Annotated in this window: 53 protein-coding genes (1 of these 53 cut by a window edge); 36 read left to right on the forward strand and 17 right to left on the reverse strand. The window is 34.6% G+C overall.

From position 1 onward, the window contains the following. Nucleotides 1-22 precede the first annotated feature (22 nt). The 3 genes from arsA to NW240_RS00495 are packed head-to-tail and all read right to left on the reverse strand — an operon-like array spanning nt 23 to nt 2419. Entirely contained in the window at nt 23-1750 is a 1728-nt protein-coding gene (gene arsA / locus NW240_RS00485) for an arsenical pump-driving ATPase (RefSeq protein WP_258435466.1), read from the reverse strand. Then, nucleotides 1743-2081, reverse strand: coding sequence for an arsenite efflux transporter metallochaperone ArsD (gene arsD, locus NW240_RS00490; RefSeq protein ID WP_258435467.1), 339 nt, complete (start codon nt 2079-2081; stop codon nt 1743-1745). The genes arsA and arsD overlap by 8 nt, the downstream gene beginning before the upstream one ends. Next, nucleotides 2078-2419: a metalloregulator ArsR/SmtB family transcription factor gene (locus NW240_RS00495; RefSeq protein WP_309302387.1), complete on the reverse strand. Its 342-nt coding sequence runs from the start codon at nt 2417-2419 to the stop codon at nt 2078-2080. Before NW240_RS00495 ends, arsD begins: the two co-directional genes overlap by 4 nt. A gap of 302 nt (nt 2420-2721) precedes the next feature. Between NW240_RS00495 and NW240_RS00500 the strand changes: the two genes are divergently transcribed. Beyond that, nucleotides 2722-3501: a dimethylarginine dimethylaminohydrolase family protein gene (locus NW240_RS00500; protein WP_258435468.1), complete on the forward strand. Its 780-nt coding sequence runs from the start codon at nt 2722-2724 to the stop codon at nt 3499-3501. A gap of 57 nt (nt 3502-3558) precedes the next feature. On the opposite strand, the gene NW240_RS00505 is transcribed toward NW240_RS00500, so the two are convergent. Then, nucleotides 3559-4110 carry a DUF421 domain-containing protein gene (locus NW240_RS00505; protein WP_258435469.1) on the reverse strand — a complete coding sequence of 184 codons (552 nt, stop codon included), beginning with the start codon at nt 4108-4110 and terminating at the stop codon, nt 3559-3561. A gap of 231 nt (nt 4111-4341) precedes the next feature. Between NW240_RS00505 and NW240_RS00510 the strand changes: the two genes are divergently transcribed. Beyond that, entirely contained in the window at nt 4342-4665 is a 324-nt protein-coding gene (locus NW240_RS00510; protein WP_258435470.1) for a hypothetical protein, read from the forward strand. A gap of 37 nt (nt 4666-4702) precedes the next feature. On the opposite strand, the gene NW240_RS00515 is transcribed toward NW240_RS00510, so the two are convergent. After that, nucleotides 4703-5332, reverse strand: a complete 630-nt coding sequence (locus NW240_RS00515; protein WP_258435471.1) for a phosphatase PAP2 family protein — start codon at nt 5330-5332, stop codon at nt 4703-4705. A 156-nt stretch (nt 5333-5488) separates the two neighbouring features. Between NW240_RS00515 and NW240_RS00520 the strand changes: the two genes are divergently transcribed. The 8 genes from NW240_RS00520 to NW240_RS00555 all read left to right on the forward strand — a co-directional run bounded on the left by NW240_RS00520 (nt 5489) and on the right by NW240_RS00555 (nt 13100). Further along, nucleotides 5489-7036 (forward strand): BCCT family transporter, encoded by a 1548-nt coding sequence (locus tag NW240_RS00520; RefSeq protein WP_258435472.1) that lies wholly within the window; start codon nt 5489-5491, stop codon nt 7034-7036. 118 nt (nt 7037-7154) lie between these two features. Continuing rightward, entirely contained in the window at nt 7155-7400 is a 246-nt protein-coding gene (locus tag NW240_RS00525) for a hypothetical protein (RefSeq protein ID WP_258435473.1), read from the forward strand. Between the two features lie 163 nt (nt 7401-7563). Next, nucleotides 7564-8592: a D-alanine--D-alanine ligase gene (locus NW240_RS00530; RefSeq protein ID WP_258435474.1), complete on the forward strand. Its 1029-nt coding sequence runs from the start codon at nt 7564-7566 to the stop codon at nt 8590-8592. Between the two features lie 50 nt (nt 8593-8642). Then, on the forward strand, nt 8643-10034 hold the full coding sequence (locus NW240_RS00535; RefSeq protein WP_258435475.1) for an aldehyde dehydrogenase: 1392 nt from the start codon (nt 8643-8645) through the stop codon (nt 10032-10034). A 142-nt stretch (nt 10035-10176) separates the two neighbouring features. Further along, nucleotides 10177-10932 carry an SDR family NAD(P)-dependent oxidoreductase gene (locus tag NW240_RS00540; protein WP_258435476.1) on the forward strand — a complete coding sequence of 252 codons (756 nt, stop codon included), beginning with the start codon at nt 10177-10179 and terminating at the stop codon, nt 10930-10932. A gap of 11 nt (nt 10933-10943) precedes the next feature. Further along, complete coding sequence (locus tag NW240_RS00545; protein WP_258435477.1) at nt 10944-11681, forward strand: SDR family NAD(P)-dependent oxidoreductase; 738 nt, start codon at nt 10944-10946, stop codon at nt 11679-11681. A gap of 131 nt (nt 11682-11812) precedes the next feature. Continuing rightward, complete coding sequence (locus NW240_RS00550) at nt 11813-12427, forward strand: glutathione S-transferase family protein (RefSeq protein ID WP_258435478.1); 615 nt, start codon at nt 11813-11815, stop codon at nt 12425-12427. 211 nt (nt 12428-12638) lie between these two features. Beyond that, nucleotides 12639-13100, forward strand: a complete 462-nt coding sequence (locus NW240_RS00555) for a peroxiredoxin (RefSeq protein ID WP_258435479.1) — start codon at nt 12639-12641, stop codon at nt 13098-13100. A 119-nt stretch (nt 13101-13219) separates the two neighbouring features. Here NW240_RS00555 and NW240_RS00560 read toward each other — a convergent pair whose 3' ends face one another. The 4 genes from NW240_RS00560 to NW240_RS00575 form a co-directional block, all read right to left on the reverse strand. Beyond that, a complete protein-coding gene (locus NW240_RS00560; protein WP_258435481.1) occupies nt 13220-13468 on the reverse strand; it encodes a hypothetical protein in 249 nt (82 codons plus the stop codon). Nucleotides 13469-13487: 19 nt separating this feature from the next. Beyond that, on the reverse strand, nt 13488-14552 hold the full coding sequence (locus tag NW240_RS00565) for a hypothetical protein (protein WP_258435482.1): 1065 nt from the start codon (nt 14550-14552) through the stop codon (nt 13488-13490). Nucleotides 14553-14572: 20 nt separating this feature from the next. Next, nucleotides 14573-15277, reverse strand: a complete 705-nt coding sequence (locus tag NW240_RS00570) for a hypothetical protein (protein ID WP_258435483.1) — start codon at nt 15275-15277, stop codon at nt 14573-14575. A gap of 67 nt (nt 15278-15344) precedes the next feature. Next, nucleotides 15345-17147 carry an alkaline phosphatase gene (locus tag NW240_RS00575; RefSeq protein WP_258435484.1) on the reverse strand — a complete coding sequence of 601 codons (1803 nt, stop codon included), beginning with the start codon at nt 17145-17147 and terminating at the stop codon, nt 15345-15347. 408 nt (nt 17148-17555) lie between these two features. On the opposite strand from NW240_RS00575, the gene NW240_RS00580 reads away from it, so the two are divergent. The 3 genes from NW240_RS00580 to NW240_RS00590 all read left to right on the forward strand — a co-directional run bounded on the left by NW240_RS00580 (nt 17556) and on the right by NW240_RS00590 (nt 20807). After that, complete coding sequence (locus NW240_RS00580) at nt 17556-18203, forward strand: alpha/beta fold hydrolase (protein WP_258435485.1); 648 nt, start codon at nt 17556-17558, stop codon at nt 18201-18203. Between the two features lie 69 nt (nt 18204-18272). Continuing rightward, complete coding sequence (locus NW240_RS00585) at nt 18273-19124, forward strand: hypothetical protein (RefSeq protein ID WP_258435486.1); 852 nt, start codon at nt 18273-18275, stop codon at nt 19122-19124. Between the two features lie 339 nt (nt 19125-19463). Next, a complete protein-coding gene (locus NW240_RS00590) occupies nt 19464-20807 on the forward strand; it encodes a C1 family peptidase (RefSeq protein WP_309302388.1) in 1344 nt (447 codons plus the stop codon). A gap of 227 nt (nt 20808-21034) precedes the next feature. Here the strand turns inward: NW240_RS00590 and NW240_RS00595 are convergent, their stop codons facing one another. Further along, complete coding sequence (locus NW240_RS00595; RefSeq protein ID WP_258435487.1) at nt 21035-21598, reverse strand: hypothetical protein; 564 nt, start codon at nt 21596-21598, stop codon at nt 21035-21037. A 319-nt stretch (nt 21599-21917) separates the two neighbouring features. On the opposite strand from NW240_RS00595, the gene NW240_RS00600 reads away from it, so the two are divergent. The 7 genes from NW240_RS00600 (at nt 21918) to NW240_RS00630 (ending at nt 27789) form a co-directional block, all read left to right on the forward strand. After that, the gene (locus NW240_RS00600; RefSeq protein WP_258435488.1) at nt 21918-23573 is read left to right on the forward strand and encodes an ABC transporter permease subunit; all 1656 of its coding nucleotides are present in this window, start codon (nt 21918-21920) and stop codon (nt 23571-23573) included. Further along, complete coding sequence (locus tag NW240_RS00605; protein ID WP_258435489.1) at nt 23566-24318, forward strand: amino acid ABC transporter ATP-binding protein; 753 nt, start codon at nt 23566-23568, stop codon at nt 24316-24318. The genes NW240_RS00600 and NW240_RS00605 overlap by 8 nt, the downstream gene beginning before the upstream one ends. Before the next feature lie 116 nt (nt 24319-24434). Continuing rightward, entirely contained in the window at nt 24435-25175 is a 741-nt protein-coding gene (locus tag NW240_RS00610; protein WP_258435490.1) for a tRNA threonylcarbamoyladenosine dehydratase, read from the forward strand. A gap of 27 nt (nt 25176-25202) precedes the next feature. Next, nucleotides 25203-26009, forward strand: coding sequence for a TatD family hydrolase (locus tag NW240_RS00615; protein WP_258435491.1), 807 nt, complete (start codon nt 25203-25205; stop codon nt 26007-26009). A gap of 19 nt (nt 26010-26028) precedes the next feature. Continuing rightward, nucleotides 26029-26565: a GNAT family N-acetyltransferase gene (locus NW240_RS00620; RefSeq protein ID WP_258435492.1), complete on the forward strand. Its 537-nt coding sequence runs from the start codon at nt 26029-26031 to the stop codon at nt 26563-26565. After that, the gene (locus NW240_RS00625; RefSeq protein ID WP_258435493.1) at nt 26565-27272 is read left to right on the forward strand and encodes a Type 1 glutamine amidotransferase-like domain-containing protein; all 708 of its coding nucleotides are present in this window, start codon (nt 26565-26567) and stop codon (nt 27270-27272) included. Before NW240_RS00620 ends, NW240_RS00625 begins: the two co-directional genes overlap by 1 nt. A gap of 136 nt (nt 27273-27408) precedes the next feature. Further along, complete coding sequence (locus tag NW240_RS00630; RefSeq protein WP_258435494.1) at nt 27409-27789, forward strand: hypothetical protein; 381 nt, start codon at nt 27409-27411, stop codon at nt 27787-27789. Between the two features lie 51 nt (nt 27790-27840). Here NW240_RS00630 and NW240_RS00635 read toward each other — a convergent pair whose 3' ends face one another. Continuing rightward, nucleotides 27841-28917, reverse strand: coding sequence for a YeiH family protein (locus tag NW240_RS00635; protein WP_258435495.1), 1077 nt, complete (start codon nt 28915-28917; stop codon nt 27841-27843). 664 nt (nt 28918-29581) lie between these two features. Between NW240_RS00635 and NW240_RS00640 the strand changes: the two genes are divergently transcribed. Beyond that, complete coding sequence (locus tag NW240_RS00640; protein WP_258435496.1) at nt 29582-30934, forward strand: MATE family efflux transporter; 1353 nt, start codon at nt 29582-29584, stop codon at nt 30932-30934. Nucleotides 30935-30967: 33 nt separating this feature from the next. Here the strand turns inward: NW240_RS00640 and NW240_RS00645 are convergent, their stop codons facing one another. From NW240_RS00645 to NW240_RS00660, 4 genes are read right to left on the reverse strand one after another with little or no spacing between them, the layout of a single operon-like run. Beyond that, a complete protein-coding gene (locus NW240_RS00645) occupies nt 30968-31567 on the reverse strand; it encodes an alpha/beta hydrolase (protein WP_258435497.1) in 600 nt (199 codons plus the stop codon). 9 nt (nt 31568-31576) lie between these two features. Beyond that, a complete protein-coding gene (locus NW240_RS00650; RefSeq protein ID WP_258435498.1) occupies nt 31577-32188 on the reverse strand; it encodes a flavin reductase family protein in 612 nt (203 codons plus the stop codon). Between the two features lie 13 nt (nt 32189-32201). Beyond that, nucleotides 32202-33101 (reverse strand): VOC family protein, encoded by a 900-nt coding sequence (locus NW240_RS00655; RefSeq protein ID WP_258435499.1) that lies wholly within the window; start codon nt 33099-33101, stop codon nt 32202-32204. Nucleotides 33102-33104: 3 nt separating this feature from the next. Further along, entirely contained in the window at nt 33105-34064 is a 960-nt protein-coding gene (locus NW240_RS00660) for a VOC family protein (protein ID WP_258435500.1), read from the reverse strand. Nucleotides 34065-34298: 234 nt separating this feature from the next. Here NW240_RS00660 and NW240_RS00665 point away from each other — a divergent pair, with 234 nt between their 5' ends. From NW240_RS00665 to NW240_RS00680, 4 genes are all read left to right on the forward strand, one after another. Next, nucleotides 34299-34790 carry a ferrous iron transport protein A gene (locus NW240_RS00665; protein WP_258435501.1) on the forward strand — a complete coding sequence of 164 codons (492 nt, stop codon included), beginning with the start codon at nt 34299-34301 and terminating at the stop codon, nt 34788-34790. Further along, entirely contained in the window at nt 34783-36912 is a 2130-nt protein-coding gene (gene feoB, locus NW240_RS00670; protein ID WP_258435502.1) for a ferrous iron transport protein B, read from the forward strand. Before NW240_RS00665 ends, feoB begins: the two co-directional genes overlap by 8 nt. Continuing rightward, entirely contained in the window at nt 36912-37169 is a 258-nt protein-coding gene (locus NW240_RS00675; protein ID WP_258435503.1) for a hypothetical protein, read from the forward strand. The genes feoB and NW240_RS00675 overlap by 1 nt, the downstream gene beginning before the upstream one ends. 202 nt (nt 37170-37371) lie before the next feature. Further along, nucleotides 37372-38172, forward strand: a complete 801-nt coding sequence (locus NW240_RS00680) for a D-alanyl-D-alanine carboxypeptidase family protein (protein WP_258435504.1) — start codon at nt 37372-37374, stop codon at nt 38170-38172. 121 nt (nt 38173-38293) lie between these two features. Here NW240_RS00680 and NW240_RS00685 read toward each other — a convergent pair whose 3' ends face one another. Continuing rightward, on the reverse strand, nt 38294-39469 hold the full coding sequence (locus NW240_RS00685) for an iron-containing alcohol dehydrogenase (protein ID WP_258435505.1): 1176 nt from the start codon (nt 39467-39469) through the stop codon (nt 38294-38296). Between the two features lie 154 nt (nt 39470-39623). Here NW240_RS00685 and NW240_RS00690 point away from each other — a divergent pair, with 154 nt between their 5' ends. Further along, nucleotides 39624-40562 carry a linear amide C-N hydrolase gene (locus tag NW240_RS00690; protein WP_258435506.1) on the forward strand — a complete coding sequence of 313 codons (939 nt, stop codon included), beginning with the start codon at nt 39624-39626 and terminating at the stop codon, nt 40560-40562. An 88-nt stretch (nt 40563-40650) separates the two neighbouring features. Here the strand turns inward: NW240_RS00690 and NW240_RS00695 are convergent, their stop codons facing one another. Continuing rightward, a complete protein-coding gene (locus NW240_RS00695; RefSeq protein WP_258435507.1) occupies nt 40651-41304 on the reverse strand; it encodes a metal-dependent transcriptional regulator in 654 nt (217 codons plus the stop codon). Between the two features lie 291 nt (nt 41305-41595). On the opposite strand from NW240_RS00695, the gene NW240_RS00700 reads away from it, so the two are divergent. The 10 genes from NW240_RS00700 to NW240_RS00745 form a co-directional block, all read left to right on the forward strand. Continuing rightward, the gene (locus NW240_RS00700; RefSeq protein WP_258435508.1) at nt 41596-42150 is read left to right on the forward strand and encodes a ribonuclease domain-containing protein; all 555 of its coding nucleotides are present in this window, start codon (nt 41596-41598) and stop codon (nt 42148-42150) included. Between the two features lie 14 nt (nt 42151-42164). Further along, complete coding sequence (locus NW240_RS00705; RefSeq protein WP_258435509.1) at nt 42165-42428, forward strand: barstar family protein; 264 nt, start codon at nt 42165-42167, stop codon at nt 42426-42428. Between the two features lie 88 nt (nt 42429-42516). Then, the gene (gene hemW, locus NW240_RS00710) at nt 42517-43644 is read left to right on the forward strand and encodes a radical SAM family heme chaperone HemW (protein ID WP_258435510.1); all 1128 of its coding nucleotides are present in this window, start codon (nt 42517-42519) and stop codon (nt 43642-43644) included. A gap of 136 nt (nt 43645-43780) precedes the next feature. Continuing rightward, nucleotides 43781-43960, forward strand: a complete 180-nt coding sequence (locus NW240_RS00715) for a hypothetical protein (protein ID WP_258435511.1) — start codon at nt 43781-43783, stop codon at nt 43958-43960. A gap of 406 nt (nt 43961-44366) precedes the next feature. Then, entirely contained in the window at nt 44367-49982 is a 5616-nt protein-coding gene (locus tag NW240_RS00720; protein WP_258435512.1) for a Cna B-type domain-containing protein, read from the forward strand. Nucleotides 49983-50117: 135 nt separating this feature from the next. Beyond that, nucleotides 50118-55646, forward strand: coding sequence for a Cna B-type domain-containing protein (locus tag NW240_RS00725; RefSeq protein ID WP_258435513.1), 5529 nt, complete (start codon nt 50118-50120; stop codon nt 55644-55646). 190 nt (nt 55647-55836) lie between these two features. Then, nucleotides 55837-56244 carry a GNAT family N-acetyltransferase gene (locus NW240_RS00730; RefSeq protein WP_258435514.1) on the forward strand — a complete coding sequence of 136 codons (408 nt, stop codon included), beginning with the start codon at nt 55837-55839 and terminating at the stop codon, nt 56242-56244. Between the two features lie 161 nt (nt 56245-56405). Beyond that, entirely contained in the window at nt 56406-57074 is a 669-nt protein-coding gene (locus NW240_RS00735) for a CPBP family intramembrane glutamic endopeptidase (RefSeq protein ID WP_258435515.1), read from the forward strand. Nucleotides 57075-57205: 131 nt separating this feature from the next. Beyond that, nucleotides 57206-57583, forward strand: a complete 378-nt coding sequence (locus NW240_RS00740; RefSeq protein WP_258435516.1) for a GntR family transcriptional regulator — start codon at nt 57206-57208, stop codon at nt 57581-57583. Next, nucleotides 57583-57671, forward strand: partial view of an ABC transporter ATP-binding protein gene (locus NW240_RS00745; protein WP_258435517.1) — the beginning only. The gene runs 766 nt beyond the window's last position; 89 of the gene's 855 nt are visible here — the first part of the coding sequence; it begins with the start codon at nt 57583-57585; its stop codon lies off the right edge, out of view. The genes NW240_RS00740 and NW240_RS00745 overlap by 1 nt, the downstream gene beginning before the upstream one ends.

The raw sequence follows: 57671 nt of genomic DNA on the forward strand, positions 1-57671 counted from the left end.
ATTAAGCAACTTTTAAAAATGGCTATTTTAACTCTTGATCAGCTTGCCATTCAAGAATAGCAAATTTGCCATTAGATAATTGATTAACCTTTTCAATCCACTTGATTTCATTGTGAGAACGAGCCTTTAAGATAGGATCAGTCGTTTGACTAGCGACCAGTGATTGGTTAATTAACCACCAAGAGTGAGAAATATCCGCACGGTCAAGGTCTTGAGCGAGTCGCATGGATTCAAAGACTGGGGTTGTTTCTGCTAGGGTGACCATCACCACTTCGGTAATAGCAGGGTTTTGTAGTTTAGGTAATAACTCTTTAATACTAGCTTCTGCTTGGCCGGATGCGCGTTCTATTTCCTTATTGTAAGCTTGAGTAGACTCTAAAAGTAAGAGAGTATGACCTGTAGGAGCGGTATCAATCACAAGAATCTCATCTTCTTTTGATAGGGATACTATCTCTGCAAAACGGCGAAAGACAGCTATTTCTTGGGTACAAGGTGATTTTAAGTCTTCTTTAATATAATCTAGGTCATCTTCTGATAAAGTTTGACGCGCTTTAGAGAGAACGTCTTGTGAATAGCGTTCCAACTCTCCTCTTTCATCAATATGTTCAACTGCAATATCCGCATGATCTTCTAGGAATAAGTGTAAATGGTCAGCCGGATCGGTTGTAGCTAAGCGCACTTTTTTACCTGTTTGCGAAAGAGCTTTTGCAATTTTAATGGCCACGGATGTCTTACCAACACCACCTTTACCCATCGTAAAGATGATGCGTTTATCCGTTTGAATAAAATCATTCACTAAGGCGTCAATGCCTATGGCAGGAAGATGGTCCATGGATACATGCTGGTCTTCTATTTGGGGTTGATCTTCTTTTAGTAAGAGTCTCAGCTTATCTAATCCTGTAACATTATAGGGTCTTAAAGGAACAAAATAAGATGGATAGTCCTTCAAGTCGGCCGTCATTTTTGCAAGATCTTCTTTTTGCTTATTAAGGTATTGTTGTGAAATGGAGTCAGTCGCCTCTTCTAACAAGCCGTTAATAATCAAAAATTGCTTATTGATACCTAATGCTTTTAATTCATTGGCTGCTCGATTCGCTTCAGTAATAGCAGCTTCTTGAGGGCGAGTGACTAGATAAAGTGAAGTTTGCTCAGAATCGTTCAGTACTTTCATAGCTTTTTCAATGCGGTCACGTTCATCCGTTAAGCCGGATAATTGTCCCATGCAAGAAGCACCTGTGGTATTTTGGTCGAAAAAGGAAGTCCAAGCTGAAGGTAATTCCAACATTCTCAAGGTATGGCCTGTAGGGGCTGTATCGAAGACCACATAATCATTTTGCTGGCGTGTTTCCGGATCTGTCAAAAAGTAAGCAAACTCATTGAAGGAAGCAACTTCTTGTGTACAAGAGCCAGATAGTTGTTCTACCATATTCTCAATTGCTTCATCAGGTAAAATGCCTCGGTAAGGACCGACGGATTTCTCAATATACTCTTCAACCGCTGTTTCCGGACTGAAGTTAGCTACTTTTATATTTTCAATGCCAGCAATAGGGCGTGGCTTATTGGATAGCTCTTGTTCAAAAACATCTTGTAAGTTGGATGCAGGATCTGTAGAAACAAGCGTAACTTTCTTGCCCGAATCGGCCAGGAAAGTAGCTGTAGCAGCTGCAAGGGTTGTTTTACCAACCCCACCTTTACCAGTAAAGAAAAGGTATTTAGTTAGATTTAATTGGTTAGGTTGGAATTTATGCATTGATTTCACCTTCTACGTGGTTCAAAGAAAGACCTGTGAATGCTTCAAACTCATTTAAGCTAGGGTATTCACCGGATTTAACGATTTCTCCTTCGACAAAGGTGATAGGCAGGCATTTCTTGCCATTTTTATGAATCATTTTAATGGCTGTTCCATTTTCGACAAAATCTTGTGGGTTTTGCGCTAAATTATAACGGTTGGCTTGCCATTGGTCAGACCGGTTGATTTGATCAAAAATCCCAGCGACTTCTAATAGCTGCGGGTCAATACTTGGACCACAAATGCCAGTTTGACAACACATAGCGGGTTCGTAGAGTTCAATTTTTTTCATGATAGTTCCTCCTCTTGGGGCGTACCATTCACCATTTTCTGGCACAAACAATTTTGGCCAGTATCGGTAAGTAGGTCTGCGACTTGATGTTTTACTTGTTCAGCAATCTCAGTGTTAAGGGTATAAAAAATCCATCGGCCATCTTGTGATTTATTGACTAGTTTGGCTTGCGTTAAGGTCTTCATATGGTGGGAGAGGGTTGGTTGTGTGAAATCAAAAAATTCTAAAATTTCACAAGCTCTCTTTCCCTGACATGAAATAAGTTCTAAAATCTTGAGACGGTTAGGATCGGCGATTGCTTTCAGTAATAAACTGAGTTCTTCATAATTCATTTGCATTCTCCTATATAGATGATCATCTATCTATAACTTTATTTTACTCTTCATAGTAGACAAGTCAAGAAATAGCGTTTGAGTAGTAGAAGCGCCTTTTATCTCGGTTATTACGACAGACAAATTAAATATAAGTAGAACTACAAATGAAATTGCTTGTTCAAACAGATATACTAGAGTTAGGGATTGAAGAAATTAATGGGCAGTAAGTGCTTTACTGAAGAGTTTATTTCACATTATAAACTGTAAAATTTTACTGTATTTGTAATATAATAAGTATGAATTCTAATCATTCAGGAGGTTATTAGATGTTAAAATTTACTCACGCTATCGTTAGAACACCTAGTCAATCAATGCTTGAAGGTATTACTACTGGAATGTTCTCACAAGACCAACCAGTTTATGAAGATGCCTTGGTTCAACATGCTAACTATGTTAAAACAATGGAAGAATTAGGGGTTAAGGTAACTGTTTTAAAGCCTTTAGAAGAATATCCTGATTCATGTTTTGTTGAAGATCCAGCTGTGGTTATGGCAGAGTGTGCCATTGTAACCAATTCACCTAAAAAATCACGTAATGGGGAAAAACATGAAATGATAAAAGCACTTCAGGATTTTTATAAAGAAGACCAAATCTTTTACATTGAGGCACCCGGTACCATGGAGGGTGGCGATGTGATGTTAGTAGACAAGCATTTTTATGTTGGTTTATCCGATCGAACCAATCAAGAAGGGGCTCAACAATTTGACCAAATTGTGCGCCAGTTTGGCTATACTTCTTCAACGGTGCCAGTCACAGAAGGGCTGCACTTAAAAGACTTTGTTATTTACTTAGAAAATAATAATATGTTAGTAAGTCCGATAATGAATAAGGTCGAGGATTTCCAAAAATATAATCGCTATGTGGTTGAAGCAGAAGAACTTTATGCCATTAATAGTCTTTATATCAATGGAACGGTTTTGGTTCCTGAAGGTCACCCTAAAACACAAGCACATATTGAAAGTTTAGGTTATCCTGTAAAAGTAGTGAATACTGATGAATTTAAAAAAATTGACGGTAGTCTAACTTGCTTATCGTTAAGATTTTAAACACTTAAATCCCTACTCATATTGGAGTAGGGATTATTATCATGAAGATATTGCTTCTTATATAAATCTGCTTATCTCATGAGCATATTTCTCACTGGCCGATTTAATAACTGAGAGATTACCGTTTGATTCGAGTAACACTGCAAAAATTTGATCCGATGTTGTTTGCCCCTGGGCACGAATAGCTGCAAAGACTTCATCCTTTGTGGCCCGATTCTTCTTTAGGTTTTCTTCGATAAAATCACCTTTATAAAATAAGACCGAAGGACTCGGATTCAAAAATTTAAAAAGGCCGATATTGAAGCGGGTGAGATAGGTGACCATAAATTGCAAAATTAATAGAATTATAACACCAACAACTCCATCCATTAAGCTAACACTTTTTAAGATAATGGCAGAAGAGACTAGAGAACCTAAAGCCAGTGTCACAATGTAATCATACATACTTAAATTAGTAATGGATCGCTTGCCTGAGATATTTAGCACGATGATTAAAAAAAAGTAAAATAATACGCCAGATATGATAACTCTTCCTATGCTTTGATAGCTATTAAAGAAGAGATTAGGTTGATTTAAGATATCTTCTATTTGGAATAAGATTTCTTTCATAAATACTCCTTTCTATTGAGTGAATTTAAATAGGCAGCTAATCAAGTAAATAAAAACTTAATTTAAAAATAACAAAGAACCTTATTCTCAGTCAAGAAATCTCTTAACTGTACAGTCAAAATTCCAAATTTTAGCATTAAATTTGGACAACATAATTTTAATTTTTTATTAAAAGAGGTATATTATAATTAAATTGTAAGGGTTTTAATTATTATTTTAAGGAGTGATTTGGTGGAAAAATTGTTACATTTTATCGGAGTAGAGTCTGAGAGCAAAGAGATTTCTGAAAGGGTTTCTAAAAATGCAGGGCATATTCTAGGGCTAGCCATTGCATTTATTACACTAGGCGTTTTAACAATTATCTCATTCCAACAAGAAATTAATTTGTATCCAGTCTCTACATTAATTGAAGGTTATCTAGTAGGAATCTTCACTTACAAAGCCATTAAGTGGTATAAGAAGACTTCTCTACTTTCAACATTACCTTATATATTATTCATTTTACTATTTAGCTACTTATTCGTAACTCATTTCCAAATGGCACTTAATTTTTAATTTAAAAGCCAGCTTTTTTAACTGAGCTGGCTTTTTTTTATTCAATCACATTTTTATTTAAAATTAATTTTTGAGCTAAGACCACCCAAGCAAAGCTAATCATCCAGCCGCCAATAATATCTGAAGGGAAATGCACCCCCAGATAAACGCGGGAATAGCCAACTAGGAAAGTGTAAACTAAACCTAAAGTTAAAATTTTATAAAAGTGCTTGCTACGCCAGCATAAGACCATTAAAGCAAAGATAGCGGTAGAACTAATCATAGCATGACCCGACGGGAAGGAATAAAAGTTTTCTTCTACTAAAAGATTGAGCAAATCTGGTCGGTCTCTTTGGAAAATCAATTTTAGGATGGTATTAATAATCAAAGTTCCCGGAATAGTTATCAGTATAAAGTGCATTTTATTAAAGGCTCTTTTTTTATAAAGAATAAAAAGGATAATAGCGAAAAAAATTAAGACTGGAATGGCACTTGAAGAATGGGTGATAAAAAGCAGGATGTTGTCCAGCAAGGGATTTTGATGGCTACGTACCAAGCTTTGAATAGTAGAATCGAAAGTTACTAATTCATTTTTTTTAATTTCTAAACCTAAATGGACAAAAAGTGTAGTCAGTAGGGTAAAAATAAAATAAGCACTAGTAATTTTACTAACAATTTTTTTGGTCATAATGGCATCCTTTCTAGTAAATATTTATAAATAATAACTATACAAAATCTTACCGTTAACAACAAGGATTAGGATGTAAAGTAGGTGGATTTTACAACTAAAGTCATTTTTGATAGGATAGAAGTCCTGTTCTAATATAAATTTAGGAGGAATGATTTGAAAAAGTTTAAAAAAATTTCAGTTTATCAAGCATCGCTTATAACGTCATTTTTATTAGTCATCTTAGGTATTTTTATTCCTAATCGATTAAGTGTCGGAACACAAATTTTAAAAGATCAAGTAGCCAATAATTTTGGTTGGTTTTATCTATTGCTTGTTCCCTTAATATTGATAGTGTGTGTTTACTTTATCTTAAGTCCCGTGGGGCAAATTCGGCTAGGAGAGCCAGATTCTAAACCAGAGTATTCGACGACATCTTGGGTTGCTATGATGTTCTCGGCAGGAATGGGAATTGGACTTGTCTTCTATGGAGCAGCAGAACCTCTGTCACACTTTGCTATTTCCACTCCAATAGCTCCAGCGGGCAGTCAAGAAGCGCTAGCAGATGCCTTTCGTTTTACCTTTTTCCATTGGGGGATTCATGGTTGGGCGATCTATGGTGTAGTAGCACTTGCCTTAGCTTACTTTGGTTTTCGTAAGCAAGAAAATTATCTCTTATCCCATACTTTAAAACCATTGTTAGGAAATAAAGCGACAGGATGGATCGGAACAGTAGTGGATACCATAACCATTGTTGCCACTGTTATTGGGGTCGCGACAACTATTGGGTTTGGAGCAGCGCAAATTAATGGGGGGCTGAATTATTTATTTGGTGTTCCTATTTCTAATGCTGTTCAAATTATTATTATCATTATTACTACCATTCTCTTTATTCTTTCTGCAATTTCAGGTTTAGGAAAAGGAGTTAAAATTCTTTCTAATTTAAACCTGCTTTTAGCGGGCTGTTTATTAGCCATTGTGGCAATTGTTGGACCGACAGTGGACATTTTGAATACTTTTACAGAAACAATCGGCAATTATTTACAAAATTTCATTCAAATGAGTTTTCGCTCCGCTGCCTTTGATACTAGTAAGCGCGAATGGATTAATACTTGGACCTTGTTCTATTGGGCATGGTGGACATCTTGGTCGCCATTTGTGGGAATATTCATTGCCCGGATTTCACGAGGAAGGACTATACGTGAATTCTTAACAGTAGTACTTCTACTTCCTACATTATTAAGCTTTATCTGGTTCTCAACCTTTGGCACATTAGCCGCTAATATCCAAATGAATGTAACAGACTTAACTGGATTTGAACCAGAACAGTTACTCTTTGCAACTTTTAATCACTATCCTTTAGGAGCTGTTCTGTCATTTGTGGCCATTATTTTAGTTGTTTCATTCTTCATTACTTCAGCCGACTCGGCCACTTTTGTCTTAGCGATGTTATCTGAAGATGGTAATATCAAGCCTAACAATAAGACAAAGATTACCTGGGGATTAACTCTATCAATTATTGCTGTGGTATTACTTTTATCCGGTGGATTGCAAGCTATTCAAAATGTATTGATTATTGTTTCCCTACCCTTTGTGATTATTCTAATTTTAGTTGTTATATCCTTAATTAAGGAACTCAACCATGAACAAAGAGAAATGGGCTTAACTATTACACCAGATCGTTTACCTAATTCAAACGAACCTTTTAAATCCTATGAAGATTAATCGGACAACTTTTTAAACTTCCTGCTTAGTCAGGAAGTTTTTAAATTTTTTACAAGCCATCTTGTTTGCTACCGCTTATTGATAAGAGTATGATTTTAATAGAGAAGGAGGGAGTTTAATGGAATATAGTCGTGAAGAAAAAGATTTTGTAATTAATTATCTAAGCGATCCGAATAGCTATCAAGATTCTTTTAAAAAAGAATTACAAGTATTTAAAGACCGTACAGAAATTGATGACTTATATATTAATACTTTATTACAAGAAATGCTTCAAGAAGATATGATAAGACTAAAAGATCCATTGCTTAGAGGGACTCAATTATCCTATCTGATAACTATCAGTGATGTAGAAGTGAAAGTATAGAAACAATGGCGCTCGAATGAGCGCTGTTTTTTACTTCAATATAAAAATTAATAATTCTTGTTAATTAAGATATAATATATAAATAGCGAAGTTAATTTCTATCAATAGATTCTACTATTTAAAAAGGTCAATAAAGATTAATTATTTAAGAGAAGGAGAAATTATGGATATTGTTGTTTTAGCTGGAGGTCTGAGTGATGAAAGAGATGTTTCTCTAGCATCTGCTTCTAAAATTTCAAATGCTCTCATAAAGAATAAGCATCGTGTATTACTTTTAGACTTATACCTCGGCATGAAAGACGTAAAAAATTTTGAAGAGGCATATAATCTATACGGGAAAACCGAATATTCTTATCAAGTTCCTAAAAAAGCACCAAATATTAAACAACTTATAGCTGAAAATCAAGGTAGAATGGATCAAATTGGTTGTAATGTAATTTCTATTTGCCAAACAGCAGATATTGTTTTCCTCGGACTACATGGTGGAATAGGAGAAAATGGTAAACTTCAAGCTTTGTTCGACTTACATTCAATAAAATATACAGGTTCGGATTATAAAGCTAGTATGTTAGCGATGGATAAAGTTGTTTCTAAAGAAATTATGTTAGCAAATGATATATTGACACCAGAATGGTGTATAATTGATCGTTTTCATGAACCAACTATTAATGCTCCTGCAGTGATAAAACCAAATGATAATGGATCGAGTATAGGAGTTGAAATTGTTGAAGATCAATCCAAACTTTTTGAAGCTATCAATAAAGCTAAAGAATATTCTGATACAATTCTGGTCGAGCAGAAAATCACGGGTCGTGAATTTTCCGTGGGTATATTAGGGGAACAAGTCCTTCCAGTCATAGAGTTAATACCTAAAAGTGGTTTTTACGATTACTCTAATAAATATCAAGCAGGTGCTACTGAAGAAATCACTCCAGCAAATCTTGCAGCTGACTTAAGTGAAAAAATGCAGAAAATAGCTTTAGAAATTTTTCGAAAGCTAGATTTAAAAGTTTACGGTAGGGTTGATTTTTTAATGGATGTTGGAAACCATATTTACTGCATTGAAGCAAATTCCCTACCAGGTATGACACCGACAAGTTTATTACCCCAAGAAGCCTTAGCAACGGGGATTAGCTATGATAAATTGTGTCAAAAAATCGTTGACTTATCTTTAAAAAAATATGAGGAATAATACATAAAGATTTTCAAATTATTAAGAATTAAAATATGAGGAGAATTTGAATGAACGATATAGATCAATATATAGATAAGATAGTAGAAAATCAGCAAAATTTTTTCTTTTCCGGTGCCACTCAATCACATTCTTTTCGTATTGAACAAATCATAAAATTGGAACACGCAATTCGCAAGTATGAAGAAGATATTCTAGCAGCCTTAAAACAAGATTTACATAAAAATGAAGTGGAAGCTTATCTAACTGAGTTAGGGCTGGTCTATCAAACCATCGCCAAGGTGAAGAAAAGATTAGCTCGCTGGATGAAACCAAAAAGAGTAAGAACACCTTTAGCCTTTCAAATATCTAAAAGTTATATCGTCAATGATCCCTATGGAGTAACTTGTATTATTGGTCCTTTTAATTATCCCTTCCAATTATTAATCGAGCCATTAATAGGTGCAATCATAGGGGGAAATACAGCTATTATTAAACCCTCTGAAACGGCTGTGGCAACAGGTCAAGTCATTAAAAAACTGATTCATGAAACTTTTGATGAAGATTATATCGCAGTTGTTGAAGGTGGAAAAGAGACCGTCACTGCTTTAATTCATGCCCCTTTTGATTATGTTTTCTTTACAGGGAGTGTGCCAGTTGGCAAGATTATTGCCAAAGCTTGTGCAGAGCGATTGACTCCCCATACTTTAGAATTAGGAGGAAAGAGTCCGGCTATTGTTGACGATACAGCAAATTTAGAAGTAGCTGCTCAACGAATTGCTTTTGGTAAATTTACCAATGCTGGACAAACTTGTGTGGCTCCTGATTATGTTTTAGTCCATCAATCTGTTCATCAAGCATTTGTTAAGCAATTGAAGCAAACCATTCAACAATTTTATGGTGACACGCCACAAGAAAGTTCAGATTATGGTCGTATTATCACTAAAGATTCGACGCAAAGATTGGCTGATTTAATTGAGCAGGAAAGAGAACATGTGATTTTCGGAGGACAAGTCGATATGGACAAGTGTTATATCTCCCCAACTCTTGTTGATAAAGTTGATTGGAGTCATCCAGCCATGCAGGATGAACTTTTTGGTCCTATTTTACCAATTATTGTATATTCAGACTTACAATTACTTATCAATGAAATGAAGCAATTACCTAAGCCCTTAGCGGCTTACCTATTTAGTCAAAATAAACAAACGATTGACTTTTTCACTAATCATTTGTCTTTTGGTGGCGGTTGTATCAACGATACCATGTTACATGTTGGTAATGCGAATCTACCTTTTGGTGGAGTAGGAACTTCAGGTAGGGGAGCCTACCACGGCTATGCTAGTTTTAAAACCTTTACTCATCAGAAATCGATGATGAAACGATCAACTACTTTTAATCCAAACATTATCTTTCCACCTTATACAGACTTTAAACATAAAATTTTAAAATTGTTTTTATCATAACTACTTGAAATTTCAGCGAATCCTTACACATCAACACTGAGAGCATTTTTCTGAGTCACTTTGTTAGCCTATTTTTTTAAAGTGGCGTATGATTGAAGTATGCAGATGTTATAAGTAAAAATATTAACAAGGAGGGCACAATATGGAGCGTTTGAAGGACAAAGCGGCAATCGTAACAGGTGGTGCTGGAGGAATCGGTTCGGCTATCGTACGTGCCTATGCTAGAGAAGGTGCGAAAGTGGCGATTGTTGATCTTAACCAAGAGAAAGGTGAGGCTTTAAGTCAATCGTTAAATGATGAAGGTTACGAGACCTTCTTTATAAAGACAGATTTAACTAAGAAGTCAGCTCTAGAAGCTTGTATTCAAGAAGTTGTCGACCGCTATCATCAAATTGATATTTTGGTTAATAACGCCCACGCTTCAAGAATGAAAGGGTTCTTAGATATTACAGAAGAAGATTTAGCGTTATCTATGGATTCAGGCTTTTATGCGACATTTTTCCTATGTCAATTAGCAATTCCTTACCTCAAAAAAACCAAGGGTAATATTATAAACTTTGGTTCAGGAGCAGCAATTAAAGGGGATAACCAACAAGGATCTTATGTCGCAGCTAAAGAAGCTATTCGTGGCATTACTCGTGTTATTGCTAATGAATTTGGTAAAGATGGAATTAATGTCAATGTGATTTCACCGATAGCTTATTCCGAAGGTGTGGATGCTTGGCGTGCTGAAAATCCAGAGTACTATGAAAAAGTTGTTCAAGGTATTCCGCTACAAAAATTTGGTGACATTGATCAAGATATTGCACCAGTCGCAGTCTTTTTAGCAAGTGAGGAATCACGCTACATTACTGGTCAGACATTTATGGTAGATGGCGGAAGTATTAAATTATATTAGGAGGAAACAAAATGGAAAGATTAAAAGGTAAAGTATTAATTATTACGGGTGGCGCACAAGGCATGGGGAAAGTTCATGCAGAAGTAGCTTTAGCACAAGGAGCTAAAGTTGTCATTACGGATATTAATGAAGAAAAAGGTAATGAAGTAGCTAAGGAATTGGGTCAAAATGTTTTATTTGTTAAACAAGATGTAACTAAAGAAGAAGATTGGAAGCGCGTGATTGATGCGACAATGGACAAATGGGGAAAAATTGATTCCTTAGTCAATAATGCAGGAATCACTTATAACATGAAAATTGAAGATGTTTCTTTAGACGATTACATGAAGATTGTTAATATTAACCAGGTTTCAGTCTTTTTAGGAATCAAAGCTGTCACTCCAATCATGAAAGAACAAAAGTATGGATCTATTATTAACATTTCTTCAATGAATGGACTAGTGGGCGGAGCCATTGGATATACTGACACTAAATTTGCTGTAAGAGGAATGACAAAATCAGCAGCTAGAGAATTGTCTCCATATAATATAACTGTGAATTCTGTTCACCCAGGTGTTGTTCATACTCCAATGCTAGAACAACCTGGTGTGAAGGAAGCGGTTGATAAGTTTAAAGAAACAATTCCAATGCGTCGAGTTGCTCAACCTAAGGAAGTTTCTAACTTAGTGGTCTTCTTGGCTTCCGATGAAGCAAGATATTCTACTGGTTCTGAGTTTGTCATCGACGGTGGCGTAACAGCGACAGTTTAATTTTAGTTAGCTATTTCAAAGTCTTTAAATACTTGATATTTAAAAGATGTAATCGAATTCACTATATCATTTACTATTATACTTGTTTAATGATATAATGAAGATAATAAAAGAAAGAAAGGTCTGATAAAATGTTAAAATTATATTATGCACCTGGTACTTGTTCCCTAGCTTGTTGGATTGCTTTAGAATGGTCTGGTCTTGAGTATGAAACGATTCGTGTAGATTATAAAGATCCAGAATACCGTAAAATTAATCCTTTAGGAATGGTTCCAGCGCTTGACATTGGAGGAGAACGTCCAATGACACAAGCAGGAGCGATTTTACAATATATCGCTAATTCTGTTCCAGAAAAAGATTTAGGACCAAATGAAGGTTTAGAAAATGTTTTTGAATTTGATGAGACTTCTCTATTCCTTTCTGCAGATATTCACCCATCGTTCTGGCCATTCTTCAACCCACAACGTTATACAACATCTGAAGATATTGATATGATTGAAATGGCTCGTGCAGCAGCTCCTGCTCGTATTGATGCTAACTTCAAACATCTTAACGATATTATTGGAGATAGTAATCACCTTTACCAAAACAAACGTACAGTTCTTGATCCATTAGCATTTATCTTTGCAACTTGGACTAAGAATTTAGAAAAAACTTATAAGGACTATCCAAACGTTAAACGTATGGTAGAACATCTTAAGGAAGATCCAGCTGTTCAAAAAGTTCTTACAGAAGCGAACGAATAATATCTAAATTTATAATCTAGTGGCTTGGATTGCTCCAAGCCACTTTTTTTGAATTATTAGAAATTATAATACTTAATATTTTAGCTTAAAAATCCTGTTATTAATTGATTTTAAGGAGCATTTTCTTTTAGAAAATGAAAATTTTGTTTTAATATATAGTTATCGATGTTTTTAATAGATTCGCTATTTGTATAATGAAAGGGTGAATAAAATGGCAAGTATAGAAGTAAATAAAAAAGCGCCAGATTTTGAATTGAAAGATTTTGAAGGTAAATCAGTTAAGCTTTCTGATTTTCAAGATAAGAAAAATGTGATGATTGTTTTAAATAGGGGATTTGTATGACCTTTCTGCCGCAAGCACATGATGCAGTTGCATAAAGATTATAAAGAGTTCGAAGATAGAAACACCGCTATTGTAGTGATTGGTCCTGAAAATGATAAAAAATTCTCAGAGTACTGGCATGAAAACGACTTAGAATTTTATGGTCTACCTGATCCAAGCCATTCCGTATTAAAATTGTATGGTCAAGAAGTCAATCTTTTTAAGATGGGACGTATGCCAGCTCAAATGTTAGTGGATAAACAAGGTGAATTGAGATATATTCACTATGGCCACTCTATGAAAGACATTCCTGAAAATAAAGAAATGTTAGATTTAATAGATCAATTATAAAATTTAATCTTTAAAAAGCAGACGTGCCAATAGCATATCTGCTTTTTTTATTTAAAGTATTCTTGTTAGTTGAAAATAGTAAAGAAATCTAACCTTTTAAACATTCAATTTGACATATCTTAATGGTTTCTCGGATGTTCTGGATCGTGTGGATCAGCGGTTCTAGATATAGAGGGGGTATCTATCTCTGTTTTATAATCATTTTTAAAATGTTCCAATCTATTTCTAGTATGATCTGGGTCATGAGGATCCGCAATATTTTTACTTTTTAAGCTTGTGTTTTTTGATGACTCTTTGTAATTTACCTTCTTGTTTATACGCTCACGATCATGCGGGTCATTGCGAAATCCATTTTTTTCTTTATCCATGCTCATTCTCCTTTATCAACTAGTTTGTTTGCCATTTATTAGAAGAGTATTTTCCATCAATTAATTCAACTTGATCGGTAACATGAAGTTTATCGCCATCATAAAAGTATAAAATTTGCTTGTTAATTAGTAGTGCGTAGGTATGTTTGTTGTGTGCTTGCTTATTAACTTTTTTAGGATCTAGCAACTCGAATGTCGTATCTGGTGGAAAACTTGCATTCGTTTTTAAATGCATAGCTTGAATTACTTGCACAAAATCATTACTATTTTCAAAATCTAAAACAAAATCATTATAGTTGTTAAGATAATGATCAAAGGCATCTTGTAAAATTTCATAAGTTTTTTGCTCAACTAAGAAGTAATCTTCATGTTCATTGTTCGTAGCGTTTAAAATAATTGTATTTTCTTCTTTTTTATCTAAACCGATGAGATGATTGATATCTACCACTATCTTTTTATCAATAATATAAAGTCCAAGATTTTGATATACTCTAGCATCTTGATAGTTTTCGCGCAATTCATAAGCCAAAGATTGGTAAGGATAAAACTTGTCAGCTTTACCATTAGTGTCTAAAAGAAGGACAGGGGATAACGTTTTACGAATTAATCCGGATCCTATTCCTCCTTCAAAATCCTTTAAACCGCCTGTTAAAATAACCAAATCTCGATAGGGCGCTTCAACGGATTGGATTTTTTCTTCTTGATCTACGTAAAATCTTTGGCCTTCTTCGTTGTCAATTTTAGTGAAATAGTATGCTAAGTTGAAAAGACCACTTTCTTCAATTGAAAGAATCAAATGTATACTAAGACCTAATTGGTTAACTTCGGCTGTCCCTTTATAAATGCCAATATACTCTTTAGCTGAATCCGGAGCTTGATAAAGACTATCATCGGGATTTAAAATTTTGTCTGGGATAAAATTAGCTTTTATATGATGTCCCTCGTGGTGGTCATCTACTATTACATGTTCAATCTTATTTACTTCTTCATCAGTTGAATCAGAGTTCGCAAAAATTGCTTGAATATTAAAAGTTAACAAACTCAAGATAAAAGAAGTGATAAACAATTTAACTACTTTTTTCATTAAATCACATCCTATCCTATTTAATTAGGGGTAATTCCATCTACATATTCGTATGTATTTCCATGATTATCTAATAATTTACCCTCATCTTGGGAGAAAATAAAGATTTCTTCACCAAACAATTCGACAATCCATTCTTTATTGTTTTTAGTGACAGTAGGGCAAGAAATAATGAAATAATTATAATTATTTTTGTGTGTATAGAATATATTAGGAATGGTTTGATTGATCAAATCTAGGATATTTCTTTGTGTCATTTCGGGAGTTATTTTTTCTGTGATTGCTAGATATTCCTTTTTTAAATCAGTGGGAAGATTATTCTCTTCTTTATATCTTTCCTGAACAGATGTTGAGTATGCTTGAAGATCCGGGTAGGGAAAAGAGTTGAATTGAAATAACCATTCAATGAATTCCTGGTCTACTGCAAGATCAGAGTGATTTTCATGCGCATGTTCACTTTCAGGATTCACATTGTTTTTTTCTACATTTTCTTGATTATGGTCGTGTTCATGTTCAGAATGAGCGTATCTGGAAACATCTTTTATATAGACAATCAATTGATTGTCTTGAAAAAGTAGGCCTTCAATTCCACTTTCTTCTGGAGCTATATAGTATCCTTTGAAAGGCAAGGAATCCAATGACAAATCATTAGCTTCGATAGTAGGTATATCGACTAACTGGCTAATTATTAAAATAAAAAGTGGTATAACTGTCTTTAGCTTCATATAATTCTCCTTAAATAATAAAAGCACAGCTTTTTAACAGCTGTGCTTTACATGATTTGAATGTAATTTACTCAGCAGAGCTTTCCTCAGTTTCTTCTTCAGAAGCACCTTCAGTTTCAGTGACTTCTTCTTCACTTGTTTCAGCTTCAGCGCTTTCTTTTTCTGTTTCTTCAACCGCAGGTTCCTCTTCCGCTGAACCAGAGAATTTCTTAGTTACTTCTAAAGGGGCCATTTTTGTATCGCCACCTTCATATAATCCCATAGCCGCTAAAATCTTATAAGCAATATCTGTGTTTTCAAAATTACCTTCGAACATAGCCGCACCTGCACCGATTGCAAATACTGGAACTTTTTCAGGAGAGTGGTCAACAGTTGTAAAGGCCAGCCCAGCTTTACGAGCTAATAAACGAGTAGCTGCAATGGATAATGGCTCATAGGCATGGTAACCTTTGATAATATCAGCTTGACCAAGGTTGCGCTCTTCAGCAGGCTTCATTTGCTGTTCGAATGCATAACGCAATTCTTCTAATTCATAAGGAGTTACTAACATTAAGTCCTTAGCTTCTGCTTCACCTTCTTCAGCAGCTTTTTCAACCTCACCGGCTGTCATTACTTCTTCTTCAGCTTCTAAATCAAAGATGAAGCCAAAGTTTTCTTCTAGTAATGGAACAACATCTTCAAAGGTCATTTCAGGATTTTCTTCCTTAGCTTGCGCAAAGATGACATCGAATTGTTCTTGAGAAACCTTTTGATTATCTAATAAGTGGAAGTATGAGTTATAACCTGTTTCAGAGTTACCGATTGTGAATCCACCAGTAGGGTGATCGGCAGTCACTACGATTAGTGTTTCTTCAGGATGCTCGTAGTAAAAGTTGATTGCTTCTTGGATAGAATCCTGGAAATCAATGACTTCTTTGATAGTGGTTGCTGCGTCGTTAGCGTGCTCTGCCCAGTCAATCTTACCAGATTCTGTCATCATGAAGAATCCTTCTTCGTTTGCACTTAAAACATCGATTCCTTTAGCAACCATATCCGCTAACGTAGGTTCGCCTTCTTGACGGTCAATCGCATATTTCATTGAAGAACCATCTAATTCAGAAAGTACAGATGCAGGAGCATAAACTTTTTCAGTTTCTGCAGAAATAGAATCAAATTCTTCTTGGGTATCAGCTACTAAATAGCCTTTTTCTTCCATAACTTCGTATAAGTCTGTTTGATCATCCTCAGCACCTGTACGTTTACCAAGTGAACCACCTGCAAAGTAATCGAAGTTAGAAGCTGCCATTTGTTCACCAATTTCATAGTAGTTTCCACGATGCTCTACATTTGAATAGAAGGCAGCAGGGGTTGCGTGATTTAAAGTAACAGTAGAAAGGATACCAACTGCTTTGCCTTGAGCTTGAGCTTTTTCAGCAATCGACTCAGTTTGCTCAGTGTATCCAGGAGTCAATCCGATTACATTTGAATTAACTTTCACTCCATTACCAAAAGCTGTAGCAGTAGCTGCAGAGTCAGGCACATAGTGATCAGCATCAGTTGGGTTTTGTAAACCAACAACAGGGAATTTAGCGAAGTTTAAAGGTTGAGCTTGAGCTTGACCTTTACCTTCATCACCATTATCTGGTCCTAAGTAATATTCAGCAGCTGAAACTGGAATATTTCCCATTCCATCACCGATGAATAGGAAAACATATTTAGCTTGGCTTTCAGAAATTAATGATAAATCTTCAGTTAACGCACGACCTTCTTCTAAAGTAGCGACAGGAAGTTCAGACCATTGTCCTTCTTCTTGCTTAGCAGAAGCCATAGTCGGAGCACAGACAGACATTAATACAGAAGCACAAAGTGATAAGATTACTGTTTTTTTCATTTGCTCAATCCCTCTTTTAAATTATTGATGATTCCGTCATCTGAATATAAGATAGCAAAGCTTTGTAAATTCTAAGTAAAATTTAAGTAAAAGTAGAGTAAATTTATAAAAAAGGAAAAAGGGATGCATACTAATAGACAAGTAGAGTGTAAGATATAAATTAAATAGTAATTACTACTTATTAAAAACCAACGAATAAGTAACTATTAGTATTTTGAAGTGTAATTATTATTTTTGTTTTTTAGAATTAAAGTATGGCCTTATTTAACTAAATATTTTATGGTTGATTCATTCGAATGTAAGCATAAATTCAAGTATACTTTGAACGTTTTTTTAGTTAGCTATATAATTTATGTATGTATTGATACACCTCAATAATCTATCTTTTGTAAGATAAAGGAGAGTAATATGTTAGAAGAATCTATCTATTTTATTAATGGGTTTGGTGGCAGAAAGGAAGATAGTGAAAATTTTCTGAAATTATTATCTGATAAAGGTTTAAAAGTAAATTATCTCTATTTACCAGGACATGGAGAAGCCTTCAATGACAATGTAGGAAATAAAGAAGATCTGATTAACTTTTATAGGGATACTGTCGGGGAAAAACCGTCTATTGTAATAGGGCATTCAATCGGTGGTGAAATAGCAGCTTTTCTAGCCACTCATTTAAGTAATATTACCAAAGTCGTATTGCTTGATGGAGGGATTTTATCAAGTGAAGATCTTGGCGTATCATTGGAAGATGATCTAATTAAAACAAAGCAGATTTTATCTAGCGGTAATTATAAGTATATGAACGTTGAGAGTAGTTTGAACCTTTTGAGTCTCAATCATTCGATTCAATTAACAATTACTGGTAAAGCATATAAAACCCCTACATTGCTTCTACTTAGTGATTTCAAAGAGGTTTTGCCGGTCAAGCTAAAAAGGTCAAAACGCTTAAATGATAATATTACTATGAAAATTATCGAAAACACGAGTCATTCCATCTATCAAGACCAACCAGAAAAAATAGCTAATGAAATTGCTCGTTGGCTTGAGACTGTTAACCAATAATAGATGAAATGAGTTAGACAGAGATAGAGTTTTAAAGAGTACTTAGATAATCAAAAGAGGTGGTTATGTATGAAAATTATAGATGCAACTAGTGAAATTGACCAGCTCTATATTAATGGAGAGTTTCAAATTGACTTATGGAAGAAATACATTAATGAATGGTTACACAATCGGCAAAAGCTATTTATTGAAGATGTACAATCCATAATAGCCAGTGGTCGCTTTAGTTTTGAAAAAGACTATCTGCCCATTTTAAATTTGGTTTTTTCACAAAGACAAAAGCGATTAGAAGCTATTCATTCTTTTGAAAAACTAACGAGCAATTTAGATAATAAAATTTTTCAAACTTTCGGTAAAAGATTAGATGTCACTATTATGCTTTACTTAGGACTTTGTAATGGGGCTGGCTGGGCCATCGAGCTAGATAATCAATTGTATATTCTTTTGGGGATTGAGAAAATAATTGAGTTGGATTTGACCAGTGAACAATCGATGCATAATTTAATCTATCACGAGTTAGGGCATATTTATCATATGCAACATGGAGCCTTCAATCAAAGTTATCAGGGAGAAGATTATTTTCTTTGGCTACTTTTTACGGAAGGAGTTGCCATGTACTTTGAACAAAAGCTAGTAGGAGATTTCAATTATTTCCATCAAGACGTAAATGGTTGGCTAGAATGGTGTGATCGAAGACTACCAAAGATGAAGCAAGACTTTGACCGAGACCTGGCTGAAATGACAGTTGATAATCAAAATTATTTTGGTGATTGGGTAAATTATCAAGGTAGGTCTGATTGTGGTTATTATTTGGGAGCCCGTTTTGTTCAATATATTTGCTCTAAGGATGATTTTAATCAGGTGATTCACTATGAAATTGATCAAGTGCGGGATTTGTGGCAAGAGTTTCTTAAACTATAAGTATATTCGAATATTGACAATAAATCCGGTTTCGATTATGGCGACACATTCTATTTTTAGGCTAACCTAAAAAAATGTTGAAAGTAAGCTAAAAATAGTATAAAATATTTTTGTGGATGGCTATTGTTCCATATAATGTATTAAGAGATTTAAGCTTTGAAAGCCAGCCTATCTCTTATTATTTAATTAATGTGATTGGTTATTAGAGGGAGTGATGTGAATAATATTTAAGAATTTTAAAGCTAATCTTTAGAAAAATATTTAAAGACTAGCTCAATTAAAAGAGAAAAATCTTAATTAGTAGGATGGACTCTTAAAATATGTTGCAAAAGAAAGGAAATGACTATGACGATCAATCAAGAATTAATTCAATCATTCAAAAATAAATATCAAGCAAACCCTAGTAATCATGCGGTTGAAAATGCAATCGCAAAAGTAGGATTCAATCAGGCTTCCTTCAATAATGAAGTGGTTAAAGCTCACTCCTTTGTGTTCTCAGATGAGACAAAACACGGTAAAATTACCGATCAAAAGAAAAGTGGTCGTTGCTGGATGTTTGCGGCTTTAAATGGCGCCCGTGTGAATGCGATGGAAGAATTGAACCTAGAAAGTTTTGAATTCTCCCAAAATTATACTTTATTTTGGGATAAGCTAGAAAAAGCAAATTTCTTCTTGGATGCAATTATTGAAACAGCAGATGAACCAGTAAATTCTCGAGTTGTTCAACACCTATTGCAGTCTCCAGTTGAAGATGGTGGACAATGGGATATGTTTACTGCCCTATTAAAAAAATACGGTTCTGTACCAAAATCTGTGATGCCAGAAACCTATCATTCTTCAAATACCTATGGCATGGTTTCTTTAATTACAAGACGTTTGAGAGCTTTTGCTAAAGAATTGAGAGCAGCTCACCAGAATAACGCTTCAAATGAAGAACTAACTGCAATGAAAGAAGACATGTTATATGTTATTTACAATATTTTAGTAAAAGCTTTAGGTCAGGTGCCGGAGAAATTCTCTTATAGTTACCGTGATAAAGAAAATAACTATCACCGCATTGAAGATATCACGCCGCAAGAATTCTTCAGTAAATATGTTGGCTGGGATTTAGAAGGTAAGATAAGTGTTATTAATGCACCAACCGAAGATAAACCATTTGGTCGTGCTTTCACTGTGAAATACTTAGCATCTGTAGCTGAAGGGAATCCAATCACTTATATTAATGCACCGATTGAAGTGCTCAAAGAGGCTGCCATTGCTTCTATTAAAGAAGGTCATCCGGTTTGGTTCGGTTGCGATGTTGGTAAAATGAGTGACCGCGAGTCAGGTATTATGGACAAAGACTTATATGATTACGAAGCAATCTTAACTGAAGCTCCACACTTAAATAAGGCTGAACGATTAGATTATGGAGACAGTCTATTAACCCATGCTATGCTTTTAGTAGGAGTAGACTTGGATGCAAATGGAAACCCAGTTAATTGGAAGGTTGAGAACAGTTGGGGTGAAAAATCTGGCGATAAGGGTATCTTCTCAATGAGCGATCAATGGTTTGACGAGTATAACTATCAAGTGACTGTTGATAAGAAGTACCTTGATCAAAAATGGTTAGAGGCTCTTAATCAACCAATCATTGAATTAGAACCGTGGGATCCAATGGGCTCTTTAGCTGAATGGAACTAAAAATATTCAGTTTAAAATAACCCCTAAATTTAACAATTAAATATAAATAAATAACTCCTTTGGTCATTAAAAATCATGATCCAAAGGAGTTTTATAATGCAATTTAATAAGATAATAAATTATCTTTTACTTTGGTTGAATGAGAAAAAATTTAACGAGTTAAATAGAGCAGAATAAAGTTGAAGTTTAAAGTAAGTTTTTTTTGAGAGTGATCCAAATAAAAATTTCTATATTGGATTTTTTTCTAACTTTATTTGTTCAATTAATTTATTTTCAATACTAAGGAAATCAATCAGTACAATATCTTTATTTTGGATTTCGTAGGGCGCATTTTCTGTTAGATTATTGAATGTTGAGGAAGAAAGGGTGAATGATTCGTTTGTGTTTTTAGTGATAGTACCTTGCAGAATAAAATCATTATTTGTTGTTAAAATGGAAACTTGTTTATCAACTAAAGTGGAATCATTAAGAAAATTTTTTCCTTCAAATTGTTCCTTATATACTTTAGTAAGCGAATAAGGATCGTAAAGATTCATTGATTTATTATAATGGATTATTTTTTTGAAATTTGTAAGATAGGAGCTTGAAGATACAATTTTTGATATAAAAGTATTCTTTCTATATTGAAAACTTTCAATCATTCCACATTCATTAATTGAGATTACAGTTGTATAGTTAGGATTAGTGTCAATAAAATATCCAAGTGAAAAATGTTCGCCCTCTTTGTTGATAGCTTCAGTATAAATTTCTATTAATTTATTAGGATTTGGAGAAATATTTTTTGCCTTCATATCAATTAGTCCTTTATTTATTTTTTGAGTTTTTAATGAGAGTTATTCTTATTTTGTATAGTCTTTCTGAGCTCTTATCTAAAAGAGGATTGATTCCCTATATAATAGCATCTTTTGAATAGTCCAACAATTCTTCTTTGGAATTAACTTTAATTTTCTAGCTTTAAATCATAAAAATACTGTCATAATAAATATCTATTATTTAATCGTATAAATTATCAAAAGCGCTCGCTTATAGACTACACTAGGCAAACTTGACCAAATTTACTATAAAAGGTATATTTGGTTTTTATAGTAAAAAATTACGAGGAGGATCAAAATGGAACAGAATCAAGGACTGTTTAAAAAGCTCAGTGTCTTAATCTTAATGTTTATATTGCTATGGCCTGTTAAAACGATTGTAGGTGCTGAAGATAAAAAGCTGCCATCTATTGATATTGAACAGATCCAAGAAGGTTTAGAAGATCCTGGTGTTTTAAAAGTAGGGATGGAAGCAAATTATTCGCCTTTTAACTGGTCACAACCTTCTTTAGTTAATGGAGCGCTTCCTATTTCAAACTCTAAAGGAGAGTTCGCAAATGGCTATGATGTACATATCGCACAAGAGTTAGCGCAACAGTTAGGTTTAGAATTAGAAATCGTAAAATTAGAGTGGGATGGACTACCACCCGCTTTAAATTCTGGTAAGGTAGATGCTATTATTGCTGGCATGTCAGTCACACCAGATCGTAAGAAGGAAATTGACTTTTCTGATAATTATTATGAAAGTCAGATGGTCTTGGTGGTTCGCAAAGATTCTGATTTTGCCAATGCTCAATCTATCGAAGATTTCTCAAACGCTAAAGTAACCGCTCAGCTAAATACCTTCCATTATGGTTTAATTGATCAAATACCTAGTGTCCAGAAAGGGACGGCTTTGGATTCTTTTCCAACCATGATTTCTTCAGTCCTTTCAGGTAAAATCGATGCCTATTTATCCGAGGAACCAGGAGCAATGGCAGCTGTAGCTGCTAACTCCGATTTAACTTATGTAAAATTTGCTAAAGAGAGTGGTTTTGATTTAAGTCAGGTTGATACTGGAATCGCCATTGGTTTACGCAAGGGAAGTCCTTTGGTAGGCCCAATTAATCAAGCTTTAAGTCAGATTAAAGAAGAAGAACGTACAGCATTGATGAAAGAAATGGTTGAACTCAATCAAGGACAAGAAGACCTGAGTTTTTGGCAAGATGTTCAAGCCTTGTGGGCTACTTACGGTAATCAATTTATTCGTGGTGCCTTGAATACACTCTTCATAGCTTTGTTTGCAACGATTGTGGGGTCCGTGATTGGTCTCATAATCGCAGTGATCCGTTCAATGAAAGATTTGTTCCAAAAAGGTCGTCCTTCTTATTACTTGTTTAAAATAGTGGATTTTCTATTAGTTGCCTATATTGAAGTCTTTAGAGGCACACCGATGATGGTTCAAGCTATGTTAATTTTCTATGGACTGAAACTCTTTTTTGACATTGATCTCTCTTCGATGACAGCGGCTTTATTTATTGTTTCGATTAATACGGGGGCCTATCTATCTGAAGTCATGCGTGGCGGTATTCATGGGGTGGATAAGGGACAATATGAAGGGGCAAAAGCAATTGGTATGACCCACGGACAAACCATGCGACATGTGGTATTGCCGCAAGCTGTCTTATCGATTCTACCAACTCTAGGAAATGAGTTTGTAATTAATATCAAAGATACTTCCGTCTTAAATGTTATTGCAGTGACAGAATTGTTCTTTGTTTCTAAGTCTGTCGCAGGATCGACCTATCAAACTTTCCAGACATTCTTAATTACCTCGATGATTTATTTTGTATTAACGTTTACAACCACACGTATTTTAAACTTAATTGAGAAAAAGATGTCAGGTTCTCATTCTTATACAGTTGTTCAGTCTTCATCTACCGAAGCGGTCAAGGGGGTAAAAACACATGACTAATGGAAATAAAATCTTAGAGATTGCTCACTTATCTAAAAAGTTTGGGGATAACTTAGTCTTAAAAGACATTGATTTTAAGGTGGAAAAAGGAGAGGTCATCTCTATTATTGGCTCTTCAGGGTCTGGTAAATCAACCCTTCTAAGATGTCTCAATCTTCTAGAGCAGCCAAGTGGAGGAGATATCCTTTATAAAGGCAAGTCAGTGATGGCTAATCGCTACCCTTTAAATCACTATCGAGCAGAAGTGGGCATGGTGTTCCAACAGTTTAACCTTTTTAATAATATGAATGTTTTAAAGAACTGTACCATTGGACAGGTTAAAATTTTAGGACGGACAAAAGAAGAAGCGGAGCAAATTGCGATGGCTAATTTGACTAAGGTTGGCATGGCTCCTTATGTAAATGCCCGTCCCAAGCAATTGTCAGGTGGACAACAGCAAAGAGTAGCCATTGCTCGGGCTTTATCAATGGATCCGGAATTATTGCTGTTTGATGAGCCAACATCAGCGCTTGACCCGGAAATGGTGGGAGAAGTATTAGACACCATGACTCAATTAGCTAGAGAAGGTCTAACGATGATTGTAGTCACTCATGAAATGGCTTTTGCACGTGATGTCTCTAGTCGTGTTGTCTTTATGGACAAAGGCGTTATTGTAGAAGATGGCTTAGCCCAGCAAGTTATTAATGAGCCGCAACATGAGCGAACTAAATTGTTCTTAAGTCGTTTTCATAAAGAGCAAATGTAAAATTAATAGAGCTAAAAGAGGTGATCTTTATGATCACCTCTTTTAATAACAACTAATTAGAGCGATGATGTTATAATAAAAAAAGATAATAAATTTAAAAGATTAAGGATGATGTTATGGAAGTGACAATACCAGCAAGACTCTCACGGTTAAGCTTACTCTTAAAAGAAGAGGGCTTAAGTCGGTTAGCTCAATCAAGAGTGGTCGTATTGGGTCTAGGTGGAGTAGGCTCTGCTTGTGCTGAAGCACTTGCTCGTGGAGGAGTGGGACATTTAATTATTATTGATGGAGATACCATTGAAGAAAGTAATATAAATCGTCAAGCTCTCGCCTTTTCATCAACGGTGGGTAGGGTCAAAGCGGATGTTATGAAAGCGATGATAGCTGAAATCAATCCGGATTGCCAAGTGGATGCTCGTCAAATATTTTTAACTAAAGATAATATTGAGGAAATTTTAACGGATTTACCAAAAGTGGATTATGTGATTGATTGTATCGATACTATCTCTCAAAAATTAGAAATCGCAGCCTTTTGTCAAAAAGAACAACTGCCCTTACTTTCATCCATGGGTGCAGCGAATAAATTAGATCCAAGCTACTTAAACTTCAGTAAGATTGAAAAGACATCATATTGTCCACTTTCAAAAATTATACGTTTAGAATGCCGTAGAAGAGGCATTAAAAATTTAGAGGTTCTTTATTCTAACGAACAACCTTTTAAAGTTGAAAATCCTACTGGCAATACAAAATCACAAACCTTAGGTTCGATGAGTTATATGCCACCAATTATGGGTATGATGTTAGCAGGAAAGGTGATTCGACGTTTAGCCGGTATGGAAGAGTATAGAATTTGGTAAATTGAAAGAAGAAAGAGAGGTGAGATTATGTATCTAATAGATAGTCACTATCACTTTGATTTTATAATAGATCAACAGGCGCGTCAGTTATTTTTAGAAACAATTGCTAGAGAAAAGCTTAAAATTGTGGCTCAAACTGTCACACCTTCAGGTTTTATTAAATTAAAGGATAACCTCAAAGAAATGAATTTAGATAAAACGCTTATACCTTTTTTATCATTGGGTTTTCATCCTTGGTGGATTGAGTCTAAGGAGCAAGCGGATAGAGAATTAGCTATCTTTCAACAGAATTTAGACCAAAGTTTGTTAATAGGAGAAGTCGGTTTAGATTTTTCTGCTAATGGTTTAGAAAAAGCAGATAAGGATCTACAGATATATGTCTTCTCAAATGTTTTATCGCTAATAGCTGAGCGTATAGATGTACAATATGTTCTATCCATTCATGCGGTGCAATCAGCTTCAAGAGTGTTGGATTTATTAGAAAGTTATTCTGCTAAAAATATCAAAGCAATCTTACATCGCTTCAATGGAACGAGTGACCAATTAACCAGACATCGAGATCGAGGCGGTTATCTCTCGGTTCATCCGACGATGTTAAATTCTAAAAAGGGTCGCGCCTATGTTCAGCAAATAGCAGGAGATCATCTTTTACTAGAGAGTGATTGGCCAGATGAAGAAAAGAATAATTGGGAATTAAATGAAATACAAAAGACGGTACTAGAGTTAAAAAGTTTATTAAATAAAACGGTAGACGATTTATCAGAGATTCGTAATGAAGAAATGAGGTCAATCATCTTCAAGACTCAATCTGAGCTCTATGAAGGAGACCATTAATAGCTCAGGAGGAAAATTTATGAATATCGAATTAGTTAAGTTAAAGAAAGAACACCAGCCCTTATTAATTGAGATGATTGAAGAGTGGAAAGACGATATTGAAAGAAATCAAACAGATGGTTCGCCATCGGCCATCTTTCGTCATGATCCACATGATTTTGAGGGATATCTTAATAGTATAGAAGATAAAGAAGCCGGCCCCTCAGACCGTGTGCCAGATTCGACCTTTTTTTGTCTCGATCGTGACCGGAACATTTTGGTAGGAGCAGTCAATATTCGTCACTATCTCAATGATTTTCTGTTATTAAAAGGTGGTCATATAGGGGATGGGATTCGGCCTAGTGAACGGCGCAAGGGTTATGCCACAGCTATGATTGGTCTTGCTCTGGAAGAATGCAAAAAATTAGGCATTAAAAGAGTGCTTATGGTTTGCAATAAAGATAATATTGGATCCACAAAATCGATTTTAAATAATGGTGGAGTATTAGAAAATGAGGTACTTTACCCAGATGGAACAACTGATCAAAGGTATTGGATAAGATTAGGTGATGAATGATGAAATTTTATTTAACCAGTCATATTATGATAAAGGGGCAAGAAGGCTTAAGTCAGAAAAATGCTTTTCTTGAAAAGTTAAAAGCAGATTTAGGGCATAATCCAATTAGAGCTGTGTTTATTAGTTCAAATCCAGAAGATATAAATGGTAGTGAGAAGTATGCTCGTTTGGATAGAGAAAGATTTGAACATTCAGGATTTACTTTTAGTGAATTTAGAGTAGTTCACAACAATGCATCTCATAAGGACTTGTTGAAAAATATAGATTTGTTATTTTTGGCTGGTGGACATCTTCCAACTCAAAATAAGTTTATACACAAGATTCATTTAAAAGATCAATTAAAAAGTTTTGAAGGAACCATAATAGGTGTCTCTGCCGGTTCAATGAATGCGGCTGATTGTGTGTATTCGATTCCAGTAAAAAAAGGAGAAGCCATAAACATTAATTACCAACGATACTTATCAGGTTTAGGTTTGACTAAAAAACGAATGATCCCTCATTTTAATGAAGGTTTTAAGAATTTGAAGATTGATGGATTGAATAAATTGGAAGATATAGTGATACCTGATAGTTTTAAGAAGGATTTATATTTATTTCCTGATGGCACTTATATTTACTTTAATGGAGTGGAGGAAGAAATATTTGGTGATTACTACTATTTTAAAGACGGTATAATGAAAAGAATGAGTGGGCAAAAAGCTTGCTAAAAGTTCTCTAAATCTGTTAGAGTGTAAGAACTACTATTAAAGACAGAAAGGTGACATGATATTGCGTTCAATCGATTTTCCAACATTTAAAAGTTATGCGTTTTCCACGCATTTGGGTATCATAATGCCCTTTATTATGAATCAAATGCAAGGGAATTTTCAGCTATCCAGTTATTTGTTTCAGTTAATTATTATTCTACCAGCTTCTATTATTTTAGGGTCATTTATTCTGAATATACCTAAAATGGCTCAAAAATTTGTTGACTTTTTAAGAGTAAGTCGACCAAATTGGCTAGTTTTTTTACTGGGACAATTTCCTCCAGCCATCATTTTTTCTTTTATCATGGGTCTTATTGCTATAACAATTCAAGGTAAACTCAACATTCAATCAGTTATTGGAATATTAAAAAGTTTACCTGCAACTGTTCTGATTGCTGTAGTTGTGCAAATATTAGTAACTTTACTGATCGATAAGGTCTATAAAAAATGGTTTTTTTCAGATCAATCAACTAATTAAAATTTTAAAAACAGTCAACTAGATGAATGTACTAGTTGACCGTTTTTTTATTTAAGTAAGATTACTGTAGAAAGTAGCGGTCAAAGCTTGTACAGATAATGATACAAGACTAATAGCTATCCAACATGATAAGCCCAATATGATAGGCTTCTTTCCCTCCTTAATGAGTTCATGTAATTGAGCATTCAAGCCAATAGCTGTCATAGCCATAGTGATAAAAAATTTGGCTAGCAGTTTCATTAGCGGAATAAAGTTTTCACCATAAATAGTCGTAAAAGAATTAGCTGGAAGAAAGTCAATTGTTGAAGTAATGACAGCAGCTAAAATGAAATAGAGGATAAATGTTGGCATTAATTTAAAAATGCTTGTTTTTGAGCTCTTATTTTCTTTACCAGCTTGAATGATAGATAAGCCGATTGTGATGGGAATAATGGCAAGAGTCCGTGTTAATTTAACAGTCACAGCTGCTGAAAGAATGCCTTCAACTTGATAGAAGTTCTCTGCTGTTGCAGCTGCGGCTGTGACAGAAGAGGTATCATTGACTGCTGACCCTGCAAAGATAGCAAAACCTTCACTACCTAAACCCAAATTATAGCCTAAAACGGGAAAGAGCAAAGCGGCTAACACATTAAAAATGAAGATGACTGAAATGGCTTGAGCGACTTGTTTATCATCTGCCTTAATAACAGGAGCAGTAGCAGCAATAGCGGATCCGCCGCAAATAGCCGAACCGACTCCTATTAAGGTGGCTAATTTTGTTTCCATATCAAGCTTTTTATTAAAGAACCAGGCAACCAATAGGGCGATAGAGATTGTCGAAATAATAACAGGTAAACTTTTACCACCGACTTTTATAATCATGGAAAGGTTTAGAGAAAAGCCTAAAAGAATGACTGCCCCTTGTAGTATTTTCTTAGAGGAGAAACTTATCCCCTTATGAAATTTAGAATGGCTAGCAAGTTGAGGTTGGAAAAGACTAATAATCATCCCAATAAAGATGGCGAAAACAGGGGCTCCAATAATCCCTAGTGAGAAATCACCGATAGAAAGTTTAGCTAGAAAACTAGCCAATACTGCTAATAATAGACATAAAAAAAGGCCTGGCATTATATTTTGTTTTGACTTCATCCAAACAATCCCCTTTAAATTCTCATATTACCTATAGCCTACCAAAGTTTACTGATAAGGGGAATAGAAAAATACTTATAAATATCTTATCCTTTTATAAGTCAGGATAGGATATACTTTTTTGTATATGTTTGTTTTAATACACGTTTTGTCTAAGGTTAATTTTGCTGTTTCATTGTATGCAATTTATCACTTTAACTTTAATTGTCTAGTTAAAGTCTTATCCATCGCTAAAATTTGCGAGTAAAAATTTTTTTTACAAAGGTTTAAGTAGCTTTTTTTGAAAAAGAGTCATTTACTTAAAATAACATATTACTTCGGACAATCCGGAATTTGATATGAATTTAGATCGAGATATGATTGAATGTAATCGACTAGCTGATTTAGAAATTCTGACTCGATTATCAAAAAAACTACTTTTACAATAAGATCAAGAGAAGATTAATCAAATTACAACCATTTTTCAAAAGTATGATAAAAGATGGGAGCTTTATCAAAAGGGCCCAAAACAGTGGGATACTAAAATTTCAATCACTAATATACTCAGGGGAGTTAAATAATGATAAAAGACTTAATGGAAGATATTATTTTCCATTAAGTCTTTTTAGTGATTGTATTTAGTGCTCCAACTTGTTACTATTTACTGAGATATGGAGGAGTAGCAATGAGAAATTTAGATTTATTAAACGGTAAGATATTCCAAACAATGTTGAAATTATCGACACCTTTAATGTTAACTGCTTTTATTCAAATGACCTATACTTTAACCGATATTGCCTGGATTGGGAGACTCTCTACTGAGGCAGTGGCGGCAGCTGGACAAGTAGGTTTCGCCTTATGGATTGCTTCAGGGTTGATGTTGATTCCTCGTATTGGAATGAGTGTTTTAACAGCTCAAGCTTATGGTGCAAAGGACGATGAAGCAGCCCGTTCTTATATTAATAATGGTTTCTGGTTGGCCCTTGTTATGGGAATTGCTTTTGGAGGATTATTAATCCTTTTTAAAGACCCCTTTATTAATTTCTTCCAATTAGAAGATGACGTCAATCAACTGACTGAAGAATATTTGCTTGTGATTGCTTCGGGTGTCTTTTTATTTTTTATTAATCCTGTTCTCTCTGGGGCCTACAATAGTCTAGGTAATAGTAAAACACCTTTTGCAGTTAGTACAATTGGACTTATCATTAATATTATTTTAGATCCTATTTTAATTTTTGGGTTAGGCCCTATACCTGTTTTAGGAATTAAAGGGGCCGCAATGGCAACAATTTTTGCTCAGTTTATGGTGTTTGTACTGTATCTTTATACCATTTATCGACAAGGAGATTTAATTTATCGCAGCCGCATTCATTTATGGTCTTTTAATGGTAAGAACTTAGTTCAAATAATTAAAATAGGCCTACCACCCTCTGTTCAGTCGAATGTACATGCGCTGGTCAGTGTATTGCTGAATCGTTATGTTGCTTCATATGGTGCTATGCCATTAGCTGTTACCAGTGTAGGCTCAAATATTGAGTCGATTTCATGGATGACCACTGAAGGTTTTGCAGTGGCGATTACGGCTATGGTAGGCCAAAATTATGGCGCTAAACTCTATGAACGAGTAGAAGGCATTTATCAAACGACCATTCGCTCCTTACTGACAATTGGTTCGTTTGCTACCATAGTTCTTATCGTATTTAGAATGAATTTTTTCAAATTATTCATCCCAGATGATCCACAAGCAATCGCTTTAGGGGCTGTTTATTTGCTTATCTTTGGGTTAAGTCAATTATTTATGAGCTTTGAAATTGGTGGAAGTGGTTTTCTAAACGGTTTAGGAAATACGCAAGCCCCTGCAAGTGTTAATACCGTTTGTAATTTGCTAAGAATTCCTTTCGCCTGGTTGTTTATGCCCAAATACGGTGTAGCCGGAGTTTGGATTGCCATGTCTTTGTCCACTGCATTAAAAGGAATAATTATTTATCTATTAGCGCGAAAAAATTGGAAAAAGCTCTACCAGGCTCATGCCAATTAGACATAAGTAGGTAAAGCTTAAAGAGTAATTATTCTATTTTAAATTCGACACCCAATTTTTGGCATCTTGAACAATTTGAGGTGTAATTTGATGTGTATGAACCCATTCAATAGACAGGTCTGCTTGAACATCCGTTAATTTTTTAATTAACTCATTGTTCGCTTGCATACTACAGATCGGATCCGCCTCACCCATGGATAAGAATAGCTGATGATTTGATAAATCTTTATTCTGATCAATTGCCATAGGGTAGAGTGGGGCAAATAAAATTCCTTTGTTAAAAATATCTGAGTAGTGAATTAAGACATTTAAAGCAATATTGGATCCATTTGAGAAGCCGATAAAAATTACTTTACTTAAGTCAAATCCTTTTTCGCTACTCATCTTTTTGATGAATTCAACAAGTTCATCGCTTCTTTCCGCTAGATCTTCTAAGTCATAGAGTCCCTCGGCCTTCCGTTTAAAATAGCGGAGGGCTCCATTTTCATTTACAGTTCCTCTTATCGAGAGGATATTAGCTGAGGATGAAATTTCTTTAGCTAAAGGAATGAGATTAGTTTCATCTCCTCCTGTTCCATGTAAAAGGACAAAAGTATAATCAGCGTTATCAGCTGCGTGATAGATATATTCCATAATTACCTCCTATTTTGGTCTTTCAAGTTGAATGGTTTGGCCTAAAGTTGCATAATCATTACCTGCTAAACGACTAATTGGTTTTAGCTGATCAGCAAGCACATAAGAATCCTGATAAACTTCCTCAGAAAGGTGAAAATGTATCACCCTCATCAAAAATAAATCAGCTGAAACCCCTTTACCATTTGATGATGGAATCTCGATGTGTTGGTGTAGAACTGTTTCATAACGTACTTTCATCTCAGCAATACCAGGCGTTTGAATCGAATGACTGCTAGCAAGAGTGAATTGGGTCAATTCCAATTCACTCTTGTTTTTAGGTAAATTACTAGCTGTCAGATTAACCTCTTTCAAATTTTCTTGGTCAACGATGTGAAAAACGGCTTCCTTATTAGCTAGGATATTACGAGCGGTATCCTTCATTCTTCCTTTTCTTTGAACGGAAACCATTAAGGTGGGTGGGTTGTAAGCTACCATATTAAAGTAGGAAAAAGGTGCTAGATTTAAGCTCTGATCGTCGTTTAGTGTGGCTATCATTGTAACAGGTCTAGGGATGACCGAACCAATTAAAACTTTGTATTGATCTTTAGGTGATAAGTCTGTAACTTTATAAGATAACATAGTATCTACTCGCCTAATCTACTTTAAAATCAGGTAAAGAAGATTCAATTTCTGCGCGCTTAGATTCAAATTGTTCAGGTAATTTCAATTGACTACCTAACTGATCAAAATCTTCGTCCACTTGGAAGCCAGGTTCTTTGGTAGCAAATTCAAAAATAATGCCACCTTTTTCTCTTAAATAAATAGATTTGAAGTATTTACGATCTTTGACAGGTGTCAGATGGTAATTAGCATCTTTTAAATAGTCACGCCAAGCTTGAAGATCAGTTAATTGATCAACAGACCAAGCTACATGGTGAACAGTACTAATACCAAATCGACCTAAAGGTAGTGCCTTCTTGAAAAGTAGTACACGGTGTTTTTCTGGACCAGTTAATTCAATATGTAAGTATTCGTCAGCTTCTTCTACAAGTTTGGCACCCATTTCACGTGTTAACAAATCAAGAGTACCTTGAGGGTTAGTAGATAATAGCACCAAGCCATAGAAACCAAGAATTTCATTGTTTTCAGAATTTACTTCTGATTCGACTAAAGCTATATCCAAATCGTGAGGATCTGAAAATTCTAAAGTAGTGGCAGCAAACATTTCACTCTTTTGATAAGAAATATTATGTTTTTCTAATTGAGCTTCCCACTGTGCAACGCTTCCTTTAGGTATTGAAAAAGCAATCCTTCCGACTTGGCCGCCACCTTTTGTTCCTTTATGTTCATTTTCCCAAGGGAAGAATGTCATAATAGTTCCATTGTCTACATTTGAATTAGCAAAGTAAGTGTGATAGACGGAAGGATCATCAAAATTGACTGTCTGTTTAACAAGTTTTAAACCAAGAATGTTAGTGTAAAAATCGTAGTTTTCTTGCACATTGCCAACTATGGCACTTATATGGTGAATACTTTGGATTTTTTCAACCATGGTTTATTCTCCTTTCCAAACAGTATCGAATGGACGAACTTGACTTTCAATTGATTCTCTTTGACCTTCTAAGAATGGTGGTAATGATAAAATTTCACCAAGGCTCTCATAAGGTTCGTCACCCATAAAACCAGGTCCATCTGTAGAGATTTCAATTAGAATATGGCCAATACGAGCATATAATGCTTTAAAGTAATAACGATCGACTATTCCAGAGTTTCCAATTTCTAATTTTTGGTAACGTTCTACCCAAGATTGAATCGCTTCGTCATCTGCTACTCGGAAAGAAACGTGATGAACGAGTCCATATCCTTGTTGCGCTTGTGGAGTTTCAACGTCTTTGCGTAGAATCACTTGACCACCATGTCCGCCTTCACCAACTTCTAAGAGGGCAACATCATCATGCTCTTCAACAATACGCATTTCATAGATAGTTGTTAATGCAGCTTTAAATTCATCAAAATAACCAACAGTGATTTCAATCGGTCCAAGAGCATAAATAGCGAATTCTTCAGGAACAGGTCCATTTTTCCAAGGGATTCCTCCAGGGATACCTTCATTATGCTCATCTGAGAAGATTTGATAAGCTTGACCATCTTCTTCTTCAAAAGCTAATACTTTGCTACCAAACAATTCTTTAATACCTTCATGTTTAACATTTTTCTCTTCAAAACGTTTTAAGTAATATTCCAATGCCTCATCTGATTTTACACGTAAGCCAATACGCGAAATAGAGTTTGTTCCTTTAACTCCTTCTGGAAGGTTAGGGAAATCAAAGAAAGTAACATCAGTACCAGCATTTCCACGGTCATCCGCAAAATATGTGTGATATGTATGAATATCATCTTGATTGACGGTTTTTTTAACCAATCGTAAGCCTAAAGTTTTTGTCATAAAGTCGTAGTTTCTTTCAGCGCTATTTGTCATAGCTGTCACGTGATGGATACCTAATAATTTTTTCATAAAATTTCCTCCTTTAAATTTAGAGAGTCAAAGCATTTAATAGGATTCGATTTACTTATCTCGAATTCGAATTAAATTTACCACGAATCGAAAAAAATTGCAAGCTTTTTGTCTCGAATTTTACATTTAAAATTATTTTATAAATTTTTTAATGGTTTTCGGCATAAGTTCATATTGTGAAGCTTATAACTTTAGTATAGTATAGATTTATCTCATCTTAAAAGGAGTGCTCAAATGGACACTTTAACTTTAAATTATTTACGCAAGGGTGAAAGTGCCAAGATTTTGCATGTTTATGCTGAAGCGGATCAGAAAAAGCATTTGACTAATTTAGGGTTTGTTGCAGGAGCCTCAATAACCATTCTATCCACTCAAGAAGATGAAATGATTATTAACTTAAAGGGAACGCGTCTTGGTGTGAGTAAAGAATTCACTAAAAGAGTAACCATTGAAAGAATTTCTTACGATAAAAAAGATTTAGTAGCCCTTAGTCAGTTGAAAGTAGGATCGAAAGCGAAGGTCATAAAAGTTGAAGGTCAAGCTCAATTTAGGAAACGAATTATGGATATGGGTATTACAAAGAACGCAGTCATTGAATTAGTTAAATTAGCTCCTTTAGGTGATCCACTTGAAATTCGGGTGAGAGGGTATCAACTCTCTATTCGAAAGAGTGAGGCTGAATTAATTCAAACACTTGTTTTATCAGGAGGGGAGAAAAATGCGTAGAATTGCCTTGTTAGGTAATCCCAACTGTGGAAAGACCACACTTTTTAATTTGCTTACTGGATCTAATCAAAAGGTAGGAAATTGGCCGGGAGTGACTATTTCTAAAAAAGAGGGCCAACTAATAAATGATCCCTCCACAGTTATTGTTGACTTGCCCGGAATTTATTCTTTATCTCCTTATACGATGGAAGAAATTGTATCAAGAGATTATCTATTAGATGAACAACCCGATTTAATTTTAAATGTGGTAGATGGCACTAATCTTGAAAGAAGTCTTTATTTGACCACTCAATTATTAGAGTTAGAAATCCCAATGGTTATTGCAGTGAATATGGCAGATTTGGTTAAGAAAGCGGGTATTCAATTAGATTTAACTGTTTTGTCAGACATATTCCATTTACCTGTCTTGTCAATTTCTGCTTATCGCCGTAAAGGAATTCAAGAATTAATACAGGCAATCCAAAGCAGTGAAAAAATAGGGGATGTCATCAAATTTTCCCCAATTGTTGAGGAACAATTAGCGCTGATAGAAAAAGAATTGAATCATGAGCGCTTAAATAAGTTTTGGGCCATTAAGTACTTCGAACGTGATCAAAAGATGATTAAAAAAGACTGTGCTCAGGCAAATTGTTCACTAATTGATTTGATGGTCACTAAGTCTGAACAGTGGTTAGATAGTGATAGTGAGTCAATTATAACCAGCGAACGTTATGATTGGATTGAAACAGCAATGGCCTCGATTAAGAAAGAGACTAGTCATTCCTTAAGCTTAACTGACAGGATTGATCAAATCGTCACCCATCGCTTGTGGGGAATTCCTATTTTTTTATTGGTTATGTACGGTGTTTATTATCTTTCCATTTCCACCATTGGGTCTATGGGTACCGATTGGATCAACGATGAACTTTTTGGACGAATTGTTCCTGACGCAGTGACAAGTTTTCTAAAAACAATTGAGATTCATCCCTTAATTATTTCATTAATAGTCGATGGAATCATTGCGGGAGTAGGGGCTATCTTAGGATTTATTCCGCAAATGGCGATGCTATTCTTTTGTTTAGCTATCTTAGAAGATTGTGGGTATATGTCTAGAATTGCTTTTGTTATGGACCGTGTTTTTAAAAAGTTTGGCTTATCGGGTAAAAGCTTTATACCTCTATTAGTAGGATCCGGGTGCTCGGTACCAGGTATTCAAGCGTCTAGAACCATTGAGAATGAACAAAATCGCAAACTAACAATTTTAACGACTTCTTTTATTCCGTGTTCGGCTAAATTGCCGGTAATTGCTTTAATCGCCAATGCTATTTTTGGAGGCAGTCAATGGGTAGCATTTACCATGTATGTCTTAGGAATAGCCTCTGTCTTAATATCTAGTATTTTGCTTAAAAAGGCCCTTTATGGTCATTCCAAGCCAATTCCGTTTATTATGGAGTTACCTGCCTATCATATGCCAGATTGGCCATCGACTTTACGAGTTGTTTGGCATAAAATTCAAGCCTTTATTAAACGTGCTGGAACAGTTATTTTTATTTCTTCATGTTTAGTTTGGTTTTTATCTTCTTTTTCATGGACTTTACAAGTAGTGGATAATCCGAGTGATTCCTTACTAGCTAGCCTAGGTAATTTGTTAGCCTTTGTCTTTTTGCCCTTAGGATTTGGTAATTGGGAATCGGTGGCAGCTACGATTCAAGGTTTTATAGCAAAAGAGAATATTGTTTCGACTTTAGGGGTCATCCAAGGCTTATCAGCGGATACTACAGAACACTCAGGAGCCCTCTTAAGTCAAATGAGCACCTATTTTTCATCAGCATCTGCCCTTTCGTTTTTAGTTTTTAACATGCTATGTATGCCTTGTTTTGCTGCAGTAGGAGCTATGCGAACAGAGTTTAACGATGATAAAATGGCTGTTAAAGCCGTTATGTATCAAATGCTATATGCTTACTTTATCTCTTTTATTGTCTATCAATTGGCTTTAATATTAGCAGAAGGCAATCATTTAACTTACTTAACCCTCTTAGCCATTGGTATGCTGGTTTTATTTATTGGAATTCTTTTAATGCCAGCAAAAAGGGTCTACCAACTTTCTCATCCTTTTAAACGCCTAAGAAAGGGAGTCATTTAATGAATATTCAAACATTTTTAATTCTTTTCTTAATTGTAGGGGGATTAATTTTTCTTCTTAAAAAAGAATGGCAATCTTTGAAAGCTGGAAAGAGCAAGTGCACATCTTGCACCGTAAAGGATTGTCCTTTGGCGGGATTGAATGTTAAGCCCCCTACAAACATAACAGGCTGTTCTTGTGAACAAATTTCTGATCAAGAGCGACAAGCTATTCAAAAAGAACTTGCTCAGAATAAAATTAAACTTCAAAATAATTAATAATTAACAGCTTAAGTCCTAATGTTGGGTTAGGCTGTTTTTTGAATTAAAATAGAAATTTCAATGCATCACTTGACCGACTTTAAAAAATATGAGAATCTAAAAAAGAAATTATTAAATAGAGAGGGCGTTTTGGATGCAGAGTTTATCTTTTTTTAAAAAATCGATGATAATACTTACACTCATTAGTTTTGTAAATCTATTGTATCCATATCAAGTCCTAGCTTTAGAGGATTATTATTCTAAGAGTATTTATGTCTATAATTTAACAGAGGATAAAACAGAATTGTCTTTAAAAGCCAATGTCCCTCGCAAACCTGCTTCCTTAGTTAAAATTATGACAACACTTGTTGCACTTGAGCATATTGAGAATCTATCAGCTTATGCACCGGTGGATGAAGCGAGTTACTATCAAGCAATTGAAGAAGGAGCAGCAATGGCAGGATACTATCCATATGAGCCAACCAGTTTTCGCGATCTGCTTTATGGCACCATGCTTCCATCAGGAGCTGAAAGTGCAAATTCATTAGCAATTAATGTAGCTGGATCCAAAAAGACTTTTATCAAATGGATGAATGAAAAAGCCGAAGATCTGGAATTGAAAAAAACTAAATTTAAAAGCGTGGATGGTATGGATCAAACGGGTCAAGTAACAACAGCTAAGGAAATAGCCATGCTGTTGAAAGAGGCTTTAAAAAATGGTCATTTTGAAGCAATCTTTAAACGTAAGGACTATTTATCGACTGCAACCAATGCACACCCCTCAGGTGTTTATATGGAAAGTACCGTGTTTAAAAAATTACGAGAATTTTATCAAGACGGTTTTGAGATATTAGGAGGTAAATCTGGCACTACCTTTGAAGCAGGTTTGTGTTGGGCCACTTTAGCTGAGAAAGATGGTAAAGAATATATAGTGGTTGTCTTGGGTTCTGAATTAAATGATTTTAATAACCGAGTCGAAGGACAAGTGCTTGATACACTTAAAATTCTTTCAGAACTATAATAAATCTTATAAAAATATTAAAAAGGACGCTTAGAAATAATGTGCCCCCCAAAAGTTAGTTTTTAACTCTAACTTTTGGGGGGCACATTATTTAAATCATTTGAAGTGGTTGCTTTTTTATCTAGTTTAAGGCTTTTTCATAAATTGCTCTAGATACTTCTAGCGTTTGTGTTCTATGTTCACCAATTTCAGTAAATTTGTGGGCCTCCAGTTGGTCGACAAGATAATCGATGTCTTTTGCTTCAACATCAATTTCTTTAAGGGTAACAGGCATTCCAATAGACTGGAAGAATTTGCGTGTGGCTTCAATAGCTGCTTTTGCTTTTTCCTCGTCAGATCCTTTTCTAATACCCCATACATTTTCTGCGTATTGAACAAGTTTAGCAAATTTTTCTTCCCAACGAACTTGCATAGTGGCTAAAATAACAGGGGTTAGTGTTCTAGCGTGGTCGGTATGGTTAAAGGCGGTGATTTCATGGCCTAGTTTATGTGTTGACCAATCAGTAGGAACGCCAGGACTCATAAAACCGTTTAAGCCGTTTGAACAAATCCACATGAAGTTGCTTCGTACATCATAATCATGATTATCTTCTTTTAATTGAGGGGCTAGTTGAATGAGGCCTTTCAAGGCTGTTTCAGACCACCCATCTTGTAAAATAGCACCAACAGGTTGATTGAGATAATTTTCTAAAATATGCACAAATGTATCACTAATTCCGTTAGCTAATTGACGTTGAGGTAGAGAATAGGTTAATTCAGGGTCAAGTACAGAAAATTGTGGGTAGGTGTGAACCGATCCAAAACTTACCTTGGCATTTTTTTCTTTAATTGTTACTACAGCTCCGGCATTCATTTCGGAAGAAGTTGCAGGAAGTGTTAAAACTGTACCAAAAGGCAGTGCTTTTTTAATTGTTAAGCCTTTACCGATACCAGCTGAGAAGATATCGATAGGATCCCCCTCAAAAGCGGAAGCAGCTGCAATAAATTTGGTTCCATCAATGACTGATCCACCACCAGCGGCTAAAATAAAGTCAAATCCTTCTGATTTAATCTTATCTACTGCCTTCATTAGTGTTTCGTAATAGGGGTTGGGTTCAATACCTCCGAATTCATCCCATTTTCTGTCTCCCAATGCGGCGACTATTTTGTCAAAGGTGCCAAATTTTTTGATAGATCCACCGCCATATGTAATTAAAACTTTGGCATCTTTAGGAATGGCTTGATCAATTGCTTGAATCTGCCCCTTACCAAATAGAATACGAGTTGGGTTGTAAAAGGTAAAATTATTAATGGTCATTTCTATTCCTCCAATTTATTTATATTTTAAAGTATTTGCTGGGTAAAAGCACATTTAACGCTTAAAGAAATAATTAATGATACACTAGAAAGTGTAGAAAATTAATTGTTGAGAGTCATGGACTTTTAAATTGTTATTAAGAAAGGATTTATTTATGTGTACAGGAGTTAAGATTAATTACCCCGGCGGTCATGTTGTCGGACGAACAATGGATTTGGAAGCGCCAGTTGACTACAATATTCTCTATCTTCCAAAAGGATATCCCGTCGCTGAAAATTTACTGGGTGGCTACCATCATTCCCAATATAAAATGTTGGGAGTGGGATTTAGAAATATGGACCCCTTGAAAGATGGAGTCAATGAACACGGTTTAATAGGAATTACCAATGACTTTGGTGGTTTTGGCTTGTATGATAACAAAGTAGATGAAAGCAAAACTAATGTTTCTGCTTTTTATTTTATGAATTATATTTTGGGTAATTGTCAAAATATTGATGAAGTTTTAGAAGTTATACCAAGCATTCACCTATCAAGTCATGATATTAATGGCACAAAAGTCATTACTCCTATTTTCCATTTTATGTTTACTGATGCAGAAGGGAAATGCATTGTAATTGAGCCCTTTAAAAAATCTTTAAAAGTTTATGAAAATCCTTACGGCATCATGACTAATGCTCCAAAATTTTCTTCTCATGCAAGATTATTGGAAACCACTTTTGATAGAAAAAATTTAGACAAATTTAATGGAGCTAAGGATCTACCAGGCGGTTATGATCCAAAGTCACGATTCTTGAAAGCTTATTATTTAGCCCAACAGACACTTGATAATAGGAATAGTAAAAATGCATTTGGTAATTTATACCGTGTATTATCAGCAGTTGCTTTACCTAAAGGATTTATCCCTAACCAGAAATATCACTCTTATACCTATACGGTTTATCTATCTGCTTATGATAGTCAATCTAAAAGGTTAACTATACAAGTAGCTGAAAGTCAAACGGTCTTTTCTTTTACTTTTGATAACATAAAAGATTTAAATGAGAGGCAAGTTATATATATTCCGCAAACCTTTACTTTTCAAAAAATAGAATAATAAAATAGAGCTCACCGATTGAACCAATCGGTGATCTTTATATAAAAGGATTATTTAATTTAATTAAATGTTTAAAGAGATAGAGGTATTAAACTTTCTCACAAAATATGAGCTGAGCCATTTCAAAACTAAAATAAGCTGTTTGATCATCATTATATGAGAAAATAAAAACCCGGTTGGTTGAATCAATTTTTTCAAGTCTAATCTCTTGATTTAATTTCAAATTAATTTGCTGCAAATATTCTAAGAGTTCAGGTTTATCCATGCACCGACGAAAAATTAATTGGTCACCTTCTTGAAATTCAGTTAGTGGTGTACGGTAGATTTCTTGATAATTATCTAGAGTCGGAATGATGCTACCGTGAGGACAAAATTTAGGATGATCTAACAAAATTTCTAACTTATTAAAGAAATAATCACTTTCTAAATGTTCAATTGTTTCAGCATCATTATGAACTTGGGTGATATCGTATTTCAAAACTTCCATTAAAAAAAGTTCTGTAATTCGATGCTTGCGAACGACTTTAATTGCACTTTCAAGTCCTTTTTTTGTTAAACGTACACCCTTATAGGCAATGGATTCTACCAAGTTGTCCTCAACCAAGCGGCTGATCATATCAGTTACAGATGGAGCGGATATGTTCAGGCTATCGGCTATTAATTTGTTAGAAACGTACTCTTCAGTACCGTTCATGCTAAAAATAGCTTTCAGATAATTTTCTTTTACATTCGATCGTTTCATTAAATATTTCCTCTTTTCTTTTGCAATGAGCTCAATAGAAGCATTGGTTAATGAAATTTATGTTTTAATTATAGCATATTAGTCAAATATATCGAAAAAAATAATTAAGTCAACTTAATATAAAATATAGCTTCACTTAAATTATAGCTTTACCTAAATTAATCAAGGTGAATTCCAAAAACTTTCTTAGTAGAAATTTACTTATTAAAGCTGTTAAAACCTTGAGGTTAGCATGAAATTTAGTTGAAAGTGTGCTAAAGTCATTTAATAAAGTAAAAATTAGGAGGGTACATGAAAACTAAATTTAACTATTTATTGAGCCTATTAATTATTTCACTAAGTCTTTTCTTGAGTGGATGTTCGCAAATGGAAAGCTTACTTCAAGAAGTTGTTGAAGAGACTTCGGTAGAAACTATTCAAAAAAAGGATGAAGAGAATTCTAAAGGGAAATCTTCAGATATATTAGCTGACTTAAAAATTGATGCGGATCGTTGGCAAGAAGCGCAAAGTCAAAATAAAAAACTCTCCGAAAATGAAGTTTATTATTCAGTAGAAGAGGTAGCAGCTTACATTCATCAATATCAAAAGCTTCCTCCCAATTACATCACTAAATCACAAGCTGAGCAAAGAAATTGGACGACCAGTGATAAAGAATGGGTGGTTGGAGGCGATCGTTTTGGTAATCGAGAAGGTAAATTACCCAAAGCCAGCGGTAGACAGTACTATGAAGCAGATATACAGGCTGGCTATAGTCATCATCGAGGCCCTGAACGGCTTGTTTATTCCAATGATGGTTTAATATTTTACACAGATAATCATTATGATAGCTTTGAACAGCTTTATTGAAAGGAAGATAACTAATGAAAGTTTTATTAGATGGACAGGCCTTTAAAAATAAAGAAGCCACTTATCACTACTTAATTGAGCGTTTAAGCTTACCTCATTATACAGGTCACAATCTAGATGCTTTATGGGATGTCTTAGGAGATAGTCAACCCTTAGAGATTGAAATCTACCGCTCTCGTCTAATACTTGATCAACTGGGTGACTACGGACGAAACATACTTGATCTTTTTGGGGATGCTTCGATTGAATTCAATCATGAAGTGGTCCTTCACTGGTAATATAAAAGAAGACCTTCGGGTCTTTTTTTTCTGTTCAATTATTTTAAAGATGGTTATAGTAGAGATAGACTAAAAAGGTGGTAATAAAATGAAAGAAAAAATTGGGCTTTATATACATATCCCGTTTTGTCAAAAAAAGTGTCACTATTGTGATTTTTTAACCTTTGTGGATATGGAAGATAAGATGGATGAATACGTTAGCTATTTGACTAAAGAGATGGCTCTCTATAGTGGAAAGTATCAATTAGATACACTTTATTTCGGAGGAGGAACCCCTTCTTATTTAGAAGCAGAGCAGATGGCTAGAATTATGGAAGCTGTTAATGAACATTTTGAAATATTAGCAGACAGTGAAATCTCTATTGAAATGAATCCCGAATCTGTCACGGAAGAAAAAGTAAAAACCTATTTAAAATATGGTTTTAATCGTTTTTCTATGGGGGTCCAGTCTTTTGATGATGCAACATTACGAATGATGGGGCGTTTACATGATCGTGAAACAGTCTATCAAAAGATTGCTTTATTAAAAGACTTAGGTGTTAAGAAATTAGGAATTGATTTGATGTTTGCTAACCCTAAGCAGGACATGGCGGTCTTAAAACGGGATATAGAATTAGCCATGAAATTACCGATTAATCATATTTCTTATTATTCCCTAATGATTAAAGAAAACACACCTTTTCAGCGTTGGGTGTTAACTGGACAGATGCGCGTTTTAGACGATGAAATTGAAAGAGAAATGTACCATTATATCCAGTCAGAACTGACTAAACATGGTTTCCATCAATATGAAATTTCGAACTTTGCCAAAGGGAATGTTGAAAGTCGCCACAATAAGAAATATTGGCAACTAAAAAATTATCTAGGGATTGGTTTAGGTGCTTCTTCCAATATTGATTTCGTTCGTTTTGTCAATCATCGACGTTTTGATGACTATTACGGCATGATTGATCAAGGCGAATATCCTATTCAGATCAGTGAAAAGCTTTCTTTGGAAGATCGTGAAAAAGAATATATTATGTTGAACCTACGTTTATTAAAAGGATTTGAATTCAAAGATATTAACCAACGCTTTGGTATTGATTTTTTAACCAAGTACCAAGAAGTCCTCACTAAACATAAAAAGTTAGGCTTGATTGATTACGACCGAGAGCGTATCTGGTTTACTGAAAAGGGCTTGGATGTGGGTAATCAGTTTTATTTGGATATTTTATAACGTCAAAAATCAAAATCAAAAGAAATTTTCGCGTAACTTGCTATTAAATATCATTCTAAAGTAGGTTATAAAGAAAGTGCCGATCGATTAAAATTTAGAAAAATACAATTTTAATTTATATATTTGGAGGTTAAAAATGACTTTAAAACAAAAAGCGAACATTCTTTCACTAATAGCAATTTTTCTATGCATACTTTCTATCTTAAAAATGATGGGTATTAAGAATATCGTTGCCGAAGAATACTTTTTATTATCAGCGGGATGCTTTCTAGCTTATATAGGAAGCAAATTAGATCAAGATAGTAAAATAAAATGAGACGATAAAAAATTTTAAAAAATCTAAGCGTGGGTATTCATTTTTAAATGGGATAGTATGTATAACTATTTATGAACTCACAATTTATCAACAAACATCACTCTGTCAAAATTTATCAAAATTAATTAATTTTTTGATTTTTTTAATAATTCATTTACAAATATATAAAATTTATTTAAAACTCTAAAATGGTTCAAAGAATTATAAATCACTAGCTCATTTGAAAATAAAATATATTTCAGACTATTAAAGACTGGGATAGTTATGTAAATCTTGATACTAGATTAACTATTATATGAATGCAAGTTTCAAAAATCATTATTTTACTATGCTTGTTTTAAAAATTAGGGTATAATATAATTAATTATAAAAATGAGGAATTGTTTTAAAATTTTAGGAGGAAAAAATGAAAAAGATTACCCAGATATTTCTAGCGTTAATCATTCTTATGAATTCTACGCTTACACCAATAATGACTTATGCAATGGAAGCCCCGGATATAAATATTACTAATACAGAAGAAGTGATTAAGGATTCCATAACAACCTCTGTAACAGACCCTGACACAAGCAATTCAGGGACCACTAATGATACAAGTATCGACGGAACAGAAAGTAGTGAAGGTGTTGGAGAAGATATACTAAATGATAGCTCTAAAGAAGCATCAAGCACTACAACCGTTGACGTGACTACAACAACTACTAGTGAAGAAGAATTGAAACTAGAGACTTTTGATATTACTAATAATAGTTTTTTATCACAATTTGTAATAACTAATGAAAAGGGAGATAATCCTGTCTACTTAACCGCTGAAGAAGCTTTGTTTTACATAAAATTAGCAACTAGTGATTCAGCAAGTGGAACAGGTAACTTCATTGTTAAAATCAATATTCCTAAGGAGTTTGTTGATAAAAGTAGTATTGCTGCATCAAATACGAATTCTCAAACTGGAATTGCAACAATTGAGGAAGTTGCGGAAAATTATGTAATAACATATGTTTTTAACAATGTTTCAAGCGGAGCTTTAATTGAAGTTCCAATTAAGTTTAAAACAAAAAACGGTGAAACACCTAATGGTTATATATTACCTTTAGGTGCCACTATATCTGATAGCAAAGGAGATATAATTGCCGAAGATAAAATGGATGTTAAATATATAACTCAAAAGCCAAGTTTCTACAAATATGGTCTTACTAGCAGTGGATATACTTCGGGGAACGGTGTATTAATTGCTGGGATGGAAGATCCTGACAATCCTGGCTTTTTGACAAAGGATATAACTGCTTTAACACCAGTTTATTTTAAACCAACTATAAATTACAAGTCCCCTATAGGAGCTCGTTACCATGACACTTTTATTATCCAAGACAAACTACCAGAGGGAGCTGTTTTTGACCCTAGTTTAAATCCTGGATGGACGTATGATGCATCGACAAACACGGCAGAGTTCGTTCATGTCAAAAAGGAATTAGTTGGAGGAAGAACGATTAGTTTACCTACTTTAGCCTTACTTTTTCCAGGTGCACCCCTAAATAAAATAATAAATAACACAATGACAGTAAAAGCTACGGCATCTGATAAAAAAGATTATGAGGAGGATCTCCTATTTTCAGATGATATGGATTTTACTCTTGGGATTTATGATATAATTAGAGGTGGAAAATCGGGCTATGAAGCAATTTTTGATACATTAAAAACAAAGGAAAATTTTGAAGGTAAATGGAATATTAGCGTTACAAATACTAGTCAATCTGAGGGGAGAGAACTAGAAAATTTTGTAGTGCGCGATTATGATTTAGATAATCGAATGTACTATAGTAAAATTGAGCTTCCGCAAACATCAATAAATATTTTTGAAGGGTTTGTTGATGTTATTGGTGTATACAACGAAAATGGTCAAAATGTCGAAAGAACTATTGCCTCTAATGTCTCTTTGGTTGATGGTAGTAAGACTTATGACTTAGGTAGAGATGTTTTAGAAGTTATCGTTAAGACTTCGGATACGAACGCAAAATTAAAAGCTGGCCAAACACTGAGGTTTTATGTATATAGTAAGTTTCGAGATCCAGCTAAAACAAAATTAGATAGCAACATTGAGATCTATTCAGATTTCTTTAACTTTGTTAGTATATATAGTAATTATGAGAATTCGAACGTTAATAGTGCATTGACGTCAAAAGCGTATAAGCGACTTTTTCCAGTAGATGCGAATGCTTCAATAGAAAAACGAATAAGCGGCGCAGCATCTTCTAACTATTTCGTAGATGACATGGTAACTTTTAATTTATATCTTGATACAAATAAAATTTTGCCTGAAGAATCTATTAATTTCAGTATGGTTGATTTGCTTCCAGTAGGATTTGAATATGTCGCTAATAGTGGAGTTATAAATGTTAATCAGACGTATTTTAGTTATGATCAGGCTCAGCCAACTGGCCAAGTAGAACCAAAAATCATTAATAACTATAAAGGGACAGGAAGAACTGCCCTAATTTGGGATTTATTGCCTTTTAAGTCTAAAACTATTGAGACAAGTACCTTTACAAATCCTTATAGAATTTCATATAAAACTAAAATAACTAAGTATGCTAACGTTGGGACGAATGAAAATACTGCTTACCTTGCTTGGGATAGTATAGATGATGTTTCTCCAAATGTAACAAGTACTAGAAAATTATCAGAAGATATCTTTGATTTAAACAATAATGGCCGAGTGGATGATTTGATTTCAAAGTCTTCTTCTTCGATCAATTTTGTACCACCAAGAGAAGTTATAACCACTAAGTCTGTTAAAGGAAGTTTAGACCAAAGTTATACCCGTGCCCCAGGAGCTGGAAACTCTGAGTTGGGTGGTCAAGGAAGTTATGATTTAACAGTTTTCAATAATTCGAGCCAATCTTTAAACAATGTGACAGTTTTAGACATTCTTCCATATAAAGGTGATAACACGGTTGGGATTTCTGCTGATTCTGAAGTACCCGTTGCTCGTGGGTCAGAATTCCCCGTTCAAATAACGGGTCCAGTTACTGCTCCTGCAGGTTATCAAGTTTTCTATACTACAGATACTCCAACGGCAGATGCTAAAGACTATACGCAAAACGCTAGTTGGACGACATCACCTAGCGATTACTCAACAGTCCGCGCAATTAAGATAACTTTAGAATCAGGAAAGACCTTGGACTCTGGTGCTCGTGTTAATTTTACTGTTCCTTTCAAGGTTCCAATGGACACAAAATTGACCTCTGGAATGCAAGCAGTGAATTCATTTGGTACAGCAGTTAATACTAATCTTGATTATTTTGAATCAAACAATGCGCCGGTTCAAATTGTTCGTTACCAAGTCAATGGAAACTTATTTGAGGATTTGAATGAAAACTCACTCAGAGAATCAGACGAAACACCAATCACTAAATATAATGTAGCCTTAGTGGATGAAAATGGGAATCCCGTATTAGGAACGGATAACCAGCCAATGGTTACCCAAACAGATGATAAAGGTTATTATGAATTTGATGTGTTAAGTGGTGGTAATTACCGCGTTAAAGTAATCACCCCTAAAAATTATGCTTTAACTAAACCGAAAGCAGATCAGCCTGGAGGGTCAGCCATTATGGATGTGACCACTGGGTTAACAGATACGTTCAGTTTAAATAAAACGAATCCGATAGTAACCAAAAATGCGGGTTATATTCAAACCGCAATTATTATTTCAGGTGAGAAAACTTGGGATGATGCTAATAACCAAGACGGTATTCGCCCTGATAAAATCACTGTCAACTTATTAGCGGATGATGTTCAATTAAAAAGTCAAGTAGTGAAACCAACAAACGGTAAGTGGACTTATTCCTTTAATGACCTACCGGTTAAGCAAGGGGATAAGAAAATTACCTATACGGTAACAGAAGAGCCTGTTACAGGTTACAAAACTAAGATTGAAGGCTTTAACATCACCAATACCCATACCCCAGCGGTTGCCCCGATTACCGTTAAGAAGGTTTGGGATGATACGAATAACCAAGATGGTCTTCGTCCGGATGAAATAACTATTCGACTGATGAATGGAACTACGGAAGTCGCTGTTGAAAAACTAACTGAGGACAAGGGTTGGGCACATACCTTCAAAGACATTCCAGTTAATGAAGGCGGTAAGAAGATTCAATACACAGTAACAGAAGATAAAGTTGATGAATACGAGACTAAGATTGATGGGTTCACAATCACTAATAAACATGTTCCTGCGGTAAAAGATATTGAAGGTAAGAAGGTTTGGAACGATGCCAATAACCAAGATGGCCTTCGCCCAGATAAAATCACCATCAACTTACTAGCGGATGGTAACAAAATTAAATCTCAAGAAGTGACACCAACAGGCGATAAGTGGACTTACGCTTTCAAAGATGTTCCAGTTAAGAAAAATGGCAAAGAAATCACTTACACAGTCACAGAAGAGCCTGTTGCAGGTTACGAAACTAAGATTGAAGGATACACTATCACCAATACCCATACCCCAGCGGTTGCCCCGATTACCGTTAAGAAGGTTTGGGATGATACGAATAACCAAGATGGCCTTCGACCACAAGAAGTAACCGTTCGACTTATGAATGGTGACACTGAAGTCGCTACTGAAAAACTGACTGAGGATAAAGGGTGGGAACATACCTTTAAAGACCTCCCAGTTAATGAAGACGGTAAAGAGATTATTTATACAGTAACGGAAGATAAAGTTGATGAATATGAGACTAAGATTGATGGCTTCACAATCACCAATAAACATGTTCCTGCTGTAAAAGACATTGAAGGTGAAAAGACTTGGGACGATGCTAATAACCAAGACGGTATTCGACCAAAAGAAGTGACTGTTCGTCTTATGAATGGTGACACAGAAGTAGCTGTTCAAAAGGTGAGTGAAGCAACTGATTGGAAGTACAGCTTCAAAGATGTGCCAGTTAAGAAAGATGGCGAAGAAATTACTTACACAGTAACGGAAGATAGTGTAGACGGATACGAAAATAAGATTGAAGGCTTTAACATCACCAATACCCATACCCCAGCGGTTGCCCCGATTACCGTTAAGAAGGTTTGGGATGATACGAATAACCAAGATGGCCTTCGACCACAAGAAGTAACCGTTCGACTCATGAATGGTGACACTGAAGTCGCTACTGAAAAACTGACTGAGGATAAGGGGTGGGAACACACCTTTAAAGACATCCCAGTTAATGAAGGCGGTAAAGAGATTACTTACACAGTAACGGAAGACGCCGTTGATGAATATGAGACTAAGATTGATGGCTTCACAATCACCAATAAACATGTTCCTGCTGTAAAAGACATTGAAGGTGAAAAGACTTGGGACGATGCCAATAACCAAGACGGTATTCGACCAAAAGAAGTGATTGTTCGTCTGATGAATGGTGACACTGAAGTAGCTGTTCAAAAGGTGAGTGAAGCAACCGATTGGAAATATAGCTTCAAAGATGTGCCAGTTAAGCAAAACGGTAAAGAAATTAATTATACGGTAACGGAAGATGCTGTTGAAGGTTACGAAACAATGATTGATGGTTTCAACATCACCAACAGACATGTTCCAGGGATTGCTCGCATATCAGGTCAAAAGATCTGGGACGATGCGGAAGACCAAGATGGCATTCGTCCAGATGAAATTACCGTGCGTTTACTGGCAGACGGTGAAGAAGTTGATAAGCAAACTGTGACAGCATCCAACGACTGGACCTATACATTTGAAAACGCTCCGATGAGAAAAGATGGACAACTAATTACTTATGGAGTAAGTGAAGATCCAGTGACTGGTTATGAAACAATGATTGATGGATACACCATTACGAATAAGTTGATTCAAAAACAGACACCTCCAGTTTCTAACGTTCCTAAGGAACCAACAGATAAGAAAAGATTACCAATTACAGGTGAAGCATCATCAAGCGTGTTAATAACTCTTGCCGGTGGAATACTTCTTACTGGAATAGGGATTATTGTTCTAAGAAAAAAACAGGGTAAATAATAAGTAATTAAAAAAGAAAGAGCCAAGGTAGCCTTGGCTCTTTCTTTTATTTAGAATAAGTATATTATTTAAAACGTTTGATATATAATAAATTTGTATCAGATTATGTTTCAATTGGTTTGGAAAGGAATAAGTATGAAAAAAACAATACAACATATAATAGTTTTAACCTTAATTTTGAATAGCATTTTGAATCCAGTACTTACTCTTGCTACTGTGTTGGAAGACAATAGCAGAACTGTGGAAGAAGTTGAATTAGTGGATAGGACTTTTGAGACATCAGTTTTAACAGATTTACCAGTAAATACTATAGAAACCTCAGAAATTGCAGAATCTAATGAGGATGCTAGTCAAGCTACAATTGAAGATTTTACGATTGAAGAGTCATCTAATGTAACAAAGAGTGATCAATTAGAGCATGAATTGTTAGATTCATCAGACATCAAATTTCTGACACGTTTTGATTTATATAGTTTAGAAGGAGAAAATCCAACTTATCTTACAGGCGTGGAAGCAGTATTAAATGTCGGATTATCAGCTACTAGTTCTACTAATGACTTGAACAATTATACGGTTAAAATTCGACTTCAAAAAAAATATATAAATAAATCATCGATAGAGGCATCATCTTCAGAGTCTCAAACTGGTCTAGCGACTATTGAAGAAGATGCAGAAAACTTTATAATTACTTATCTATTTAGTAATGTATCAAGTGGAACTTCTATTGATGTTCCAATAAAATTTAAAACGTTAAAGGGAGAAACTCCAAATAATTACGTTTTGAAAGCAGTTGCCAATATATATGATTCAACTAATAGGGAGATTGGCCAAGATTCCATAAATATTAACTATATCACAAAAACTCCCTCCTCTAATAAACAAGCTAGGGATTTGAGAGGGACTTTCACTTTTGATAGCACTAATTTATATGGTGGTAAACTCGCCCCTGATAATCCAGAATACTTGTCAAAAAATCTTAACGAATTAGTACCAGTTGATTTCAATTATCAAATTAGGAAAAATTTTAGACAGGGTGGATATAGGTATTATGATAAATTTATTATTAAAGATGTTTTACCTAAAGAATCTGTTTTTGATAGCAATCTGAACCCTGGGTGGGTCTATGATCCTATAAGCCATACGGCAGAATATACATATGAAAATAAAATATTAATTGGAGAAAGAGATATAAACTTACCCACTATTAGATTACTCTTTCCAGGTGCAAAAATAGAAACCTATATGACAAACAAAATGAGTGTTACTGCAATTCCCTCTAATAAGCAAGAATACGAAGAAAATTTAACAGTTTCAGACGATATTAATTTCAAATTTATCGATTTTGATGAGAATGATCTCATTACTGGATATAAAGCAGGATCGTATGAGAGTATATATGATAATTTAAATTATCTAAAAAATTATGAAGGAAACTGGTACCTTGTTCTAAGAAACGAGCAGCCAGAGAATGGTAAAAACTTAGAAAATATTATTTTAAGAGATTATAAATTAGATAAAAGAATGTATTATAGTAAGATTGAATTTCCAGTTATTTCGGAAGATATTTTAAAAGGAACAATTGATGTAATAGGAGTTTATAGCGAAAATGGACAGCGCTTTGAAAAAACTATTGCCAAGGATATTTCATTAAATCAATCAAAGCATTTATTTGAACTGGGAAAAGAAATAGATGAAGTGATTATTAAATCTTCTAATCAATTTACTAAGTTGAAGCCTCAAAAACAGATAGGCTTTTATATTTATACAAAATTTAGAAATCCAGAAGAAATTTCGTTAGAAAATGGAGAATCACCAAACTTTTCTAATTCTTTAACGATTGAAAGTAATTTCGATGGATCTCAATCAAAAAAAGTTATTAAATCGGAAGCCTATAAAACTTTGAAAAAACTAGCTATTCGTACAGCGGTATATAAAAGTTTAAATACATCGAAAAAAAGTTATTTTGTAAATGATGAAGTATCATATCGCTTACAAGTAATACCTTATGGATTAATCCCAGAAGTAAGTTTAGACTATAATAAAATAGTTGATTTAATACCTCCTGGATTTGAGTATATTGAAGGAACAACTGATGTCAGACTTAATTATAATTTCAAATACGAGAAACCGTCCTTAATAAGCCAATCAGATCCAGAAATTGTATCGAATTATAAGGGGACAGGACTCACGGCGTTGATTTGGACGTTATCGCCTATAAATTTAATTAAATCAAATGCAAGACCAGGAAGCGCCTATGAGTTATATTATAAATTAAAAATATCAAAGTACTCAGAAATTGGTCGAAATATTAATACTGTTTTTTTAAGTTGGAATAATACTGATGAAGTTAGTCCCTATAAATCCAATGAGGGACAAGCAGAAGATCAGTTTGATTTAAATGAAAATGGTCGAACAGATGATTTAGTTTCTCGTGATTCAGCAGAGATTAATTATATTCCACCAAGAGAAGTTATTACAACGAAATCAGTGAAAAAATTATCAGATAAGAATTTTGTAAGCTCTACAGGAGCCGCTAGATTAGAGGTTGGTTCTGATGGAATTTACGAAATGAAAGTATTTAATAACACTGATCAAGATCTAAAAGAATTAATCCTTTTAGATATTCTACCTCACCCAAACGATTATACAGTCGGAATATCTTCAGACTCTAATCTACGAGTCCCCAGAAATTCTAATTTTCCAATTCAGTTAAGAGGACCTGTATCAGTTCCTGAAGGTTATCAAGTGTTTTATACTGCAGATGTTCCGATAAATAACGTTAAAGAATATACTCTAAATGCTAATTGGACTTCTTCACCAAGTGATTTTGAAAAAGTTCGAGCAATAAAGATTCAGTTAACTCCAGGAAATTCACTTGGTAAAGAGCAACAAGTAAGTTTTACTGTTTCTTTCAAAACACCAAAAGATGAAACTTTAAAAAATGGAGATAAAGCTGTTAATTCCTTCGGAACTGCCTTATCAAATTCCTTGGACTATTTTGAGTCTAATAATGCTACAGTTGAAATAATGCGCTATCAAATATCAGGCTATCTATTTGTAGATGATAATAGAAGCTCGTCACTCGACGATACTGAAAAAAGATTTAATAGTCATATTGTTTCATTAGTAGACTCGAACGGTAAGCCAATCCTTGATTCTAAAAACAATCCTTATATGACTATAACGGATGAAAATGGTTACTATCAATTTAACATTTTAAATTCTGGTGAATATCGAGTAAAGATATTAACACCGGATAAATATTCCATAACTAAACCTGCCATTCAACTCAAAGGTGGTCAAGGAAGTTATGATTTAACAGTTTTTAATAATTTGAGTGAAGCGCTAAATAATGTGACAGTTTTAGATATCCTTCCACATAAAGGCGATAAGACGGTTGGAATATCCGCAGAATCCAGCGTGCCACTTAATCGAGGGTCAGAATTTTCCGTGCAATTAACGGGTCCAGTCACAGCACCTTCAGGATATCAAGTTTCCTATACCACAGATGCTCCGACTGAAGATTCTAAAGATTATACGCAAAGCGCTAATTGGACGACATCACCTAGCGATTACTCAAAAGTCCGTGCAATTAAGATAACTTTAGAATCAGGAAAAATATTGGACTCCGGCGATCGCGTTAATTTCACTGTTCCTTTCAAAGTTCCAATGGACACAAAATTGACCTCTGGAATGCAAGCAGTGAATTCGTTTGGAACAGCGATTAATACAAATCCTAATTATTTTGAATCAAACAATGCGCCGGTTCAAATTGTCCGTTACCAAGTGAACGGTCACTTGTTTGAAGATTCGAATGAAAACTCACTCAGGGAACCAGACGAAACCCCAATCACTAATCATACGGTCGCATTAGTCGATGAAAATGGGGATCCCGTTTTAGGAACGGGTAACCAGCCAATGCTTACCCAAACAGATGATAAGGGGTATTACCAATTCGATGTTTTACGTGCTGGCAATTATCGCGTTAAAGTGATCACACCTGAAAACCATGTTTTAACTCAACCGAAAGCAGATCAAGCTGAAGGTTCAGCCATTATGGATGAGACTACTGGCTTAACGGATGTATTCAGCTTAACCAAAATGAATCTTACGGCTACTAAAAATGCGGGCTATATTTATATTAGACCTACAATTACGATTACAGGTAAGAAGACTTGGGTCGATGCCAATAACCAAGACGGTATTCGACCAAAAGAAGTGACTGTCCGTCTTATGAATGGTGACACGGAAGTAGCCTCTCAAACGGTGAGTGAAGCAACCGATTGGAAGTACAGCTTCAAGGATGTTCCAGTTAAGCAAAACGGTCAAGAAATTACTTACACGGTGACGGAAGATGCCGTTGAAGGTTACGAGACTATAATTGATGGTTTCAACATCACCAATACCCATACCCCAGCGGTTGCCCCGATTACCGTTAAAAAGGTTTGGGATGATACCAATAACCAAGATGGCCTGCGACCACAAGAAGTAACCGTTCGACTCATGAATGGTGACACTGAAGTCGCTACTGAAAAACTGACTGAGGACAAAGGTTGGGAACATACCTTTAAAGACCTCCCAGTTAATGAAGTCGGCAAGAAGATTACTTACACAGTAACGGAAGATAAAGTGAATGGATATGAAACTAAGATTGATGGGTTTACAATCACTAATAAACATGTTCCTGCTGTAAAAGATATTGAAGGTAAGAAGATTTGGGACGATGCCAATAATCAAGACGGCCTTCGTCCACAAGAAGTGACTGTTCGTCTGATGAATGGTGACACTGAAGTAGCCACTCAAACGGTGAGTGAAGCAACCGATTGGAAATATAGCTTCAAGGATGTACCAGTTAAGCAAAACGGTCAAGAAATTAATTACACAGTGACGGAAGATGCCGTTGATGAATATGAGACTAAGATTGATGGTTTCAACATCACCAATAAACATGTTCCAGCTATCGCTCCCATATCAGGTCAAAAGATCTGGGACGATGCAGAAGACCAAGATGGTATTCGTCCAGATGAAATTACGGTGCGTTTATTAGCAGACGGTGAAGAAGTTGATAAGCAAACTGTGACAGCATCCAACGACTGGACTTATACATTTGAAAACGCTCCGATGAGAAAAGATGGACAATTAATTACTTATGGAGTAAGTGAAGATCCAGTGACTGGTTATGAAACAATGATTGATGGATTTACTATTACCAACAAGCATATTCCAGGAAAACCAACCGACTTCACAACGATTCACGGTCAAAAAGTTTGGGAGGATGCTGATAATAAGGCAGGCCTTCGTCCTGAAAGCATTACGGTTCGATTACATGCCAATGGTAAGGAAGTAAGCAGCCAGACGGTTTCTCAAGAAACAAACTGGAAGTACAGCTTTAAAGATCTTCCAGTCATCGATGAAAATGACGCAAAAATTACTTATACGGTAAGTGAAGATGAGGTAGAAGGCTATGAAACGATTATTAATGGCTACACCATTACGAATAAGTTGAGTCAAAAACAGACACCGCCTGCTTCTAACATTCCTAAAGAACCAACAGACAATAAAGGATTACCGATTACTGGTGAGTCGTCATCAAGCGTGTTAATAACGCTTGCCGGTGGAGTACTTCTTACTGGAATAGGGATTATTCTTTTAAGAAAAAAATAAAGAAAAAAGTAAGAGATTAAAATTGAAGAAAGAGCCATGAAATATCCTTGGCTCTTTCTCTTTTAATATGAAATACAATGATTTAGAAATTTATAACAAAAAAATATTTATTATTGAATATATTCACTATAATGAATAAAAATAAACTTAAAAATTGTCATACTAATTAGTATATTTAAGGAGGACTTTAATGAACAATATTGTAATTAAAGAAGATGGACTGCTTCCATTTGAGCAAATTTTAGCTCTTTATGAAAATGTTCTTTGGACAGCCTACACTAAAGAACCAGAGCTTTTAGAAAAAGCGATCCAAAATAGCTTAAAAGTTTGGACAGCTTGGGAGGGTGATCAACTTATTGGCTTAGCCCGTGTAGTAGGAGATGGGTTAACCATTATCTATATTCAAGATATTTTAATACTTGAAGATTATCAAAGACAAGGTGTAGGTAGTATGTTATTACAAAAGGTATTAAAAGAATACCAAGCGGTTCGGCAAATTATATTGATGACCGATTCTACCGATAAAACGCAAAATTTTTATAAGAAAAATGGTTTAATAAGAACAGATGAGCATCAATTAGTAACGTATATGAAATAAAAGTTTAAGTCTCTAATTCCTTAGTTTAGGAATGGAGGCTTTTTTGATGGTTAAAAAACAAATAATCTTAAAAGAAATATTATTTTAAAAATACACATTATTATCTTTTTATTAACATAATAGTATGTTATTCTTAACGAAGAAACAATGAGGGAGTTTATATGAAAAAAAAGAATATCATTTTAATTATTAGTTACGTTTTTTTTATGTTTGTTTTTCCAGCCTTAGCAGTTTTAATAGGGATAGAATCAACTAATTGGTTTTGGTTAGCCTTAATCGGAATGAGTATAGTTTTTCTTATCGCACTTACTTTATATAATAATTTATTAAAAAAACATTTTATCGAGTTAAAGCAAAAAACTTCCATAATGCCTTTCTTAATTCGAATTATTTTGGGCTATGTTTTTATTGTAATTATAAGAAATCTTTTATTTCAAATATTTGGACCGTATATTGATTTCGATAAACTGGGTGTAAACCAAAAAACTGTTACAGAAATGATTGAGCTGTTTCCACTCTATACAACATTTTTTATGGTTGTTTTGTTTGCTCCACTTGTTGAAGAACTTATATATCGCCATTCGATTATAGGATCACCCAAACTAGTGTCAAAGAAATCTAAAATTTTAATGACGGTCTTATCAATTATTTTGTTTACAGGTTTTCATATGACTACATTATCTGATGCTATAGGTTATTTACCAGCCTGTTTGGTCATTACTTATTTTTATTGGAAGTACGAGCGAAATGTTGTCGCTTCAATGTCTTTTCATTTTTTCAATAATTTAATAGGTTGGCTGATGATAGTGTTTAATATTAACATCAACTAAATAAAATTTTGTTTAAGCCTCCAATTCTTTATTATAAGAATGGAGGCTTTTTTTGATGAAAAAACTTGTCAAAAATATCCAATGTGTATATACTGTATATATACACATAACAGTTGGGGTGAGGTGAATCAATGAACATTTTAATATCAAAGTTAAATCCTAAACCTATTTATGAACAGATTAAAGAACAAATTATCCAAGCAATTTTAAATGGTGATGCGGAAGTAGGGGATTTACTTCCTTCGGTAAGGGGCTTAGCTAAAGACTTGAAAGTTAGTGTAATCACAACTAAAAGAGCTTATGAAGACCTCGAAAGAGAAGGTTACGTAACTTCAGTGGTCGGTAAGGGCACCTATATAGCTGAGCAAGACCATGATTTCATTAGGAGGAAATACTTAAAAAGAATGGAAATATTAATTAAAAATCTGATTGAAGAAAGTGCAATGATTGACCTCAGTTTGGAAGAAATAAAAGATTTGGTTGAAAGAGTTTATAAGGAGGGTAAATAATGGAAGAATTTGTGATTGAAATGAATCAAGTGTCAAAAACGTTTACTGATTTCTCAATTAACAATTTAGATTTAAAGATTCGCAAAGG

The sequence above is a fragment of the Facklamia sp. 7083-14-GEN3 genome (assembly GCF_024742075.1).
GTDB lineage: Bacteria > Bacillota > Bacilli > Lactobacillales > Aerococcaceae > Facklamia.

Coding starts and splice junctions, on each gene's coding strand:
- NW240_RS00620 (WP_258435492.1), top strand. CDS start 26,029: ATGAATATCGAATTAGTTAAGTTAAAGAAAGAACACCAGCCCTTATTA.
- NW240_RS00720 (WP_258435512.1), top strand. CDS start 44,367: ATGAAAAAGATTACCCAGATATTTCTAGCGTTAATCATTCTTATGAAT.
- NW240_RS00625 (WP_258435493.1), top strand. CDS start 26,565: ATGAAATTTTATTTAACCAGTCATATTATGATAAAGGGGCAAGAAGGC.
- NW240_RS00610 (WP_258435490.1), top strand. CDS start 24,435: ATGGAAGTGACAATACCAGCAAGACTCTCACGGTTAAGCTTACTCTTA.
- NW240_RS00590 (WP_309302388.1), top strand. CDS start 19,464: ATGACTATGACGATCAATCAAGAATTAATTCAATCATTCAAAAATAAA.
- NW240_RS00740 (WP_258435516.1), top strand. CDS start 57,206: ATGAACATTTTAATATCAAAGTTAAATCCTAAACCTATTTATGAACAG.
- NW240_RS00685 (WP_258435505.1), bottom strand. CDS start 39,469: ATGACCATTAATAATTTTACCTTTTACAACCCAACTCGTATTCTATTT.
- NW240_RS00655 (WP_258435499.1), bottom strand. CDS start 33,101: ATGGTTGAAAAAATCCAAAGTATTCACCATATAAGTGCCATAGTTGGC.
- NW240_RS00705 (WP_258435509.1), top strand. CDS start 42,165: ATGAAAGTTTTATTAGATGGACAGGCCTTTAAAAATAAAGAAGCCACT.
- NW240_RS00500 (WP_258435468.1), top strand. CDS start 2,722: ATGTTAAAATTTACTCACGCTATCGTTAGAACACCTAGTCAATCAATG.
- NW240_RS00495 (WP_309302387.1), bottom strand. CDS start 2,419: ATGCAAATGAATTATGAAGAACTCAGTTTATTACTGAAAGCAATCGCC.
- hemW (WP_258435510.1), top strand. CDS start 42,517: ATGAAAGAAAAAATTGGGCTTTATATACATATCCCGTTTTGTCAAAAA.
- NW240_RS00635 (WP_258435495.1), bottom strand. CDS start 28,917: ATGAAGTCAAAACAAAATATAATGCCAGGCCTTTTTTTATGTCTATTA.
- NW240_RS00505 (WP_258435469.1), bottom strand. CDS start 4,110: ATGAAAGAAATCTTATTCCAAATAGAAGATATCTTAAATCAACCTAAT.
- NW240_RS00580 (WP_258435485.1), top strand. CDS start 17,556: ATGTTAGAAGAATCTATCTATTTTATTAATGGGTTTGGTGGCAGAAAG.
- NW240_RS00560 (WP_258435481.1), bottom strand. CDS start 13,468: ATGGATAAAGAAAAAAATGGATTTCGCAATGACCCGCATGATCGTGAG.
- NW240_RS00650 (WP_258435498.1), bottom strand. CDS start 32,188: ATGTTATCTTATAAAGTTACAGACTTATCACCTAAAGATCAATACAAA.
- NW240_RS00605 (WP_258435489.1), top strand. CDS start 23,566: ATGACTAATGGAAATAAAATCTTAGAGATTGCTCACTTATCTAAAAAG.
- NW240_RS00615 (WP_258435491.1), top strand. CDS start 25,203: ATGTATCTAATAGATAGTCACTATCACTTTGATTTTATAATAGATCAA.
- NW240_RS00700 (WP_258435508.1), top strand. CDS start 41,596: ATGAAAACTAAATTTAACTATTTATTGAGCCTATTAATTATTTCACTA.
- NW240_RS00715 (WP_258435511.1), top strand. CDS start 43,781: ATGACTTTAAAACAAAAAGCGAACATTCTTTCACTAATAGCAATTTTT.
- NW240_RS00565 (WP_258435482.1), bottom strand. CDS start 14,552: ATGAAAAAAGTAGTTAAATTGTTTATCACTTCTTTTATCTTGAGTTTG.
- NW240_RS00530 (WP_258435474.1), top strand. CDS start 7,564: ATGGATATTGTTGTTTTAGCTGGAGGTCTGAGTGATGAAAGAGATGTT.
- NW240_RS00575 (WP_258435484.1), bottom strand. CDS start 17,147: ATGAAAAAAACAGTAATCTTATCACTTTGTGCTTCTGTATTAATGTCT.
- feoB (WP_258435502.1), top strand. CDS start 34,783: ATGCGTAGAATTGCCTTGTTAGGTAATCCCAACTGTGGAAAGACCACA.
- NW240_RS00695 (WP_258435507.1), bottom strand. CDS start 41,304: ATGAAACGATCGAATGTAAAAGAAAATTATCTGAAAGCTATTTTTAGC.
- NW240_RS00570 (WP_258435483.1), bottom strand. CDS start 15,277: ATGAAGCTAAAGACAGTTATACCACTTTTTATTTTAATAATTAGCCAG.
- NW240_RS00645 (WP_258435497.1), bottom strand. CDS start 31,567: ATGGAATATATCTATCACGCAGCTGATAACGCTGATTATACTTTTGTC.
- NW240_RS00525 (WP_258435473.1), top strand. CDS start 7,155: ATGGAATATAGTCGTGAAGAAAAAGATTTTGTAATTAATTATCTAAGC.
- arsA (WP_258435466.1), bottom strand. CDS start 1,750: ATGCATAAATTCCAACCTAACCAATTAAATCTAACTAAATACCTTTTC.
- NW240_RS00735 (WP_258435515.1), top strand. CDS start 56,406: ATGAAAAAAAAGAATATCATTTTAATTATTAGTTACGTTTTTTTTATG.
- NW240_RS00660 (WP_258435500.1), bottom strand. CDS start 34,064: ATGAAAAAATTATTAGGTATCCATCACGTGACAGCTATGACAAATAGC.
- NW240_RS00545 (WP_258435477.1), top strand. CDS start 10,944: ATGGAAAGATTAAAAGGTAAAGTATTAATTATTACGGGTGGCGCACAA.
- NW240_RS00535 (WP_258435475.1), top strand. CDS start 8,643: ATGAACGATATAGATCAATATATAGATAAGATAGTAGAAAATCAGCAA.
- NW240_RS00595 (WP_258435487.1), bottom strand. CDS start 21,598: ATGAAGGCAAAAAATATTTCTCCAAATCCTAATAAATTAATAGAAATT.
- NW240_RS00640 (WP_258435496.1), top strand. CDS start 29,582: ATGAGAAATTTAGATTTATTAAACGGTAAGATATTCCAAACAATGTTG.
- NW240_RS00675 (WP_258435503.1), top strand. CDS start 36,912: ATGAATATTCAAACATTTTTAATTCTTTTCTTAATTGTAGGGGGATTA.
- NW240_RS00730 (WP_258435514.1), top strand. CDS start 55,837: ATGAACAATATTGTAATTAAAGAAGATGGACTGCTTCCATTTGAGCAA.
- NW240_RS00600 (WP_258435488.1), top strand. CDS start 21,918: ATGGAACAGAATCAAGGACTGTTTAAAAAGCTCAGTGTCTTAATCTTA.
- NW240_RS00515 (WP_258435471.1), bottom strand. CDS start 5,332: ATGACCAAAAAAATTGTTAGTAAAATTACTAGTGCTTATTTTATTTTT.
- arsD (WP_258435467.1), bottom strand. CDS start 2,081: ATGAAAAAAATTGAACTCTACGAACCCGCTATGTGTTGTCAAACTGGC.
- NW240_RS00550 (WP_258435478.1), top strand. CDS start 11,813: ATGTTAAAATTATATTATGCACCTGGTACTTGTTCCCTAGCTTGTTGG.
- NW240_RS00690 (WP_258435506.1), top strand. CDS start 39,624: ATGTGTACAGGAGTTAAGATTAATTACCCCGGCGGTCATGTTGTCGGA.
- NW240_RS00725 (WP_258435513.1), top strand. CDS start 50,118: ATGAAAAAAACAATACAACATATAATAGTTTTAACCTTAATTTTGAAT.
- NW240_RS00540 (WP_258435476.1), top strand. CDS start 10,177: ATGGAGCGTTTGAAGGACAAAGCGGCAATCGTAACAGGTGGTGCTGGA.
- NW240_RS00665 (WP_258435501.1), top strand. CDS start 34,299: ATGGACACTTTAACTTTAAATTATTTACGCAAGGGTGAAAGTGCCAAG.
- NW240_RS00630 (WP_258435494.1), top strand. CDS start 27,409: ATGAATCAAATGCAAGGGAATTTTCAGCTATCCAGTTATTTGTTTCAG.
- NW240_RS00585 (WP_258435486.1), top strand. CDS start 18,273: ATGAAAATTATAGATGCAACTAGTGAAATTGACCAGCTCTATATTAAT.